We start from the raw sequence: 57,671 nt of genomic DNA on the forward strand, positions 1-57,671 counted from the left end.
GTTGCTTAATCCTAGTTCACCAGCGATTTCAAGTTTCATAGAATCTAATGCAGCTTTAGCTTCTGGAACTACCTTTTGATTTGTGTTTCTTGACATCTCTTTTCACCTCCCATTAAATTCTAATAATAATTTAACCAATTGGAGGGAAATTATTTCTAGTAGATTTTAGCACTTTAGTCATAGCATGGAAATATATTAAAGACTTATTTCTCCTAGTCTATCAATAAATTTTTCAACGAGCTTGTTTTTTAGCACCTTGTTTTTTTCTAAACAAAGGGTTGTATCCTCTTCCAAAAGAATAGCAGCTTCCTTTTGCGCATGTTTCAAGACGTGAACGTGCTTAAACAAATTGGCGATCCTCAATTCTGGGATTCCATGCTGTCTTGTGCCAAAAAAGTCACCAGGTCCCCTAAGCTCTAAGTCTTTTTCAGCAATAACAAACCCATTTTCTGATTGTTCCATCACTTGCATTCTTTCTTTTGTTCGGTTATTTTTACCACTACTGATTAGCAAACAATAGGATTGATGTACGCCTCTGCCCACTCGTCCCCGCAGCTGATGCAGCTGTGCCAAGCCAAATCTCTCACTATTTTCAATGATCATGACCGATGCATTCGGTACATTTACACCTACCTCGATGACCGTTGTAGAAACCAACACATCAAGTTGTCCAGATTTAAATTCTGCCATTACAGATTCCTTTTCTTGCCCTTTCATTTTTCCATGCAGCAAACCAATTCGAAAATCCTTTAAGTAAAGATTGCTTACCTCCTCAAAAATATCTAAGGCAGATTTGGCTTCAATACTTTCTGATTCTTCAATCAGCGGACAAACAATATAGACCTGTCGACCATCCAAAATTTGTCCTTTTGCAAAATCATAAGCTGCTTGGCGTCTTTCTTGTTGCATACATATCGTTTTAATTTTTTTTCTGCCTGGAGGTAATTCGTCAATTGTAGATATATCTAAGTCGCCATATAAAATCAAAGCCAATGTTCTTGGTATAGGCGTTGCTGTCATCACTAGAATATCCGGGTTTAATCCCTTGCTGGAAAGTACCGCCCGTTGCCGCACACCGAATCTATGTTGCTCATCTGTGATCGCAATTCCCAGCTTATGAAAGGTGACGGTTTCTTGAATAATTGCATGGGTACCGATGATCAGATTTATTTCTCCTGATTCAATTTTCCTTAAAATTTCTTTTTTCTTTTTTTTAGGTATGCTCCCTGATAAAAGTGCTGTGTTCACGCCTAAGGGCTCTAGTAATTCCTTAGCCGAATGCAAATGCTGTTCTGCCAGTATTTCAGTAGGCGCCATCAGTGCACCTTGATAACCGTTTAATATTGCTTTATATAGGGCAATCAGAGCGACCACTGTTTTTCCCGAGCCTACGTCGCCCTGTACCAAACGATTCATTGTTTTACTTTGTTCCATATCAATTTCAATTTCTTTTAACACTTTTTTCTGCGCATTTGTCAATCTATACGGCAGTGCCTCAATAAGTCTATATAATTCAGGTTTTCTGTCAAACTTAATTCCCTCTTGTTCTACCATAAGCTTATTCTTAGTTAAAGATAATCCCAACTGCAAGATGAGTAATTCTTCAAAAACAAGCCTGTATTTTGCTACTTTTAAATGCTGAGGCGATTGTGGAAAATGAATATTTCTAATAGCATAATGAATGTCACACAAACGATTTCTTTGAATAGTATCCTGTGGCAGATATTCATCCATGAAATCTACATAGCTATGAAGGACTTGGCTTTGGATCCCTATGAAATCATTTTGGGTTAAACCTTCCGTAAGACTGTAAACGGGAAGAATCCTCTCAAACAGCTTTCTTTCCTTATTGCTGACAAATTCATATTCTGGATGAAGAATCTGTATTTCTCCAAAAGCGATTTTCACCTTACCATTGATGTATATTTGCTGCCCAATAGAGAAAGTATTCTGAACAAATGGTGTATTATAGAAAATTCCGTAGGCAGTACCCGTTGTATCTCGGAAAGGCACTTTATAAATATTAAAGTTTCTTTTTACAGTTACTTTTTCAACGTCTCCACACACAGTGACCTTTAGAGAAACCTTGTCCTCATTTTTCAAGCCCTTAATATTGTCAATATGTCGTCGGTCCTCATATTCTCGAGGAAAAGCGTACAGAATGTCCTCAATAGTATGAATCCTCATTTTTTGAAATCGCTTATACTTGGTAGGCCCTATGCCCTTTAAAAACTGAAGGGTTTTCTTTAGTTCATTCAAAATTAACGCCTCCTAACAAAACAGGAAACGGTATAGACCATTTCCTATTCTATAGAGAAAATATAGTAATATAGCGGTTGACCACCGAAATAAACCTCAATATCAATATCGTTCCTTAGCTCAGCTATTTTGTCTGCCAGTACTTGTGCTTTTTCGATTGATATATCCTCACCATAGAAAATAGTAATCATTTCAGTATCTTCGCTAATCATATTTTTTAGAAGTAAGTAGGACACTTCATCTACATCTACGCCGACTTGTTTGATATCTCCATCTTGCATGCCGAGAATATCATCTTTCTTAATTTCAATGTCGTTAAATTGTGTATCTCTTACAGAATACGTTACTTGCCCAGTTGTTACATTTTTTATGGCTCTCAGCATCAGTTCTGCATTTGATTCACTGCTTTCATCAGCGTTAAAAGCCAAAACTGCTGCAATTCCTTGTGGTACTGTTTTGGTAGGGATCACTATTATATTTTTATCAGATAATTCCTTTGCTTGATTTGCAGCCATGATAATATTGCTGTTATTCGGGAACACAAAAATATTCTTAGCATCGATTCGATCAATGGCATTCTTAATGTCCTCAGTACTTGGATTCATCGTTTGACCGCCGGTTATGATCTCATCAACATTCAAATCTTTAAATATGTCTGTTAGCCCTTTTCCCATAGTTACAGCAATCATTCCATACTCTTTTAAGTCTTTTGGTTCCTGAGACGCTTCTGATTCGAATATTCGATTTTGATGTTGATGTCTCATATTATCTATTTTGATATTGATCAGTTCCCCAAGTTTCAATCCTTTTTCTATAACTACTCCAGGATTATTTGTATGTATATGTACCTTTGCAATGTTTTCATCTCCCACAACCAACATACAGTCGCCATAATCGCCAATAGATGCTTTAAACTGATCAATATGAATATTTTTTCCTTTGATAATAAACTCTGTACAATACCCAAAGGTTATTTCTTCGTTTTCCATGTTTGTATCATGTAAAATAGATTGAACCACTTCTACTGATTCCACTACAGTTTCTCTGTCCGTAAGGGCCTCATAAAAACCCTTTATGATAAATATAAGTCCTTTTCCGCCAGCATCAACTACACCAGCCTGTTTTAACACCTTTAACATATCAGGCGTCTTATCTAAAACCCTTTCAGCATGGACAATAATAGTTTCTAGAAAGCTTTCGATGCTTTCCTCCCGCTTTGAAATTTCAACTGCCTTTTCTCCAATTTCTCGTGCAACGGTAAGAATTGTTCCTTCGATCGGCTTCATTACAGCCTTATACGCCGTATCTGATGCACCTTTAAATGCCATAGCCAAGTCAGTTATACTCAATTTTTCTTTTCCCTTACAACCTTTTGCAAATCCTCTAAACAATTGGGACAAGATTACGCCCGAGTTACCCCTAGCCCCCATTAAAGATCCATTGGCTGCTGCTTCTGCGATATCTTCTACAGACTCTCCCTTAGCGCTCTGTACTTCCCTTGCAGCTGCAGCCATCGTTAAAGACATGTTTGTTCCCGTATCGCCATCAGGGACAGGAAAAACATTTAAAGAGTCTACTGTACTTTTATTAGCCTCAAGTGAGTTTTTTCCCTGTATAATCATTTTTCTTAGTTGTACACCATCAATATATTTAGCTTTCAAAGCAAGTTCCTCCTTAAATTACTTTTCTACTCTAACACCTTGAACATTTACATTCACCTTTTTTACAGTCATACCTGTCATATTTTCTATATTGTACTTTACTTTATCAATGATGTTATTGGCTACAGCAGAAATATTTGTCCCGAACTCAACGATGATAAATAAATCTATCAATATTTCATCATTATCTGTTGATATCTTTACTCCCTTTGTCATATTCTCTCTTTTTAGGAGCTCTACCAAACCGCTGGCTGTAGACTTTGCAGACATTCCCACAAGTCCGTAGCACTCCATGGCAGATGCCCCTGCTATAGATGCAATTACAGCATTATCAATAAAAATGCTTCCGATTTCATTATCTAGCCTCGCCGCCATCTTTTTACCTCCCTAAGTTTTATATCATTAAGCGATGTCCCACACATTATAAAATATATTATATATTTTATATTAATTATTTCACATATTCAACTTAAATCATTCATCATTCACCAATTGGACGCTTTCTTTATGGAATATTTCATCACAACCCTTGCGCATGATACCTTGTATGTGTTAAAATGAATATGTTTTTATAAATGGTATAATCACTCGAAGGAGGTGTAATATATGTCAAGATCATGCGATGTATGTGGAAAAGGAAATATTTCTGGAAACAATGTGAGTCACTCTAATCGTCATACAAGAAGATCATGGAGTGCCAACATAAAGAAAGTAAAAGCAGTTGTAAATGGTTCTCCAAAAAGAATCAGCGTATGTACTAGATGTTTACGTTCAAACAAAGTTGAAAGAGCAATCTAGTTTAGAAAAGCCTACCTTTATGGTAGGCTTTATTTAATATGAAAATACATTACAAATAGTTATTACTTATCATTTATATATTAACAGATAAATAATTTGTACCCAGCGTAAATCAACCCTAAGCCGCATAATACCATCCAAACTGTAAAAGGCAAAAAGGTAACGGCGATGATGGCGAAGCCGATTGTGAGGAGGACGATTCCAGCCATCTTCTTATCAATTCTTCGCCAAAAATATTGGGGGTATCTTCTTCTACCCATAACGTATACCCTCCTTTTAGATTATTTTGAAAAACACAACAATAAAACAAATGATTAAGAGAAGTAAAATTCCGTACCATAGCCAAAGGGGAATCATTTCGACGATAATAATTGAGCCGATGAGTGCTAATGATATTCCAAAAATCTTTCTGAGCAAAAATGGTCTCCTCAAAATATCACCCCTTCTATTATATATTTGATAATCGGTGTTCTTATTTTTAAAGACTTCCCTTTTCGCTTCAATTCTCTTATAACGGTCACCGTTAGAACGTCAAATGTTATTATATTGTATTCCACAGTCTCAAAATTTGACACAAAAAAAGCACACATCGTGTGCTAGTCTTTTGCCAAAATAACCAATAGGTTTCCTCTTTTAATATTTATATGTCCATGTCGACCTTTCAGCTTGTTGCTGATCCCTAACGTAGAGCCCATTTTAATGGTGGCATTGTCCAAAGGGTATTCAAATCCTGACAGGGTTATCCCTTCAACAGCTGCACTTAAAGGTATCAGTGAAACGAATCCTCCGGGCTGCCCCTCCACTTCGCCATAATCATTGATTACAAAGATCTCATTATGCTCATCTATCATTCTAGCCTTAACACCTTGCTCTAACAATGGCAACAATAGGGTGATATTGCCCAGGGTATGGTCCATTCTACTGCCTATGCAGCCTAACAGGTTTATTTCTGTACATCCTCTTTCCAATGCATAACGTATTGCTAAGTCAGAATCTGTAAAATCCTTACGAACTGGAAACTTATAAAATTCAATATCTTTCCCATGAAAATACGCTATGTCATCTTGCCCCATAGAATCTAAATCCCCAATAATTACATTGGGCAGAATTCCCATGGTCCGCAGATGTCGTGCACCGCCATCTACACAAATAACAAATTCACACTGATCAATAACTGGCCTATGGATTTCATAGTTCTTGATATCACCATTGCTAATGATTGCACATTTCATATTCTGCCTCCATTAGAATTCACTCAGTCTATTTCTGAACATTTTCACAGTGTCTTCAATAGAAACAGTATTAAAAATTGCTGAACCTGCAACAAGAACATTGGCTCCTGCTTGCACCACTTCCGCAGCATTGTCCAACTTTATACCGCCATCCACTTGTATATCCATTACTAAGTTTCTTTCTGCCAACATCTTCTTCAATGCTTTAATTTTTTCTAATGCCGAAGGGATAAAATGCTGTCCTCCAAACCCTGGATTCACTGACATAATCAATACCATATCCAGTTCTTCAAGTACATACTCTAATGAATTCAGAGGTGTACCAGGATTTAGCGCCACCGCCGCCTTTGCCCCCTGGGATTTTATATTCTGAATTGTCCTATGGATATGTGTACATGCCTCTGCATGTACAGTAATAATGTCAGCGCCAGCTTTTATAAAACTACCAATATATTGATCCGGATTCTCAATCATAAGATGCACATCAAAAGGCAAGTTTGTTCTTCCTTTGATACTTTCAATAACCAATGGGCCTATAGTAATGTTAGGAACAAAATGTCCATCCATCACATCAATATGAAGTAAATCTACCCCAGCACTTTCTACCTTTTTTATATCCTCTAACAAATGTGCAAAGTTCGCTGATAATATTGAGGGCGCTAATTTAATCATGACTAATACCTCCTGGTCTGTAAAATCTCATCTATCAGCTGCGTGTAACTCTCATATCTGGACTGATCAATTTGTTTTTCTTTTAAAGCAGTTTTGATTGCACAATCTGGCTCACTCAAATGTCTACAGCCATTAAACCTGCACGCACCAATAAATCTATTGAACTCCTTAAAGAAATATTGCAATTCCTCCTCATTGATAAAATCAAGGCTTAAAGAGCTAAAGCCCGGTGTATCTAAAACCCAGCCTCCGAAATCTAGCTGCAACAATTCTACATGCCTTGTTGTGTGTTTACCTCTATCAATTTTACTGCTCACCTCGCCCGTTTGAAGTCTTAAATTGGGTTGAATAGCATTCAATAGAGACGATTTTCCTACACCTGAAGGTCCAGCGAAAACTGTAATTTTATCCATGAGCTTTTCCGATAAATCTTTTAAGCCAATACTTTGCTTCGTACTTGTTCCTATCACTTGATATCCAATATTCTCATAAACATCTACTAACGTTGATAATTCTTGATTCTGAATCAAATCCACCTTATTAAAGCAAATCGTGATATCTATTTCTTGTGTTTCTGCTAGTATCAAGAATCTATTCAGCAAAGAAATATTGGGTTCTGGCTTCTGCGCTGCAAATACTATCACTGCATGGTTTACATTTGCCACAGGAGGACGGATTAATTCCGTCTCCCGCTCTTCAATTTCTTCAATAACGCCTTGCCCTTTTGCCCCTTGGATCGTAATCTTCACACGGTCTCCCACAAGAGGGGTAACTTTCTCCTTACGAAATTTTCCTCTTGCTCTACACTCAAAGATTTTGTCACCTGTATCTACATAATAGAAGCCACCAATACCTTTCACGATGATTCCGCTATTCATACAAAGACCCCGTTTCAAAATCTATGTTCCTTTCTGCGACTTTTTCATCATCAAAGTACACTTCAATCGTAGCTTTCCCTCTACCTTCAATAATAATTTTTTCACCTTCTTTAGACTTATAGTGAGTTGCTCTATATATTTCAGTAGTGATACCGTTTTGCTTTTTCATTATTCTTAATATGAATTCTTCCTGCTTTGCTCGATTATAATTAATCCCTAGGGAAACGGCCTTCATTTGAAGTTCATTTTCTTCTGAAGGCTGTGTGGCTCCTTCAGGCCCTTTACTTACAATCAAATCGACTACTTTGTTCTCTTCGGTCTCTGTGCCAGCCGCTAGACTTTGCTCAATCACCGTATCCTTCTCTATCTTTTCATCGGTTTTGTACTCAATCTTACCAACAATCAGATTTGAAGTCTCAATGATCCTTTTTGCACTTTCAATTTTCTCGCCTACTAGATTGGGCATTAAAATAAGTTTTGTTTCAGGTCCTTGACTTACCAGAATATTTACACCGGAACCTTCTGGTGCATTTTTTCCTGCTTCAGGACTTTGACTAATGATTATTCCAATGGGCAGGCTATTGAACTCGTACTTTACAGTTCCCTCTTTAAGTTTGGCATTTTCTAATATAAAGCCAATCTCATCAATATTTTTATTAATCAGGTTAGGCACCTCTGTTAACTTTGCACCCTTACTAACAATCAGTCGAATAGGATATCCCGACTTCACATTTTCTCCAGCTTTTGGGTCTTGAAACATCACTTGTCCTTCATCATATTCCGAACTATATTGCTCTTGAGGTTCTTCAACCGTTAGCCCTAAGTTCTCAAGGTTTTGCTTTGCTTCCTCGTAGGATTTTCCAATCACAGCAGGAACTTCCTTTTCTTGAGAGATAAATATATCTTTAAAGAAGAAAATACTTCCAATGAAAACTAGTGCTAATACAAAGGCAGTCGCTACTGCTCCCCACACAATCAATCTATTACTTTTTATCTTTTCTGGTCTTGGTTTGGGATTTCCAAGCTTACCCTTTGGCATATCATTATCTTTTATTACAGGTATTACTTGAGTAGGACTATCATCATCCTCCTCAAACCTCACAAAATCTCCTGTAGGCTGCTTTAAAGCTTGGTTAAGATCCTCAAGGATTTCTTTTGTGCTACCATAACGCTTTACCTGATCCTTTTGTATAGATTTCATGATAATATCCTCTAGGGCTTTAGGAATGCCTTCATTTACCTTGGTAGGAGGCATCACATCCTCATGAATATGCTTAAGAGCAATTGATATTGGACTTTCTCCATCAAAAGGAAGCCGTCCTGTAGACATTTCATACATGACAATCCCTAAAGAATATATATCAGATTTTTCATCAGTATATCCCCCTCGTGCTTGCTCAGGAGAAAAATAGTGAACTGACCCTATGACATTTCCTGTATTCGTTACCGTTGAAGAAGTAACAGCTCTAGCTATACCAAAGTCCGTTACCTTTACGCGTCCATCGTCAGTAATCAAAATATTATGAGGTTTTATGTCTCTATGAACAATATGATTGCTATGAGCATGGTGTAGTGCTAAGGAAATTTGCTTCGCTATATTAATCGTCTCCTCGGGATTCAAGGGCCCATGCTCTTTAATAATTTGCTTAAGCGTCTTTCCTTTTACATATTCCATTACGATATAATAAATATCTTGATCATCCATTCCTACATCGTATATATTCACGATGTTAGGATGCGATAAACTTGCAGCCGCCTGAGATTCTCGCTTGAATTTCGTAATAAATTCTTCATCACTGGTAAACTCAGGTCTCAGTATTTTTACTGCTACATATCTATTTAACAGCTGGCATTTCGCTTTATAGACTAATGCCATTCCTCCTCCGCCAATCTTCTCCATGATCTCATATCGATTACCTAATATTCTACCTATCATTTTCTCACCTCCATTCCTATCTATTGATTGTTTTTAATTCCGATTATAGTAATGTTATCATATCCGCCTCTCTCATTCGCCAAATCTACTAGATGTTCACACCCGGACTGCATACTATTAGAATTTGTGAGACATTCCTTGATTTCCATCTGTTCTACTAAGTTTGATAATCCATCGGAACATAGTACTATAATATCTTCGGCCAATAATTCTATTGTATATATATCTATTTGAATATTCTCTTCTGTGCCAAGGGCCCTCGTAATGATATTCTTTTGGGGATGCGTCTTGGCTTCTTTTTCCGTAATGGTTCCATTTCTTAATAACTCAGCCACCAAAGAGTGATCCTGGGTTATTTGTTTGATTTCATTATTTCTTATGAGATAAGCTCGACTATCGCCAATGTGACCAATAAATAATTTTGATTGTATAAACGCCATGGTAAGGGTAGTGCCCATTCCTTGGTATTTCTCTTCTTCCATGGATTTATTAAATATTTTTGTATTGGCATCTACAATTGCCTCTTCTATAATCCTTGAAACAGCTTCATCATATTCCCCATTTTTTTTGGAAATATGCTCCTCAATATATTTTTTAACCGAGTCAATTGCAATGCTGCTAGCTACTTCTCCAGCTTTATGTCCACCCATACCATCTGCTACAATAAACAAATTCATTTTATCTTCTGATACGAAATAAGAATCTTGATTAATATCTCGAATCAAACCTGTATGTGAAATTGCCCCTATATCCATTCAAACACCTCACAAATCTACATGCTTAGTAATATTATTTTTATATCCAACCCATATTATACCATAAGTTCCCCCCTAGGGAATAGTCATGGTCTTATCTGTTTTTGCAGCTTACAAATAAAAAAACCATCAACATCATCTACATGGGGGTACAGCTGTAAATATTTCTCCGTTTGTCTAATTGCTTTTGGAAGCAGTGGATTGATATCCACCATGATAAAGCCCTTATTTTTTGAAAGAAAACGTTGAATCACACCAATGTTTTCTTCACGGGTAATAGTGCATGTGCTGTAAACTAAATAACCATTATCTGTAACATATTTACTAGCATTTTCTAATATTTCTAATTGTAAGTCCACAATTTTCAGCAAATCATCAGGATTTTTATTATATTTTATTTCTGGTTTTCTTCTAATAATTCCTAACCCTGAGCAAGGGGCATCTACCAAGACTCTATTGGCTTTACCTATCATCGTCTGATCGATATCCTTCGCATTATAGCATTGGGTCTTTATGATTGTAATTCCCAATCGCTTTGCCGTTCGATCAATAAGCTTCAACTTATGGTCATGAATATCCCTTGCAATAATCATTCCCTCATTCTTCATAAGCTGTGCCATATGAGTTGTCTTCCCTCCAGGTGCAGCACATACATCAATAACAGTGTCATGGGGCTTCGGGTCTAAAACATGAGCCACCAGCATAGAACTCTCATCTTGTATTTGAAAATATCCTTTTTGAAATGATTCTACCTCTTCCAAGCTGTACATATTTTCAAACCTGATTGCCTCCTCCACATATTTTCCATCAGTTACCTCAATATTATTTTTCTTTAAATGGTCTATCAATTCATTTTTATTAATTTTTAAAGTGTTTACTCTGGCTGTTAAAGCAGGCTTTGCATTATTCCCCTTTAATAGCTTTTCAGTAAAGGCTAGCCCAAATTCATCTAGCCATTTTTCGACTAGCCATTGAGGGTGAGAGTATGTAATAGATAGGAATACAGCAGGATTCTCTTGATGGGTCGGAACTTTTAAATTATCTCTGTTCCTTAAATAGTTTCTTAATAGTCCATTAACAAAACCAGCTGCTCTCATTTGTACTTTTTTTGTGAGATTTACACTCTCGTTTACAGCTGCTGAAGATGGCACTTTGTCAAGATAAATTATTTGGTAAAGTCCCAATCGAAGAATGTTCATTACAGCTGGATGTATTTTATCAATTTTGGTTTTTGAAAGTTGTCCAGTAATATAATCTAGATAAATTTTATTCTCAATGACACCATATACCAGTTCTGTAATAAATCTCTGATCTCGGCCATCAAGCTCCTTCCCTCTAAGATGCTTATTCAATGCAATATTTGAATAGGCATTATTCCTGTCTATATCTATTAAAACATCTAAAGCAATCTTCCTTGCGTTCATTCTGTCACAAGCTCCCTTCCTTACATATAACGAATGCACCCAATAGGGTGCATTTCTAATCTCTTCTACCTCTTAGAAGAACAAGTCGAATCAGTTGTGCTACAGATACAGCCATGGCAGCTACATAGGTTAATGCAGCAGCATTTAATACGCTTCTTGCTGGACTGACCTCATTGGCAGTTATAAATCCATTTATTTCAAGCTGTTCCAAAGCTCTGCTGCTTGCGTTAAATTCTACTGGCAATGTTATAATTTGAAATATTACAGCTGCTGCGTATAAGACGATTCCAACATCAATTAAAGCAAGCATCTGTAATGCAAACCCAGCAAACACGAGGAACCATACTGCCTGTGCGCCAAAACTGGCAATTGGTGCAAGTGTATTTCTCAAATTTAAGGGAACGTAACCTACGCCATGCTGAATAGCATGACCAGCCTCATGGGCTGCTACACTAATGGATGCAATGGAATTCCCATTATATACTTGTGGTGAAAGCCTTAATACATGAGACCTAGGATCATAGTGGTCTGATAAGTAGCCTCCAACAGTTTCAATACGAACATCCCTTAATCCATTACGGTCTAAAATATCTCTTGCAACCTGCGCACCTGTATAACCCCTTGTATTCGGCACCTTTAAATATTTATTAAACGTTCCTTTTACTCGGGTTTGTGCAATCAGTGTAAAAATAATTGCAGGAATTACCAACAAATAACCTATGTTATAATTGAACATATTCTTCATTCCCCCTCGCCTATAAAATATTTTATCGTTTCCTCGATTTTATCGACCTTAACCCTAGTATTAACACACGGCCCTTCCGGTCTATCATTCAATAATCCTATGACTGGAATATTTTTTATGTCTAAGATACCGCTGCTTAAATCTCGTTCACAGGCTACTGCAATAATGGCTTTCGGTTTCTGCTCCACAATAATTTTTCTAGCAAGGGTGCCCCCTGTAGCCACAAAGATATTTACACCATACTTATCCCTGAGTCCAATTAAAAAATCTATATCGCAGGCACCGCATCTTCTACAGTTATATATATCGTTGGTAATCTTATGTTTACAATGAGATTTTTGAAGACAGTGTGGTAAAAGTATCAAAATCTCCTCTGGCTTCACCCGGATTTCTCGTGATAAAATTAGTCGATTATTAATCTCTGAAAAGATCTTCTGTACATTATCTCTATCTAACCCAAATAATTGCGTAATATAGAGCATCCTTGGATACAAAACACCTATAGAATGCTTCACTAGTTCTATTCCGAGTCTGTTTAATTGTCGATCATTTAAAAGCATAAGTACGTATATCCCATTTAACAGAACAAAAAGACTAGCGATGGACGTCCCTATCAATATTATTTTCAATACAAGTTTATAAAATACGATACTGCTGGTACTGGCCAGATAGAAAGACAACAAAGCAATACCTAAAAGCATTACAACGAGTATCGAAATAATCATAATAAATGATGTATTTTTCTGTTTATGATTATTGATTAACATTCTATTCACCTAATACTATATTTTTATTCATTGTATGCCCTCTGAGATATTCGGCTATACCCATGCGTTTACTGTTCGGAAACTGAACCTCCTGAATCTTCAAAAGCTGGTTTCCTGTACATACTAGAATTCCTGATTCATCAATTTCTATAATTTTGCCTGGCTCGCTGTTACATTCTTTATCAACAACCACAGCGCTCCAAATCTTAAAAATTTCACCACTATATGTAGTATGAGCTGTAGGCCAAGGATTTACACCTCGGATCAAGTTATAAATATCATGTGCAGGTTTTGACCAATTAATTCTTCCTAACCCTTTATCCATCAAAGGAGCATAAGAACTTTTTTCATGACATTGTTTTTCCCTAGGTGCTTTTCCTAAATCAATAAGTTCCAATGTCTGTCCTAAAAGCAGAGCACCTTCCTTAGCCATCTCGTCATGAAGTTCTCCAGCATTCATATTATGAATATTAATTTCTTTCTTTATTATCATATCTCCTGTATCTAATCCCTCATCCATATACATGGTTGTAATACCGGTTACAGCCTCACCATTAATGATTGCCCAGTTGATAGGAGCCGCGCCTCTATACTGTGGAAGCAGTGAAGCATGTACATTGATACAGCCAAAAACGGGAATGTCTAAAATCGCTTTAGGCAATATCTGACCAAAAGCTACCACGACAATACAATCAGGGGCATAAGCCTTTATAATATCAACAAAATTTGAATCTTTTATTTTTTCAGGTTGATAAATTGGTAGATCATATTGAAGTGCCTTTTCTTTTACAGGCGGTGGTGTTAGCTTCTTTCCTCTACCCTTTGGTCGATCAGGCTGGGTTATTACAGCCTGTACAATATGCTCGCGTCGTATAATTTCTTCTAGACAGGGAACTGCAAAATCTGGTGTTCCCATAAAGATAATTTTCATACAAACCTCCTATTTTGTCACCTTATCAGTAAAAAGTATTCCATCTAGGTGGTCGATTTCATGACATAAGGCTCTGGCTAGTAATTCTTCACCAATAATTTCTATGGTTTTCCCGCTGCGATTTAAGCCTCTCACAACCACACGAGCAGGTCTCTTTACTTCACCTGTGATGCCGGGAATGCTTAGACAACCCTCTACATCAATTTGTTCTCCAGCGCTTTCAACTATTACCGGGTTAATTAATTCAATAATACCCTCCCCAACGTCAATAACAATTATTCGCTTTAATACACCTACTTGTGGTGCAGCAAGACCAACACCATCGGCTTCATACATTGTATCAATCATATCATCTAACAAGGTGATAACTCTCTGATCTATCTTTTCGATTTCCCTTGATTTTTTCCTTAAGGTAGGATCCTCATCTTTCAAAATATTTCTAATCGCCATTTTCTTCCTCCTCGCTAAAGCATATTGAATGGATTTATATCTATATTGATATTGACATCATTTCCACTGTTTTTCTTCAATACATTTATTCTTACAGTATTTATTATACCCCTTATAACATTTTGGTCAATCATTTTGCTTTTAATAATAATCTGCCATCTATATTTTTGATTTATTCGTGCTAAAGCTGCAGGGCCAGGTCCAAAGATTATTTCCTCCGTTATATCGACATTCTTTAGCGCATATTTCAGCTCCGCTGCATATTCATTAGACAGTCCTATGACATCCGTCTCTTTTTCCCCTGTAATCATTATATTAATCAACTGTGAAAATGGAGGATAGTTAAAGGATTCTCTCACGGCAATTTCTTGATGATAAAATGAAACAAAGTCATGATTTTGCGAAGCCTGAATTGCAAAATGCTCTGGTTCGTAGGTTTGAACGATAACCCGACCTAAACGTTCTCCTCTACCTGCCCTTCCAGCAACCTGGGTAATCAATTGAAATGTCCTTTCAGCGGCACGAAACTCTGGTAGGTTTAAGCTCATGTCTGCAGCAATTACACCAACCAAGGTTACATTCGGAAAATCTAAACCCTTGGCAATCATTTGAGTTCCTATAACGATGTCCACCTTACCTTGTCTTATTTCCCGTATGATTTTCTCCATTGAACCTTTACGCGACGTGGTATCCAGGTCTAGTCTTGAAATTTTAGCAGCGGGAAACAATTCTTGCGTCATTTTTTCAATTTTTTCTGTACCTGTCCCAAAGTACTTTATATACTTGCTATTACATTTAGGACATAATTGGGGTGGGTTTTGTTTATAGCCACAATAATGGCAGGATAAAAAATGACTATTTTTATGATAGGTTAAGGATATTTCACAGTGAGGACATTTCACAACATAGCCGCAGCTTCTACAGGAAATAAACGTAGAATATCCTCTTCTATTTAAAAATAAAATTGTCTGTTCTCCCATTTCTAGGTTTTTATGAATCTCTCTGTATAGACGTTCACTAAATACACTTTTATTCCCATTCTGTAATTCTGCCCTCATGTCGATGATATGAACATCTGGCAGCTTATTTTGATTATACCGATTCTCCATACTTAGCATTCTGTATATTCCCTTTTCAGACTTATGATAGCTCTCGAGGGAAGGCGTAGCTGATCCTAATAGTAGTATGGCATTACGTTGTTTACATCTGAACTCAGCTACTTCTACAGCATGATATTTGGGACTCTGTTCTGATTTATATGTATGTTCGTGTTCCTCGTCAACAATGATAATTCCTAGATTGTCAAATGGTGCAAATACTGCCGATCTGGCACCGATGGCAATTTTTACTTCTCCCCTTTTGATGCGGTTCCATTCGTCATACCGTTCTCCTAATGAAAGCTTACTATGAAGCACTGCAATCTGATTCCCAAATCGGCTCCTAAACCGCTCAATCATCTGGGGGGTTAGAGAAATCTCCGGAACAAGTACAATGGCCTCTCGGGATTGTTCAATCGCCTTTCTGATCAGCTGCATATAAACTTCTGTTTTCCCACTACCGGTTATACCATGTATCAAGAAAGGCTGATATTTGAAATTCATCATAGAAGGTATAACTTGCTGGATTACCTGATTCTGTTCATCCGTTAGCTCAATTTTTTTCTCTGCAACGATCTCTGTTTGTCCAAATGGATCTCTCTTTTTTTCGATAACTTCAATTTTTACTAATCCTTTTTCTCTCAGAGAATCTATTAAGCTCCCATTAACACCTAGGTCTTTTCTTAACGCTGACCATTTGGCAGGGCCATTTTCCATAAGATAATTAAGTATTTGCTTCTGCTTTATAGCATTCTTCTTAAGCTTTCCTAATGCTTCAATAATATTCAATCCTTCTGTAAGTCCAACAATCTTCTCTGTCAGGGTATTCACTTCATTTTTAAAATGATTTTCTAAAACAATCATACCTTTATCTACCAAGCTCTTCACTGTACTAGTCGGTTCAAAAGAAAGAATCTGCTTCAGGGATGATTCAGTAATATTTCTGTGAGTTCGTATCGCTTCAACCACAGCCTTCTGCTTATCTGACAACCTTATATCCACTGTTTGTCCATTATTATAGCTATCATTCAGACGTATTTTTCTATCTAGCTTATAGGATAAGCCTGTAGGGATCATACACTGTACTGCATCAATATATGTACATAAATATTTCTCTCTCATCCACTTGCATAATTCAATAAGATTCTCTGAAATTAACTTTTCCTCATCAACGATGTCTTGTATGTATTTCACTTTAAAGGCAGGTATTTCTATATCTACGTTATCATCTACCACATACCCTTCAATGAGCTTGTTTCCTTTGCCAAAAGGAACCATCACCCTTGTGCCAATAGAAATTCGGTCCATCAAGTCATCAGGTATACCATAGGTATAGGTAGTATTCGTATGACTACTTTTATTATTGATTACAATTTCTACATATCTAGCGTTTTTCATGGATCTTCTCCCCCAACTGCCACTTGCTTAATGCTATTATAACAGAATCATGTCATCCAGCACCATAGAAAATGCATCTAACGATGCCTTCGCTAGGGGAACCTAGTTCCCCTTCGACGGCTGCAAAGCAGCCTGAGCACCCCTCTGACTACGGCAGGGGAATACTTCCCCTGCACCCCTGTTTTTTATTGTAAAATATTTCAACATACTTATACTGCTTGTTCTTACTATGGTTGATACGAATCGAAATCTATACTTTCTTACTCAATAAAAAAGGAGTAGATGTCCCTACTCCTTATGCCATAATTTTTTAACTTTACTAAGAATTGCATCTGCTAGATCTTTTTTGGCCATCAAGTCATAATGCTCCTGATTACCTTCTCGATCAATGATTGTAACAATATTGGTGTCAGATTTAAACCCGGCTCCCTCTCTTGTCAGATCATTGGCAACAATAAAATCCAAATTTTTCTTCTCTACCTTACTTTTAGCATTGGTAATCAGATCTTGGGTTTCTGCGGCAAATCCTACCAGGATTTGTTCAGCTTGTTTTCTTTGGCCTAGCTCTTTTAATATGTCTGGATTTCTTGTGAGCTCAACAACCCAGTCTCCCTCGCCTTTTTTGATCTTATTCTCAGCAACTGCTTTCGGTCTATAGTCAGCCACCGCAGCAGATTTAATAAACACATCCGCCCAGTTTAACTGACCCATTACAGCATCATACATCTCATGGGTCGTGTTGATATCTATTCGCTTTACGCCAGCTGGCGTTAAAAGATTTGTTGGTCCAGATATTAAAATCACCTCAGCACCCCGCTGAGCAGCCCTCTCCGCAATGGCATACCCCATTTTTCCAGAAGAATGATTGGTGATATACCGGACAGGATCTATTGACTCCCTTGTAGGACCAGCAGTTACCACGAGTTTCATACCATTCAAGTCGTTGGGGATATTTAGCATCTTTAGCACTTCTTCCACAATAACCTCAGGATCAGCTAATTTGCCTTTCCCATAATCCCCGCAAGCCAATCGTCCTGCTGCTGGCTCAATAAACGTATATCCCCTTGCTTCCAATTTTCGAATATTGTCCTGAACTATAGGGTTTTCATACATATTCGTGTTCATAGCAGGTGCTACTAACACAGGTGCTTTTGTGGCCATGACAGTTGTTGTTAACATATCATCTGCTATGCCATAGGCAATTTTGCCTATTACATTTGCTGTTGCCGGCGCAATTAGAAACAAATCCGCCTTCTGAGCAAGGGAAATATGTTCTACATCCCAGGTTCTAGGTTCATCGAACATATCTGTTACTACATAGTTTTGTGATAAGGATTGGAAGGTCAATGGCTGAACGAACTCCTGGGCAGATTTTGTCATAATCACATGTACATTTATGCCCAGCTTTCGTAACCGACTAACCACATCTGCTGCCTTGTATACAGCAATGCCCCCTGTTACACCTAATACTACATTTTTATTTGTAAGCATTTGACACCTCTTTATTTTTCTGACTCAAGTCTTCTATACTGAATCTTATCATCAGCAATTTCATGGGTTGCAATGGTAACTGGTTTTGGTGACTGTACCTTTATTAGTTTTTCACTGCCGTCAATAATTTCCCTCGCCCTTTTTGCTGCTGCCACAACTAAGGTATATCGACTATCTACCTTTTCTAATAAATGATTGATTGATGGATATAACATTATATCTCCTCCTTAAATCTTGATATGATTGAATCAATGTCTTCCGTTATTCTACATCGTTCTGCTTTAATGATGGCTTTCACCTTATCAACAGCTGCATCCACATCATCATTAACGACACAATAATCGTATTTCTTTACATAATTTATCTCATCGAATGCACTCTTAAATCTTTGTTCAATGGCAGCTTCTGTTTCTGTGCCCCTGTTTATAATTCTATGTTTTAACTCCTTGGCAGATGGAGGCAAAATGAATATAAAGACACCATGAGGATACTTCTCTTTAATTTGCAGTGCCCCTTGTATATCAATTTCTAATAAAACATTTTTCCCTTCTAGATTTTTCTCTTCCACATATTTTTTAGGCGTTCCATAGTAGTTGCCATAAACATTGGCATACTCTAAAAATTCATCCTTTTCGATTAGGCTTTCGAATTCATTCTTGCTGAGAAAATAATAGTTCTTTCCTTCAATCTCACCTGTTCTAGGCGCCCTAGTAGTAGCAGATACAGAAAGCATTACATCTGGTTCCAGCTTCAATAACTGTTTACATATGGTACCCTTTCCAGCCCCAGATGGACCTGAAACAACAATCAGTAATCCTTTGTTCATTATAAATTCTCCTTTTGCTACTCATTCTTCAAACAGTTTTCTGCAGCTTCTTTTCCAGCCTCATCTTTTGCTGTCAATCGGTGGGCAACGGTTTCTGGCTGTACCGCCGATAGAATAATATGATCACTGTCAGTGATGATTACTGCACGGGTTCTTCTGCCATAGGTTGCATCAATTAGCATGCCTCTATCCCTTGCCTCTTGTATAATTCTTTTTATCGGTGCAGATTCCGGACTGACGATTGCTACCAAACGATTGGCAGACACAATGTTTCCAAATCCTATGTTAATTAGTTTTATACCCATTTTTTACCTCCTATTCGATATTTTGAACCTGTTCCCTTATCTTTTCAAGTTCGCTCTTTACATCAACCACATGGTTAACAATCTCTAAATCGCTCGATTTAGAACCGATGGTATTGATTTCCCTATTCATTTCCTGGATTAGGAAATCTAGTTTACGCCCTATGGGCTGATGCTCTTCAAGGGATTTTTTAAGCTGACCAATATGACTATTGAGGCGAACAACTTCTTCTGTGATACTGCTTTTATCTGCGAATATAGCAACCTCCATACTCAGCCGACTATCATCAATCTGTATAGTATCCTCTAACATTTCAGTAATCCGCTCTCTTAGTTTATTTTTGTAATCCTGAACAATCTCTGGACTTTTCTTTTCTATAGTTTTTATAATGCTTCCTATGTACTCACATCTACCGACGATATCTTCAGCCAGTTTTTCTCCCTCGGCCTGTCTCATCTTCATCAGCATCTCTATCGCTTTGACAACGGCGCCTTTTAAACACTGCCAGATTTCATCCTCATCCTCTTCCCTTGATTCAATGATAAACACATCTGGAAATTTTGACAATGTAGAAACAGATATATCATCTTTCACTTCAAAGCTTGCTTTGATTTCTTGAAGGCACTGATAATACTGACTAACTAGAGAACGATTCAACGATATTTTAGTATCACCCTCCCCAGTATTCTCCAAAGAAATGTAGACCTCAACTCTACCTCTTTTTACTTCATTTTTAATTAAATCCTTAATTTTTTCTTCCAGATAAGTTAATCTTTTTGGCATTCGTACAACAATATCATTATATCGATGATTTACGGATTTAATCTCAACAGTGAATTGCCTTTGGGCATCCTGTGCTTCACCTCTTCCAAATCCGGTCATACTCTTAATCATACCAATTCATCCTTCCGTTATATATTTAAACTTAATCGCCATTTTAAGCATTTTGAAATCTTTTCCTAAAAATAGTATATCATAGCTTATAATTATATCATTTTTATTAACAAAAAATAAGCTATATAAACTATTTTTACAATTAATATTTTTATCAATACATCTCTTGTACAATTTTCACTGAATTTATGCGGCACTTTTAATTATCTATAAATAGTGTTATACTCTACAAATGAAAGTACAATAGTTTGGAGGAATCTTTATGCCATTAGATGGATTGGTTGTTTCAGCAATCGTTGATGAATTACATTCATCAATTTACCATGGAAAAATCGAAAAGGTTTATCAACCCGAGAATGACGAAATAAGCCTACTTATTCGGTGCATGGGAAAGAACTATCGATTGGTTGCTTCTGCAAGCAGTCATAATCCAAGAGTCCACATCACTACCAGTAACAAGCAAAATCCCGTTTCCCCTCCTATGTTTTGCATGCTTATGCGAAAGCATCTGCAAGGTGGTAAAATCACTGCTATCCACCAAAAAGACTTTGAAAGAATTATAATCATTGATATAGAAAACTATGATGAGCTTGGGTCTTTATCCATTAAGCAATTAATCATTGAGATCATGGGGAAACACAGCAACATTATCTTGGTTGATAAAGCACAGAATAAAATTTTAGATAGTATCAAACGTATATCAGGGGATCTTAATCGATATCGAGAAATTCTTCCTGGCAAAACATACATTAACCCCCCTGATCAAGGGAAAGCAAACCCTCTTTTACTTAACAAGGAAAATTTCAGCGATCTCCTTCAAGGACTAACCCAGGGTACGGTTCTATACAAAGCTCTATATACATCGTTACAAGGTATCAGTCCTATAACAGCTATGGAAATCTGCAAAAGGGCAAAACTTGATGATGATATTGCCTTGGTCAATTTAACTTCTAATACTTATAATGACCTGTGGTATGCTTTTCACCATATGATGCAATCCATAAAACACAAAACCTATATACCAAACCTGATCAGGGACAAAGTTGACCATCACGTGATAGATTTTGCTTCAATTTTGCTGGAGCATTATCAAGGAGTTTATGATACCCTAACTTTTGACTCCATCAGTGAAGTTCTTGAAGACTACTACTATCACAGAGACCTACAAGAAAGATTAAAGCAAAAATCTGTGGATTTACGGAAATTTGTACAACAATCCCTCGATAAGCTATATAAGAAATTGCAGAACTTAGGAGAAGATTTACGCGCTGCTGAAAAATCAGAAGATTATAGAGTCTATGGTGAATTGCTCACGGCAAATCTCCATCTCATTAAAAAAGGAAATACTGAGGTAGAGGTCGTTAACTATTATGATGAAACTGGGGGTACAGTCCTTATACCTTTAGATGCCCATCTATCTCCCGCTCAGAATGCCCAACGTTATTTTAAACGATACGGAAAATCCAAAACTGCAGTAAAGGAAATCGATCATCAGTTACAAGAGGCACAACAGGAAATAAAATACTTCGAGAACATATTGGTATTTATAGAGAATGCCACAGAAATTCAGGATCTTGATGATGTGAGAAGTGAACTTATTGATGAAGGCTATTTAAAAAAGCGTCGGGATAAGACAGACAAAAACAAAGGAAGAGCTAAGCCTTTATGCTTTATTTCATCGGATGGTTTTGAAATTCTTGTAGGTAAAAACAACAAACAGAACGACGAACTGACATTAAGAGTAGCTTCGAAAAAAGACTTATGGTTCCATACCAAAGATATACCTGGTTCCCATGTAATCGTATTAAGTAAAAGCCTTGAAGTACCTGAAAAAACGATTCTAGAAGCTGCTGCTTTAGCCGCTTTCCACAGCAAGGGTAAGGTTTCCGAGAATGTACCCGTTGACTATACCGAGGTTAAAAATGTTAGAAAGCCTAACGGCGCCAAGCCTGGGATGGTCATTTATGAAAGTCACCGAACGATCTATGTAACACCTTCAAATGATATCATTAACCAATTAACAAATAAGACCGAGTCCAAATAGACTCGGTCAATTTTTTACCTTATTTAAAAAGCTGTATCCTATTCCAATCGATTAACCGCACAATGGCAACCTTACTTTTGAACTGGCAGTAATTTATTAGATACAATCCCAACAATTGCTGCTAAGCTGAGACCAGTTAGTTTAGCGTTTTCGGTAATCGTAATCCCAACAGGAACATCTGTAACTACCGTAGTACCAATACCTAATACCAAAATCAGTGATGCTATGATTAGGTTTCGATTATCTGTAAAATCAATATTTCCTTCCGCTACAGTTCTCATCCCAATGCTTGCAATCATACCAAATAAAATCAAGCTGATACCGCCCATAACTGCAGTAGGTATTGTTTGAATCATTGCCCCGAACTTTCCGATAAAGCTCAATCCAATCGCTATGCAAGCAGCAATCCTTAGTATGGATGGATCATAAACTTTTGTTACTGCCAATACGCCTGTGTTTTCACCATAAGTCGTGTTAGCAGGTCCGCCGATCATTCCAGCCAACAGTGTGGCTAAACCATCCCCAAGCAATGTTCTGTGTAAGCCTGGATCTTTAAAAAAGTCCTTTCCAACGACTGCACCATTCGTCGTAATATCCCCCACATGCTCCATAAACACTACTGCTACAATAGGAGCGATAAGTGCGATTGCTCCTAAATTAAACTTAGGAAAAGTGAACTGTGGCATTTGAATCACTGAAGCTTGCTGTATCGCACTGACATCTACCAAGCCTAAGAAGCTGGCAGCAATATATCCTACAACTACACCTGAAAGTATTGGCAGAAGCTTAAAGAATCCTTTTGCAAAGATTGACACCGCCATTACTGTTAATACTACAATCACAGCTACTCCCCAATGGCTTGCAGCCATCCTAATAGCTACAGGGCTTAGATTTAAACCGATGACGATAATCATAGGCCCAGTTACTACTGGGGGTAAGAAGCTTTTAATTGTATCAGCACCAAATATTTTTACGATTGCAGAAAGTATAACATAGAGTAAACCTGCAACAACGATACCGCCTTGGGCATATTCGAGACCTCCATAGGCCTTATCAACCATCTGAATAACAGGAATAAATGCAAAGCTTGAACCCAAGAACACAGGCACCTTATTTTTTGTTACAAAGTGGAAAAGCAGCGTACCACACCCTGCAGCAAAGAGCGCTACCGCTGGGTTTAAGCCAGTTAAAAGTGGAACCAGTACTGTGGCGCCAAACATTGCTAACACATGTTGAATACCTAAAACTAATTTCTTTTCAAGACGCACGCCTTCAAATTCATTGCTCTTTGAATTAATTTTTACCGCTGTTTCTGCCATAAAAAATACCTCCTTGAATTTAGATTTAAGGAGGGAGATATACTTCCATTATCTCCCTTATCAGCCTCGCAGGACTGATTTAAAAGGTTAAAGGGTCTTAAAATTCACTTTTTACCTTTCATTTATGGTAACATCGTTGATGTTATCAATTTCTTCAAAATGTACACAAATTACTTCTTCCTTTGATGTAGGGACGTTCTTTCCTACAAAATCAGCTCGAATTGGCAGTTCTCTATGCCCTCTGTCAATCAATACCGCCAGTTGTATTGATCTCGGTCTGCCAATATCCATGATTGCATCCATGGCAGCCCGCACTGTACGTCCAGTAAACAGTACATCGTCAACAAGCACGATCACCTTATTATTTATGTCTACTTGGATATCTGTGCTATTGATCACTGGATTATCGTCTATTTTACTTAAGTCATCTCTATAGAGGGTTATATCTAGACTGCCTGCATTTACCTTTGCTTTTTCAATTGCTTCGATTTTATCACTTAATCTTTTGGCAAAGGGTATTCCCCTTGTCTTGATTCCAACCAAAACGATATCTTCGATACCTTTATTTTTTTCAATAATTTCATGGGCAATTCGTGTTGATGCCCTTTGTATTGCTTGCTCATCCATGATCTGAGCTTTAAATTTCATATAACCACCTCATATAAAAATTTGACAGTATAAAAAAACTTCTTACCCAAGGGCAAGAAGTTATCTACATGAATAAAATGCTAGAAAAATTTCATTGTAGAGTCCTTACTGCCTCACGGGGCAAATTTAAAGGTGTTTGTTTCTATATTAGATTAGCATAATTTCTCACCTTTGTCTATATAGATTTTCAATTGTTTTAATAATTTTGCTAAAATGGTCTGGGATATCTGCATGAAATTCCATATATTCGCCCTTCGTAGGATGAATAAATCCTATAGTCTGAGCATGTAACATTTGTCCATTCGTATGAAACTTTTCCTTCTTTTGACCATAGATAGGATCACCCACAAGGGGATGATGTATATATGTCATATGTACACGAATTTGATGGGTCCTGCCGGTTTCTAGTTTTGCTTCAATCAAAGAATACTCTCCATATCTTTCTAAAACACGAAAGTGGGTAACAGCATTTTTTCCGTTTCTATCTACAACCGCCATCTTCATACGATCTACAGGATGTCTCCCAATAGGCGCATTGATCGTTCCCCGTTCTTCCTTAATATTGCCGTGAACCATGGCAATATATATCCTGTTAATGGAGTGCTCCTTTAGCTGTTCAGCTAGACTTCGATGGGCTTTGTCATTCTTGGCTACCATGAGAAGTCCGCTCGTATCCTTATCAATCCGATGAACAATACCAGGTCGAATGACACCATTAATAGACGATAGATTTTTACAATGATAAAGCAATGCATTTACCAAAGTTCCTTTGTAATTGCCTGGAGCTGGATGTACCACCATTCCTTGGGGTTTGTTAACAACGACTACATCCTCATCCTCATATATAATATCAATCGGAATATTTTCAGCGTCAACCTTAAGCAGTTCAGGATCTGGAATCTCAACTTCGATTTCATCATTTTCAATAACTTTATACTTTTTAACGATGTCCCTATTACCATTAATCTGAATATTTCCTTGCTCAATCAATTTCTGTATAAAACTTCGTGATAGATGATCTAACTGATTGGCAATGTATACATCCAGACGTTGTCCCTCATCCATATCATCAACAATAAATTTTTGTATTTCCAAAAGCTTTCTTCCTTTCTAACTCTTTTGGGGCCTATCAATAATTATCATATAATAACTTAAAAGAATAGCACCACAAACAATGGCCATATCTGCAATATTGAACACAGGCCAGACCCTAAAATCAAAAAAATCTCTTACATATCCAAATTGAATTCTATCAATCAAGTTTCCAATAGCTCCCGCAATTATTAGGGTTAGACTGAACTTCATCGCAGGGTGAACTTTTTCCTGAGTTCTTAAAAAAAAGAACGTCCCTATAACAACCGCCAGCGTCATAATGATAAAAAATAGTTTTTGATTTCTTAAAATCCCAAAAGCTGCGCCATAATTATGTACATAGGTGATATGAAAAATATTGTGAATGATAGGAATTGATTCATTCTCTAATAAATTTCCTTGGACATACTGCTTTGAAATTTGATCTAATGCAATAATTAAAACGATTAATATATAATTCATCCTATACCCCCTTTAATTTATCCATTAGATTATATCATAATTTGCAAGTGATGATATAAGTAAGTTATAACAAAAGTGAAGCAATGCTCCACTTTCTAAAGTTCTCCATCATATAGTTGAATTATTTTTTTACAGGTATCTTCATCCTCACGTTCAGCCGCTACAGAGACAAGAATATTTGCATCAGCGACTTCACTAAAACCGCCCATACCGCTTACGTTTGGATCAGCTGCATATAAGGATCTTAGCTCCATGGATATCTCACTGACGTCATACCATCACCTATTTCTTTTTTCTTTGATCATATGGTATATCTTTTCTTTCTTCATCCTCAAGCTGCCCTACATAATAATCCTCAGAAATCTGCTCTACTTCCTGCACAATTCCTGGTTCTTCCTCTATGTATCCAGGCTCGTCATCATCGAAGTAACCCTGCTGATCTCCTCCATTGAATGAAGGATCTTGTCGTATCTCGTTAAATCGTTCTACAGCCTGCCATGCATCTTCTCCATCGAATCCGTTATAACTATCGTCATGGTCTTTAAAGCTTCTTCCAAATGGCGGGTAAAGTACTTCTTCCTCTACAGGTCGGGTATCTACTTCCGTGTGGATGGATAAACCACCCTTTTCACAATCCATGCATTGAACGGCTGTAGGTAAGATTTCAAGCCTATCTTCATCGATATCTTTACCACAGGTTATACAGTTGCCATAAGAGCCGTCTTCAACTTTACTCAATGCATTATCCACTTCTTGCAGGTGCAATTCTTCATTGTTTTTAAGGTTGAAATTCATTTCCATTTCAAACAGCTCTGTGCCAATATCCGCCGGATGATTATCATATACTGACAGCTCATCAAAATAATCTTTGAAATTTTCATTGGGTTCATTCTCGTTCATCAGCTCAAGGGTACGCTGGACATCTTCTCTCTCTTGCAGCAATAATCCCCTAAAGTATTCCATCCTCTGCTTATTCAAATTTAAACCTCCCTATCTGTAGTTTTCAATAATATCAAGTAAGTCTGCAATATACTGACCGATCAATGGAAGATTTACAGTCTGCTTTAGTATGTAGAATAAAATCGCAGCCAATACAGTCAATCCAATGGCTGTTCCCAATCCTCTGGCTAAACCACTGATAAAATTAGTATACAATAATTTCTTAGGATTATTCATGATCTCTACGTATTCAGCCAATTTTACTTTTTCCAAGTCAAGGGCTATTTTCTCAAGTCGTGCTTCTATCTGTGACATCTTTTTCTCGTCCATAAATACACCCCCATTTTTAAAAACAACATTAAAAATCAGTATCTTAAAATACCTCTATTCATAGTCTTTTCCAATCATCTTGTTAATATAAATATATCCTAGCAAGATTCAAATAAGCACTTAATTTATCACCAAAAGAAAAAGAGCTATAAAAATAGCTCTTTTATTCTACTCTAGTTACGCTTATAGCCCATTTACACAGTTGTGAATTTCTAAAAGCTCCTTGCTCAGTTTTTCGAACATATGGAAGTCTAAGGACTGTATTCCATCGGACAGCGCATCACACGGGCTAGGATGTACTTCCACCATAAGCCCATGGGCACCAATAGCTACCGCTGCCCTGGATGCTGATGCAACCAACTCTACTCTGCCCGTCCCATGACTCGGATCGACGATGATAGGAAAATGACTCAATTCTTTGATAATGGGTACTGCCATAAGGTCAAGAGTATTCCTCGTATAGTTTTCAAAGGTTCTAATGCCTCTTTCGCATAAAATAACATTCTTATTCCCTTCCAAAACAATATACTCAGCAGCAGACAGCCATTCTTTGATACTAGCAGCCATACCTCTTTTTAGCATCACTGGCTTGCTGCCTTTCCCAACTTCCCGGAGCAAACTATAGTTTTGCATATTTCTTGACCCAATTTGAAAAATATCCACATATTTATCTAGCATATCAATATCTCGGGCATCCATAATCTCAGAAATAACTGGCATATTGTTCTCTTGCCCAGCTTGGTAAAGATACTTTAGACCTTCTTCCCCTAACCCCTGAAAGGAATAGGGAGATGTTCGTGGTTTAAAAGCGCCACCACGAAGTACCTGAGCACCTGCTTCTTTGACGAGTCTGGCAGTTTCAAACAATTGATCTTCACTTTCAATGGCACAGGGTCCAGCAATGAGCACAAGCTCATCTCCCCCGATGTGAACGTCCCCTACACTGACAATAGTCTGGTTCTTATGCTCTTTTCCAGCTAACTTTAGTTTCATAGCATCATTCCTTAATTATAAGTGTTTTAACATCCCCGCCACAATCTCACTGGAGTTTTTTGCTGCCTCATGAACAAATTCATTAAAATTATGATGGGCTGTACCGTCAGCTTTATCGGACATTGCCCTTATAATAACAAAAGGAATTTTATTCAGATAGCAGGCATGTCCAATAGCAGCGCCTTCCATCTCTGTACAATATCCTTGAAACTCTCTAAGGAGTAAATCCTTCCGTTCAGGACATGCAACAAATACATCTCCTGAGAGAATACGACCAGTTAAAATTTTGTGTGTTCTTTGTTCATTTTTGCTAATCTTCTCTGCCACTTCTATTAGTTTTGAATCAGACTTAAAAATATATTCGTCCATTCTTGGAATCTGCCCTAGTTTATAGCCGAATCCAGTTACATCAAAATCATGTTCTAGTACATCTGTGGAAATAACTAGATCTCCAACCTCAAGTTCATCCTTTAACGCACCCGCTACACCTGTATTTATAATGCTAGATACATCAAAATTACTAATTAGCACCTGCGTGCAAACCGCTGCATTTACCTTTCCTATACCACATCTTACGATGACAACATCCTTATTTTCCAGGCGCCCGCTATAGAAAGTCATTCCTGCAATATCTATAGTCTCCTCAAGATTCATTTTTTCCTTTAATAAATGTACTTCCTCATCCATCGCACCTATTATACCTATTCTGTTCATATACCCATGCCTCCTAACCTGTTTCTTTATCCATTATACCCTTATCCCAAATTGTGTCAAGGTAATTATAATATTCGCAAATATAAACTTTAAAATCCCCATCCATTGATAGGACGAGGATTATAATTTATCATATGTTTTATGTATACTTTGAACTTTCACTAGGACTTATTCTTCAGCATCCTCAACAATTTCTTTACAACTGGTGTTTACTGCCTCTAGCTGGGATTCAAGCAAAGTTTTGAATCTTGTCTTAAATATATGCATCTGCTTCTTTACTTCTTCATATTCCCGTTTGATCTTGACTACATCTTTGTTCGCTTCTTCAATAATAGACATCCCTTTCCCTTCTGCTTCACGGATGATTAATTCAGCCTTTTTATGGGCATTGGATGAAACCTCCTCTGCTGTAGTCTGTGCCACGATTAATGTATTATTCAGTGTCTTTTCAAGATTGGCGTACTTGTCTATTTGTTCTTGTAGAAGTGTAATCTTGTCCTTTAACTCAATATTATCCTTATACAGCTTCTCATAATCAATCATTATCTTGTCCAAGAACTCGTCTACTTCATTTTCCTTATAACCTCTCATTACCTTCTTGAATTCCTTGTTTTGGATTTCCAATGGTGTAATCATCTAATTCCCTCCCCTAAATCATCCGTTGTATAGTCACTTTAAGTCGATCTTTCTTGGTTTTATTCCCTACTTCTAACAACACAATCCGCCCTTTCCCCTTAAAAGAAATTACATCACCTTTGTGGACGAGATGGGCAGGATTATTGATAGGCTTCCAATTCACCTTGACCTTGTCATTCCCTATCATCTTTGATAGCGAATTCCTTGATTCACCAAAACCTACCCCTACCATCACATCTAATCTTAGTGAGGGGACTGTTGTTTCGATCAATTTATACTTTTCTTGTGGAATCTGAATATCCTCTAAGGTTACAATTTTTGTTTCGACTTTATAGCGGGATATTTTTTCTAGATTGCCATCAATAAAATCACATATATCCTTGAATGAGACAATATAGCAACAATTCTTAGAAATGAAAATATCACCAATTTTCTCTCTCTTGATGCCCAACCCTAGGACAGACCCTAAGACATCTCTATGACTTATACTATCGTGTTCAAAATTGCCATCAATTCGAAGGAATCTTAATGGACTGTCTATTTCGTCTGATTCCATGTAATCTGGAAACATGACAATGATTTGTCTTTCAGCCTGTCCAAATCCACCTGAGACGAAATGTTTCAGCTCTCTAATCTTACTGAGTATCGGTCTACACAATGAAATTTGGTAAGGATCACAAAAATCCGTATTTCGGGGACTATAATTCTTTAATACACCTTCAGCTCGATCCAACACTCTAGAAATAAAAATTTTATCTTCAATATTATTGATATGTCGCGTTAATCCTTCTTTATCAATCAAGCCCTCACCTTTTCTATATCAAACTTAATAGTATACTCTTGATAAACATGAGTCCCCATAAGGCAGCAAGGGGTGAAAAATCAATATGACTTCCACCTAAACCTATTCTAGATAACAAGCTTCTAAAGGGTGCTATAATTGGTTCGGTTAACTGATATAATATTCTCGAAATATTATTGTATGGATTTGTAAAAATCCAGGTCGATATTGCTCTAGCCACAATTAAGTAAGTTAAAACATTAAAAAAATAATCAATTGAAGCCCTTATTGTCCACATTTTCGCACCATCCAAAATTTATTTTTGCCACGGAAAAATCCCTTTATTTTTCAACTCTTCTCGTATATTCCCTGCTATATCTACATTGTTAGGCGCAAGGATAAATATTCCCTTCGATACCTTTTGTATGTTTCCATCTAGTGCATACACAGCACCGTTTAGAAAATCAAAAATTTTCTTTGCGATGTCCTGATCTAAATTTTCCAAATTGATTACTACAGGTTTTCTATTTTTCAGGTTATCAATTATACCTGGCGCCTCTTCAAACTCTGTGGGTTCACATATTATAACCTTCATTTGAGTCGTCGTATGAATGTTTACAACCCTGCTTTTTTTGCTTGTAATAGGGATTACATCCTCATCTTCTTGAGACTGACCTTCATCATGCTCTTCTAAATCTTCCTCATAATCGTCCAAGCCCATAAAATACTTTACTTTATCAATAAACTTTGCTGACATTATATGTCCCCCTTATTTTATTTTTCCGTGTAGTTTCGTTCGCCAAAAATACCAGTTCCAATACGTATCATATTCGCCCCTTCTTCAATGGCAACCTTGAAATCATTCGTCATACCCATAGACAAATAATGCATTTCTACGCCTTTGATATTCTTATTGTTGATCTCATCAAAGAGCTGTTTCATTCTTTTAAAGTGAATTCTTACCCTATCTGGAACATCATCATAGGGCGCAATCGTCATCAATCCTTTCACACGAATATGCTGTAGCCCTTCTAACTGCTCAATAAAATCATATATATCCTTTTCATCTATACCAAATTTTGTTTCCTCTTGTGCAATATTTACTTGAATCAAAATATCTATACATCGATTTATTTGTTTGGCTCTTTTATTAATTTCTTCTGCCAAATGGATACGATCCACTGAATGAATCATTTGCACTTTGTCCACGATGTATTTAACTTTATTGGTTTGTAAATGTCCTATCATATGCCAGTTTACATTATCAACCTGTTCAAATTTATTCATGATTTCTTGAACCTTGTTTTCCCCAATGTTGACAATCCCATTGTCAATGGCTTCATTGATTTTGTCAGCATCTACAGTTTTTGTAACAGCTATAAGCTGAATCTCCCTAGGGTCTTTTCCAATACGTTTACACAACCCCTCAATTTCTTGCTGTATATGTAAAATATTTTCCTTGATATGGGACATTTTATACCTCCTTAAAGGGTTATTCATTATTCATACACCAGCTGTCCTTCTTTTATTCTCGTGCCATGTCGCACAATCTCGTCATACAGTTTTATCGTTTCGACAGTCTTGACATCTTCACCATGTTTTTCATAGAAAACATTACTTTGCACAATGGCAAATTCTTCTTGCTGTCCAACAATCTTTATTGGTTTGAACCGGGCAAACCTACTGACATCGAGCACATAAACTCCCTTTATGCCGTCTTTCTCTACAATACAATCATTATAGATCTTCAACCCCTCATGGTTTACAGCGGTTACTTCAATGTCGATATTGCGAATTTTATGATAGTCTTCCACGTATTCATCTATTTTAAAAATAATCATTCCATTTTCATCATTCTCAATGATTTTATAGATTTGCCCGTTGATGGTTCCCTGGGGAAACTTAAGACCTACGTTCTTACCTGCCTTAAAATCGCTGAGATTTTCTTTGTCAATCCAAGCGATTAAGTACCACTGGCTATTGTCAACGATTTTGTAAATTGGTTGACCTAGAATCGTTTTTTCAGCCCTTAAGTCTGTCGTCTGTGATTTTTGCTTTTTTAATTCTTGATAGTCAACAGCACCCATGTTTAGCGGATTTAGAATCATTTCATACCCATCAATAAAATAACTTATTACACCGGTTTCTGTACTGGTCATCGTAGTGATTGCACTAGTAATCTTCGATTCCAACATCTGCTGTTCCTGCTTCAGTGCATCTAGATTTTTTCCAGCAAAGCTCTTATCTCCGTGGATAATTCTTTTTTTCTCTACCTTACTGTTCAATTCTTTCTTTAACTCTTCAATTTTCAGCAACTCGCCTTTTTCTCTATATGCTTTCATTTCTTCAATAATTATATGAATCTCTTGATCAAGCTTATTTACGTCCCGATCAAATAAGTTTTCTTTGTTTTCATTCAGACTTTCTATTCTCTGGTTGATCACTTCCAGCTTTTTTCTGGTAGCGGAGTCAATGGTATCTCTATATATTTCGGCTACCTTATATCCCTTCTCAACCTTCTCTCCATCTTGAACAAAATATTTAATATTGCCTTCACTCTCTGACTTGATCAATTTTTCGTTCCTTACGATGTATCCATTTATTGGATAATTTACTTGGATGCTTCCATACTTAGCAATCTCTGTTTCAATGGTGGTAGACAATGCAACGGGCGCCAGTTTCACTAGAAAATATAAAATAACAATTCCAAAGAAAAAATAATATAATTTGTTCTGTCTTTTTCTCTTTTTACCCTGCTTCTTTTTCAAATTATTTCACCTACTAGGTTATTTTAATCATAACTTATCCTATTAATAATTCTTCACGAGTACTTTATTTCCTTCCAGAAAATCTGATTAATTTTATTTAGTATGAAAGTCCTACAGCCTTTTTTCCATCTAGGACATAAGTGCTTAACAAGTTCATGATTATAGACAAAAAATAAAAGACTACCGAAGTAGCCCTAAAACCAATTAAACAACTTACCGTATTTATTGATAATTTTAAAAGATCTAATGTTTTTCAGTTCTATCCGCTCTACTGTATCATTTTCTGTGATAATCATCAAACTATTTTCACGAATTTTGGCTCCTAAAATAATTCCTCTGACTATGCTTTTATTATTGAAATAAATTTTGACCTCGTCCCCTGCCATAATCTCATTCTTTCCTACCCTAAAATAATTGGTATCTATTTCATTAATATGCTCCTCAGTAATTCCTTTGCCATCCAATACAATTCTATTGTTTTTCAGATAGTATTTTTCCTTTAAAACACACAGAAAGTATCCTAGCATAGAAACGATAAACAACATTCCTAAAACATGTAGAAGATATTTTATATACATCGTAAATCACTCCTTTTCCCGTAAAACATACTCCATAATTATTAAAAACATTAAAGCTATGACTCGTCATAGCTTTAATGTTTTTAATACTGGTCTGAGTGGGGAGACTTGAACTCCCGGCCTCTAGAACCCCATTCTAGCGCGCTACCAAACTGCGCCACACCCAGATGAATAAGCATAAAAATGTCTTGGCTGCATCCTTATCCAAAGGATTTATTCTTCAGATACATTGTATTATAAATGAATCTATGCAGATTTTCAAGTAGTTTCCTCAAATTTAAATAGGATATTATGTTTTATCAGCTCTTACCTTACTATATTATGTATGGTTTTATATAATTATTCAAATAATCCAATTTTTACATAGTTTTTCTGTTTCTCTGTCTATTACAACTAGAAAAAGCATAGGCTCTTATTGAACCTATGCTTTTTGCTATAGAATGATGCAGATTAGCCCACCGCTGCCCTCATTGACAATTTTTTGCAATGTTCTCTGCATCTTATGCCTTGCATCTTCAGGCATCATAAATAGTTTATTCTGCAATTGCTCTTTCACGAGATCATGCAGAGATTTGCCAAACATATTTGTCTGCCAGATTTTTGTTGGATCTGCCTCAAATTCTGCTAACAGATATTTTAGCATTTCTTCACTTTGTTTCTCAGTACCTACCAATGGTGATACCTCTGTGGCAATATCTGCTCGAATCAAATGCAAAGAAGGAGCATTTGCCTTTAATTTAACACCGAATCTATTTCCATGTCTAAAAATCTCCGGTTCTTCTAGCTCTAGTTCCTGCAAGCTAGGAGGAACGAGACCATATCCAGTTTCTTTTACATCGATAAGCGCTTTTTCCACCTTGTCAAACTCTCGTTTTGCTCTAGAAAATTCTTTAATCAACCCTAATAATTGATGATCTCCCTCAATGTGATGGCCTGTTACTTCTTCTAATATATTGTAAAATAATCCTTCCTTTGTCTTCATCTTAATATGGGCAACACCTTCACCCAGTTCTATATCGCTCAATAGTGCTTCCGTAATGACTTCCTCATCAGTAAATGAACTAAGGGCATCACGGACATCATTTATTTTTTTTACGTCTTTAGACCACTGCTTTACAGAATTTAGTATCTTACTCTTGAGCCAGTGATTTCCTTCTAAGCCATCCACCCAACCAGGTAATGTAATGTTGATTTCTTTGATTGGGAATTCAAAAAGAACATTTTCAAGAATTTCATTTACATTTTCAATACTCATCCTGGCACAATCCGCAGCCACTACGGGAACAGCATACTTCTCTTCCAATTGCCCTCTAAGCATTAATGCCTCTTCAGAGGAAGGATTTGTTGAATTCAAGATCATTATAAAAGGTTTGCTCAGTTCCCTTAATTCCCTTACAACTCTTTCTTCAGCTTCCCGGTAATCTTCCCTGTCGATTTCAGTTATGCTTCCATCGGTTGTAACCACAAGTCCTATGGTTGAGTGATCAGTTATTACCTTTCTTGTTCCGATTTCAGCTGCCTCTTCGAATGGAATTTCCTTTTCAAACCATGGCGTAGTAACCATTCTTGCTTTGCCATTTTCTTGATGGCCAAGGGCTCCGTTCACAAGGTAGCCTACACAATCAACCAGACGAACCTTAAATTTCGCATTATCCTTTAATGCCAGCTCAACGGCTTCATTTGGGATAAATTTTGGTTCTGTTGTCATGATCGTTTTACCGGCTCCACTTTGTGGCAACTCATCTTTCGCCCTTTCTTTTCTATATGAGTTCTCCATGTTTGGTAATACCAATAAATCCATAAATCTCTTAATAAATGTTGATTTCCCAGTTCTTACCGGCCCAACGACCCCTATGTAAATATCACCTTGGGTTCGATCTGCGATATCCTTATATATATCAAATCGCTCCACTACTTTTCCCCTCCCTTAATATTGAAATTATATATTTATTGATAAAATTAACGCATAAAATACTGTCCATCCCTCCTACAATGATCTGCTCAACAACATAGGACTATATTAACAATATATATATATGACTAGCTAAATCATAATATGACATCCTAGATAAAGAAGGAATGGATTTTATACTTTATATAAGCTTACACAATCATGTCAATAAAAATAAAAGAGATACCCCTAAGATATCTCTTTGTCCTATGTTATAATTTATTTGTGACTGTTTACCATTGGATTTGCTGATTTGCTACAATTTCTTCCATTTCGTGGGTACGGCTTCTGATCATTAGGTTTACAACAGCCTCTTTTACATCCTTATCCTCATAAAGAATATTGTAAATTTCAGATGTTATAGGCATTTCAACATCATATTTTCTTGATAATTCATAGGCGACCCTCGTTGTAACAACACCTTCAACAACCATGCCAATTGAAGCAGTGGCTTCACTCAATTTTTTCCCCTGTCCGATTAAGATACCGCATCTTCTATTCCTACTATGCATACTGGTACATGTAACAATGAGATCACCTATACCTGATAAGCCTGCAAAAGTTCCAAGATCAGCACCCATGATTTGACCAAGACGAGCAATTTCTCTAATCCCTCTGGTCATAAGGGCTGCCTTTGCATTGTCTCCAAATCCTAAACCATCAGAAATTCCTGCCCCTAAGGCGATAACATTCTTCAGAGCTCCGCCTAGCTCGACACCTGTTACATCAGGATTCGTGTAAATTCTTAATTTAGGAGAAATGAATATATCTTGCACGTATTCGGCGATACCTCGCTTATTTGCAGCAACCACGAGGGTTGTAGGCATATCCCTGCAAACTTCCTCTGCATGAGATGGCCCAGATAGAACAGCAAAAGAGTTACTAGGCAGTTCTTGGGCGATCACTTCTGATATAGTCATTAAAGAAGATCCTTCAAGGCCCTTCGCTGCATTTACAATTATTTGTTGATCACAGATCGAAGCTTTAAAGCTTTTTACGGTTTCCCGCACAGCTTGAGATGCTACAGTTAATAAAATAACCTCTGCATTCTTAACAGCACCGTGAATATCATGATAAAGTGTAATATTATTAGGCAATAACACGCCAGGAAGATATTTAATATTCTCCTTTGCTTGGTTCATCATATTAAATTGTTCTTTATTCCGCATCCACAAATTCACATTATGACCCTTTTTAGCGAGAGAAATTGCGAGGGCTGTTCCCCAACTTCCTGCTCCAACAACACAAATACTTGACTTCATCAAAAGGCCCCCCCTAGATTACTTAGTTCTAGACTTCTGTCCCAGTTTCGATTCTGTTCCCTTCAAAAGTCTGCTTATATTTTCCTTATGTCTATAGATTGCCATCAATGCCAAGACCAATCCAAATAAAAAGAACTTAAAGCCGGAAAACAATAAAAGGACTGGTAACAAACTAATAGCTACAACGGACCCTAAAGATACATATTTTGTCTTTGCAACAATCAAAACACCTACGATAATACAAATAATTGCAACAATTGGATTGACAAATAGACCCACTCCGATGGAAGAAGCGATTCCTTTGCCACCTTTGAACCCTAAGAATATTGGCCAATTATGACCAATAACTACGGCAATTCCACAAATCAAAGCTGTACCTTCACCCCCAAGTCGACTGCCGATCCAAACAGCCAATATGGCCTTCAAAGCATCCCCTATAAAGGTCACTAGCCCAGCCTTCATGCCCAGTGTTCTTAGTACATTGGTTGCCCCAGCATTGCCACTCCCATACTTCCGAATATCAATGCCTGCCCATAGTTTAGAAACAATGATTGAAGTCGAAAAATTTCCGATGGTGTAGCTTAGTAAAATCGCCAATACCTTTAAAACCATTATTCATCCCCACCCTTTTCTCTATACTGAATCCAAATTGGCGTACCTTCAAATCCAAAAGCTTCCCTAATTTTGTTTTCCAGATATCTCGTATAGGAAAAGTGTGTTAATTCACGGTCATTGATAAAAATAATGAATGTAGGCGGGCGTACAGATACCTGGGTTGCATAATAAATTTTCAATCGTTTTCCCTTATCTGAAGGCGGTTGATTCAACAGCGTTGCCTCTCCAATAATGTCATTTAGCATACCTGTTTGAATCCGCATGGCGTGTTGATTGGAAACGAATTTTATATTTTCAAGGATCTGATGCATCCTTTGTTTGGTTTTAGCAGATACAAATATAATCGGCGCATAGAGCATGAAGGAAAGCTTATCTTTGATATCCTTAATATACTGATTCATGGTATGGGTATCTTTTTCTACAATATCCCATTTATTTACAACAATTACAGTAGCTTTCCCTTGCTCATGGGCGTATCCTGCAATTTTTGTGTCTTGCTCTGTAACACCCTCATTGGCATCAATCACCAATAAACATACATCTGCCCGATCAACGGCAGTAAATGATCTTATAACACTATATTTCTCAATATTTTCATGTATTCTGCTTTTTCTTCGAATTCCAGCCGTATCAATAAAAACATATTTATCCTCTCCATGGGTAAATGGTGTATCAATAGCATCTCTGGTTGTACCAGCAATATCACTGACAATAACCCGTTCTTCTCCTAGAATGGAATTTATAATTGAAGATTTGCCTACATTCGGCTTTCCAATAACAGCTACCTTTATGGTATCATCTTCATAAATTTCATCTCTATCTTCAGGAAACTTCGCTACAACTTCATCTAGCAAGTCTCCCAGTCCTAAGCTATTCACAGAAGAAATGGGAATTGGTTCACCCAGTCCTAATTGATAAAAATCGTAAAATGAGCTTGGTACATCCTTTGTATCCACCTTGTTTACTACTAATAATACAGGTTTCTTCGTTCTCCTAAGCATGTTAGCAACATCTTCATCTGAAGCTGTCAATCCCTCTCGCCCATCTACCATGAAGATGATTACATCTGCAGTTTCAATGGCGATTTCTGCCTGTCTTCTCATTTGTGACAAAATAATGTCTTGGGTATCTGGCTCTATCCCTCCAGTATCAATCATTATAAAGTTCGTATTTAGCCATTCAGCCTCTGTATATATCCTATCTCTCGTTACGCCAGGCTTATCTTCAACAATTGAAATCCTTTTCCCTGCAATACGATTAAAAAAGGTAGATTTCCCCACATTGGGCCTACCCACAATAGCCACTATCGGCTTTGCCATGACAATCCCTCCAATATCTCAATCATTCTAATATTTTCCTTAAAAAATCTTTCCCATTTACAGCCGACACAACGACTCTCACACCCAGTTTTTCTTGCAACTCATCTACCGTCACATCATCAAGAAAAATTTGTTCACCTGTTTTTAACATAGATTCAGGGATGATTAATCGTTCACCTACATTTTTATGCTCTAACTGTTTGAAAATATCTTGGCCTGTAACCAAACCAGCAACAGTAATCGTTCTACCGAAAAATTCATTTTCTATGGTATGAACATCCAGCACAAGCCCTAGATATCTACGCTCTATTTCTCTGCAAAGTTTTGTAAGAAATGCTTCTGCTGATACACCCGTAACAATGCTGATTTTCTTGGGCCCAATCCTTTCAGTTTGAGCTTTTCGTAGTTGATCCATCAGTTCATACTCAAACATGGCCATTAGTCCTACACCATTCTCGATTTGCAAAAATTCCTCATATTCCTCGTAGGATGGAATACTTCGATTTGCGAGAACATAAAACTCATCCGATAAAAATACAAATCTTGTTCCCAACTTCTTATACAACTGTATCTGCCAATTATTAATCTGTTCAATAACCTCATTTGCCCTATCTTTATCATAAATACTCAATGGAAATAGGCTTTCTCTAAAGTTCGTTACGCCTACCGGAACGATAGCAACGCTCTCTAACGCAGGATATAACAGGGATAAATCCAAAATGGTCTTATCAAGGTTTTCACCATCATTTATTTGTGGGCAGAGTACAATCTGACCATTTATTCTTATACCCACATCAGTAAGTCTCTTTAATCGCTCATAGATATTACCAGCTGATTTATTGTTTAGCATTTTTATCCTAAGGACCGGATCTGTGGTATGTATAGATACATTGATAGGACTGATTCGGTATCGAATAATTTTATCAATGTCTTGGTCAGACATATTGGTCAAGGTAACAAAGTTGCCTTGTAAAAAAGATAATCTAGAATCGTCGTCCTTAAAATACAATGTTTCTCTCATTTTAGATGGCAATTGATCTATAAAACAAAAGATACATTTGTTTCTACAACTTTTTGCTTTATCGATGATAGGATTTTCAAACACGATACCCAAATCCTCATCGTACTCTTTTGTTATATGATAGTGTCTAATTTCTTCATTTTGTTTTTTAATCAGTACATCCAATCGTTCATCAGCAATAAAAAACATGTATTCTATAATATCTTCAATTTTCTGTCCATTAATCGAAAGGAGAATATCCCCTTTCTCAAGGCCTATTCTCTCTCCAATGCTGTCTGGAACAACTTCAGAAATAACATTTTCGTATGATTTTTCTAGCATTAACACACCTACTTAAAATCTAGTTTTAGTACCTGCTACTAATATTATTATATCATAAATATTTACGTTATGTACTACGTTTAGTAATATTATCACGTTATTTAATTTTAAGTCAAGGAGTATATTTCCTCCTAGTGGCGGACAACCACGTATGTCCCGTTTTCTAAGTCGTGGACCATCCCCATGGTAACTTTGGCAATCAAAAGAGCCAATCGCTCTTGATGCTCTTCTGAACTGGCATAAAACACGGGGGTTGAATTCGAAGAGACAACGTTTTTATCAGCAGTTATTATGGCAACGATACTATCTTTAATTCCGAAATCCATATTCCCTCTCCTCTCAATTAGCTTCTGTTCATCTGGGTTCCTTTTGCTTTAAAAGGCTTTCGTTTCGCGGTCTCTAACACTGGCGTTCCTTCCACAGCTGCAACCAATAATTCACGATCCACCTCGGTAGGGACAATTACCATGATGATCGTACCATCTTGTGCATTTCTCCTTGCTATAGGTGTAAATTCAGGCTCATCTACATCCTTTTGTATACCAAGATGAACTGCTACATTATGCTGAATTGCCTGCCTTTGTCCGGTATTGGCTAAAGTTGCTTTTGCATCTACATTCTTTGGTACGATTTCTACAGCAACACCCTTTTCTTCATAAATCTTTTTCGTGCTTTTTAAACCGATATTCATAATGACAATGCCATTTACCATTAATAAAGGTCCCTCAAAATATATTTTTCCTATTCTCACCTCTGCGATTTCGGCAACGCTTTGCCTTTTGAGCATACCTTTTAGAAAGACTATTACAAGCAGACCGACCACTATACCTACCATGATCTGTACAAACCTGGGCTGTTTCATCCAATGAGCAAAATAAATAGCAATGCTGGTCATTAAAGCTGTGATGATTACCATATAATTACGGGCTTCAAAGGCCTTCGCAATATCTTCTATGTAAGCCGTACCTCTCGGAACCAGTTCAGTGGGCTCAATATTATCCAAGCTTTGTCTTTCCATGCTTCTCACATCTCTAAACTGTTGCGCTGCCAAAGCCAAGAATGTAACAGCACTATACTCTTTGCTCAGCAAGGCTGGCAATGCTACAGAACCTAAACCGGCAGCAATAACCCCTAATGTCAGATGAGATAGCAAACCTTGTGGATAGCTTGGATACTGCCTATGATCTATTCGTATCATGTATAACCTAGCAAGCAGGCCCATCAACAAGGATGGCAGAATAACCACACCATAGTTTTCCATAATTCTCCTCCTCGTATTTTTTATCTGAACCATTCGATTTTCCTATCTTTATTATGTGTGATAAAAAAGAATTTATAGGCTCCCCATCATAAAAGTAAGTATTTCCCTTCCTCATTTTTTTATTTCAGCTGTACTATCCATAGATTATTTCTGTTTTGCCTTTAAAAAAGTAAAAACAACCTCGTATTCACCAAGGTTGTTTCTATATGCATTAAAATCCTATGCCATCCAATAGTCTCCAGTTTGAATATATACCACCTTTTCGCAAACATTTTTTGCATAATCAGCAATTCTTTCAATATGCTTACAAATGAAAAGAAAGTATGTGGACTGAGTAATTTTGTCTTGGTCCTCAATCATAATAACAATTAATTCGCTGTATACATCTTTATACAGAGCATCAATTTCGTCATCCAAATGCCATGTTTTTTTCGCTAAATCCACATCTTTTTTCACAAATGCATCCAATGAGTGTTTTACCATTTCCGCTGCTAGATCCGCCATTCTAGGAATACGTACCAGGGGTTTCACATACTTTTCATTTGCCAATCGTATAGTGGTCTTTGCAATATCCGATGCATGGTCTGCCATTCTTTCTAGGTCCACTATTAATCTTAAAATAGAACATATTTCTCGTAGATCAATAGCCATGGGTTGTTGTGTTGCAATAAGTTTTATACATTTATCTTCGATATCCTCTTCTAACCCGTTGATTACCTTATCTCCATCTATAACTTTCTGAGCCAGTGCAATATCTTGATTTTTTAATGATTTGATTGCATCTAAAATAGCTTCCTCTACCATGCTTCCCATTTTTAACAAATCATTATGAAGTTTCTCCAATTCACTTATTAGATGTATTCTCGCCATGTTTTCCCCTCCTTATTTTTTAACCAAATCTCCCTGTAATATAGTCTTCTGTTCTTTTATCCCTTGGCTTTGAAAAGATATTATCCGTTAAATCAGTTTCTATGATCTCACCATTCAAAAAGAAGGATGTAAAGTCAGAGACCCTTCCCGCCTGCTGCATATTATGGGTTACAATGACAATGGTATATTTCTTTTTTAATTCCTCCAGTAAATCTTCAATTTTTAATGTGGAGATTGGGTCAAGAGCAGATGTTGGCTCATCCATTAACAATACATCTGGTTCAACAGCCAAGCATCTTGCAATACATAGTCTTTGCTGCTGACCACCAGAGAGGCCAAGGGCTGGCTTATCCAATCGATCCTTTACCTCGTCCCATAATGCAGCGCCTCTCAAACTTTTTTCCACAATCTCATCAAGTGCTGTCTTACTCTTTACCCCATGAATTTTGGGGCCATAGGCTACATTTTCATATACCGTCTTAGGAAAAGGATTTGGTTTTTGAAAAACCATTCCAACACTCTTTCTAAGCTGAATTAAATCACATTTGTCATCGTAAATATCTGCACCATCCAGAAGAATTTCGCCTTTAATTTTCACATTATCTATCAAATCATTCATTCGATTCAGTGTTCTGATAAAGGTAGACTTACCGCAGCCGGAAGGCCCTATCAAAGCAGTTACTTTATTTTCCATAATATCTAGATTAATGTCTATTAAAGCTTGAAAATCACCATAAAAAAGATTCAAGTCATTCACTTTAATCTTCGTTCGATTCATCATCTTACTTTCCCCCTTCTATGCTTCAATCTTTGTTCTTTTCATGTACTTATTGGCTAGGATATTGGCACTGAAATTTATCAGAACAACAAAAATGATTAAGACCGTTGCCGTTGCAAATGTCTTTTCTTTTGACAACCCTTCCGATGCCAATATATATAAATGTACAGACATGGTTCTCGTTGGGTCCATGATAGACATCGGCAGTCCTAAAGAACTTCCTGCTGTTAACATAACCGCCGCAGTTTCTCCTACTGCACGACCAATTCCTAGGATTAATCCTGTTAATATGCCCGATATACTACTAGGTAAAACAACCTTTATGATTGTCTGCCACTTTGTAGCACCAAGGGCTAAGCTGCCTTCACGGAATGACTGAGGTACAGTCTTTAATGACTCTTCGGTGGTACGAATGAGTGTCGGTAGGATCATGATCGCTAAGGTTAAACCGCCCGATAGAATAGACCATCGAAATCCCAATAATATAACAAAGAATACAAACCCAAATAGACCAAATATGATGGATGGAATGCCTGCCAATGTTTCCGTCCCGAACCGAATGATCTTTACTAATTTCGTTTCTTTGGCATACTCTGTCAGATAAATTGCAGCTGCAACTCCTATTGGCGTTGCAATGGCAATTGATACCAAAGTTAAATAAATTGTTCCTACAATGATTGAAAAAATACCGCCTTTTCTACCCATGCTGCTAGGCTCCTGAATAAAAAAATTGAAATCAATATGCTTTACACCATTCATTAAAACGTAGCCTATAATCGATATCAAAGCTACAAGCGTCAATATAGCCGCAAGGTAGATAGCAAAATAAGATACTTTTTCCTTTATATTAAGATTTATCTTCTTATTTGATATCATGATTTTACTAGCCTGCATCTCCATCATTCTATCCCCTCCCTAGCTTTCTCGTTGTAAAGGTAGCTGTTACGTTCAACAGCATGATAAACACGAACAATATGATTCCAGTAGCAAAAAGTGCTCTTTGATGCATCGGTGATGCATAGCCCATTTCCATGGCAATGGTTCCCGTCATGGTTGCAACCGAATCCAAAGGACTTCCTGGTATCTTTGGCATATTTCCTGTAATGAGAATTACTGCCATGGTTTCCCCCACTGCTCTACCCATACCAAGAACAACGGAAGTAATGATACCGGATTTTGCAGCAGGCACAATAACCTTTGAAATTGTATCGAACTGGGAAGCTCCTAAAGCCAAAGAACCTTGCTTATATTCATTCGGTACAGCTCTGATAGAGTTTTCAGAGATATTAATAATCGTAGGTAAAATCATGACTGCAAGAATAATTGCTCCACCAAGTATACTATATCCCGTTGTAAATGCATCTGAATTAAACTTCTGTGCAATTGGTAGGATGTATGTTCGAATCATTGGTACAATCACAGATAACCCAAAGAATCCATATACAACAGAAGGTATCCCTGCCAACAATTCTACAGCTGGTTTAAACAATTTTACCAAGGGCGTTGGTGCGATCTCTGCTAAAAAGATGGCACATGCAATTCCCATTGGCACCCCTATAATAAGTGCTCCCACTGTAACAGACACTGAACCGATGATCATCGGTAAAGCGCCATAGCTACCGTTAGTCGGAGCCCAATTCGCTCCAAATACAAAGTTGAGAATACCATATTCAAGTAATATAGGTAACCCTTCCTTAAAAATGAAGAATGTAATTAGAAAAACGGATAAAGTTGCTATTGTGGCACTAATAAAGAGTATCATTTCTATTGCTTTTTCATACTTCTTCATGGTTCGTCTCCTTCCAAATATCGTTCATTCCCATTATTCATTTTATAAGCATTTCGTTAGTGAAAGATTAAGGCCACGTTAAATCCATGTTAAATATCTCATAATATCTATCCCTGTAATAAAAATAAAAAGATAAAGACGGTTAAACCATCTTTATCTTTTTATGAGAAACTGGGAGGATTCTCTCAATCTTTGAATGACTCGGGTTTATTTTACTGAAATAAATTCTTGAGCAACAATTTCTTGTCCTTCTGCACTCATGATGAATTCAATGAACGCTTTTACTGTTTCACTCTCTTCACCATTTGTTAGGAATAAGAACGGTCTTGAAATTTTGAATGAACCATCCTTTGCATTTTCTTCTGTAGCTTCTACGCCTTCAACTTTTACAGTCTTCACAGCATCATCCAACGCGCCCATTGAAACGTACCCAATAGAATCTGGTGTATTGGCTACCGTCTGCTTAACAGCGCCAGTAGATGGCTGAACCAAGGCATTTTTAGTTGTTAAATCCGCTTTGTTTCCAGAAGCATCTTTGCCTTCTACTCCCGTGATTTCAATAAATGCACCTCTTGTACCAGAACCTTCTTCTCTTGAAACGACTGTGATTGCTTTATCTTCTCCACCGACTTCTTTCCAGTTTGTGATTTCACCAGTAAATATTTTTTTGATTTGTTCTATTGTTAAATCTTCAACTTTACTTGTTGGATTAACAACCACTGCAATACCATCTTTCGCGATGACATATTCCGTTAATCCTGAAGATTTTTCTTCTTCTTTAAGATCTCTTGAAGACATACCAATATCAACAATTTTGTCGATAGCCGATTTAACACCTACGCTGGAACCTCCGCCTTGAACCTCTATTTGAACATCTGGATTCTTTTCTGTAAACGCTGCAGCCAATTCATCTGATAATGGTTGTACTGATGTAGAACCTGCAATAACGACCTTACCAGTTAAAGCTGCATCACCTTGTGTTTCTTCCTGCTGTGGCTGTTCAGTTGTCTTTTGACCGCATCCTGCCAGTAATCCTACAGCTAACATAACTATTAGTGCTAATGATAAAATCTTTTTCATTTTTTATTTCCCCCATTCATTTTAGTTAATTTTAACTTCCAAAGGTTCCTTCCTCCCTGTCCTTGAGAACCTTTTATCATCTTGACTACAAATACATTATAATAGGGCTATGTTAAGACAGCATAAAAGAAATGTTAAATCCCCGTAAATTTGTAGGGAAAAATCGAATATTCATTCCATACAAAAAAAGCTAGGATATCCTAGCCTTTTTGCTCAATAATAGGTATTCGAACGGTGAATTCGGTTCCTTTTTCAACTTCACTTTGTACCTTTATATCTCCATTGAACGACATCACGATATGTTTTACAATGGCTAAGCCTAGGCCTGTTCCGCCTACCTTTCTTGATCTTGCCTTATCTACTCTATAAAATCTCTCAAACAATCTTGGTATATCCTGCTTAGGAATACCCATACCCGTATCTTTTATAACCAAGAAAATATTATCATATTTTTTATAAGCCAAAACTTTTACAACACCATGATCTGGTGTATACTTCATGGCATTCTCAATGAGATTCAGCATCATTTGTTTGAACCAATCTCTATTGCCAATAATAGAAGGTAAACTAGCATCAATCTCTGTGGTATAGTGGATACTCTTTTGTAAGACAAGTCCTTCCACCATATCATTGATTTCTGCAAGTACTACATGAACACTGATTTCCTCTCTGATAGGAGGAAATCTATTATTCTCGATGGCTGACAAGCTGAGCAAGTCATCAATTAATCTTCTCAGTCTCTCCGTTTCTATTTCAATAATATCTAGAAATCTATTCCTAACCTTTTCATTATCTATAGCTCCCCCTTTTAACGTCTCAATAAATCCAGTTATAGAGGTTAAGGGGGTCTTCAATTCATGGGATACATTCGCAACAAATTCAGATCGCATGTTTTCTAGCTTTCTCATTTCTGTCACATCTTGTATCAAAGCCATGATGCCAATAATTCGGTTTGGATCAACATCAAGTCGAATAAAGTTTGTGTATACCTTTAAGATTTTCATTTCCGGGTAGTCAATGGTTATTTCTTTTTGTCCAATACTCTGGGTATCAAGCATATTCTTTAGGACATCGTGGAGCTTATTACTCCGAATGACTTCAAGAATATGTTTTCCAATCACATCTTCTTCATCAATTTTAAAGAGGGATTTAGCTACAGCATTCATAAGTATTATTTTATAACTATTATCCACTGCAAATAGCGCTTCGTTCATGCTGCTCAAAGTAGACTGCAGCTTCGTATTTTTATCCCAGAGTTCTGAAATTGTTTCATTTAGCTTTACGGCCATGATATTAAATGTATCTGCCAAAATTCCTATTTCATCACTGCTATTTACGTATACCCTGTTTTTAAAATCTCCATTTGCAATTTTTTGAGCAGTCTGGGTAATCTCTTTAATCGGCTTGGTTACGCTATTCACATAACGATACCCTAAAATTGTTGCCACGATTGCACCACAAAATGCCGCTATCAAAGTGTTTTGTAGCAACCTTGTATTTAATCTGTCAATTTCGACTAAAGGAAACGCCAGCCTAGTCACGCCATAGATTCGATCTTCAATGACGATGGGTATAGCCACATACAAATAATTGTTTTCTGTGGTTGTACTGTAGCGATTGCTCTTACCAACTCCCCCTCTTAAGGCATCTTGGACTTCGGGTCGATATAAATGACTCTCAATATTGGGAAGTTGTTCAGGTCGAATCTCAGAATCTCCAATCACAAAACCATTGTTATTGATAAAGGTTACCCTTGCGTTTATTTGCTTTGCATAACGGTGAGCTAATTCAGAAAACTCAAGATCATAGAAAGAACCCTCTTTGACCCTATCTTCTACAAACTGATTCACCAAATTTCCATTGCTCATCAAGGTACGTTCTATCGTATCTATATAACTGCCTTTCATAAAGCCTAAAGTAAGGACCCCGGATATAATGATACCCACCAATAAAAGTATTGTATATGTTATAAATATCTTCCGCTGCATCTATTTCACCTGTTTCATCTTATAACCTATGCCTCTTATTGTTTCAATATATACAGGGTGTCGATCATTATCCTCAATTTTCTTTCTCAGGTGTCTTATATGAACATCTACAGTTCTTGTTTCTCCAAAGTAATCATATCCCCATACTTCATCAAGCAGCAAATTCCTTGATAATACCTTGCCCCGATTTTCAGCAAGTATCTTTAGCAGTTCAAATTCCTTTAAAGTGAGTTCTAGAACTTTCGAACCTTTCAGTACTTCGTGTTTTTCCGTATCAATAACAATATCATGCACCTTGATGATTTTCCCAGCTTCTTTAGGTATTTCTTCAAATCTCCTTAAAACTGCTTTTATTCTTGCTGTCAACTCCCGCACGCTAAAAGGTTTTGTTAGATAATCATCCGCTCCTAGCTCTAGACCTAAAACCTTATCTGTTTCTTCACTTTTCGCTGTAAGCATGATAATAGGAACTTTGCTAGTCTTCTCATAGTTTCTGATTTTTTTACAAGCTTCGAACCCATCTATTCCAGGCAGCATCAAATCCAAAATGATAACATCAGGCACTTCGTCTATCGCCAGCCTGATGGCATCCTCTCCATTATCACTGGTAATAACATCAAACCCATTGCTTTCTAAATTAAACTGAATCAATTCTACAATATGCTGCTCATCATCCACTACGAGGATCTTTCTTCTACTCATACACACTCTCCTTTCAGCTTCGTCATCTAAGCTGTAAAATTCCTGCCATTCTACCAGTCTTGCCTTTATCAGCACGATGAGAAAATAATATATCATGATTGCATTGTGTACAGATATTGCTTACTGTTATATTTCTTGCTAAAACACCTATTTCCTCCAAGGCCAATTTGTTAGCCTTCCATAAATCAAGCATATACTTATTATCTCCCTTGGAAATTACAAATTTGCTGAGGTTTGTAAAATATTTGTTAAATTCGTCAATAACGATTTGATCAACCTCATAGCAACAATTCCCTATGGAAGGTCCAATGGCAACAATACAGTCTTTCGGGTCAGTAGAAAATTCTTCCTTCATCCTATTGATTACCTTTGCACCTATTTTAAGCACTGTTCCTTTCCATCCCGCATGGGCCAGCGCAATAACATTCCGTTTTGGATCTAAAATAAATATAGGTACACAATCAGCATATAAGGTTACCAATGCAACATTTTTTTCATTTGTAATCAGGGCATCTATTTCATATATATCACTATTCATCAGAATACCTTTTCCACGGTCTTCACTGCTTACAATTTTAATTCGGTCACCATGAACTTGATCTGACAAGACCAAGTTTTCCATAGGAATATTTAAAGCATTACAGACTCTTTCATAATTTTCTCTGACTTTTTCTGCCGTATCGCCCGTCTTAAAACTAAGATTCAGTGAAGTATTATCTCCATCACTTACGCCACCTATTCTACTGGTAAAGCAGTGGGTAACGGATATATATTCTTCAAAAGATGGTATTGTAAAATAGCACAAATGATTATAATCATTCATTTTTAAATTTTTAAGCATTTAATCATCCCCTCTAAATAATATTATTATCGTTTATGAAATAAAGAATAGCAAGTTGTATCACAACTTGCTCCCTCTTTATCAACTATTTACTTTATTTTTCGTTCAGCAGTTTTTTTACTTCTTCCATAAATGTATTAATATCTTTAAACTGTCTATAGACTGAAGCAAATCGTACATAGGCTACTTCATCCAAATCCTTCAAGCAATTCATGACTAGCTCACCAATATATGTACTGGTAATCTCCTTTTCCATGGTATTGTGCATTTCTCTTTCAACATCGTCAATGATAGCTTCAATATGCTTCATGGAAACAGGTCGTTTCTCACAGGCTCTGATAATACCGTTCAGAACTTTATTTCGATTATAGGCCTCTCTCGTTCCATCCTTCTTCACAACCATTAGTGGTATTTCCTCCACTTTTTCGTAGGTTGTAAACCGCTTTCTACATTTCCCGCATTCTCTTCTACGCCGAATCGCATGTCCTTCTTCTGTTGGTCTCGAATCTACAACCTTCGTTTCAAAAAATTCACAAAATGGACAATTCATCACCTAATCCTCCCGCAACTTGATGTATTGGTCAATCTCACCAACATCTGGTGCTAATTAGATTATATTATACGAAATATGGTATGTCCACTTTGATTTTGGAATTCATCAATTCTTTGTTAAATCTCATCCTGAAAAGCATCTTGCTCTTCTTTCGTTACAATGACATCGTTGATTTCAACCAATATGACATCCATTCCTATTTTGCGAATTTCATTCCAAGTAATATAGTAATCATGGTCTTTTCCAAAGAAGCCAAGAAATTTTCCCGGCCCTGGCACAATCAAAGCATCTATACGACCTTTTTCTAAGTTTACTTCAATGTCAGATATAAAGCCTAATCTTCGTCCATCCACCATATTAATGATTTCCTTTTGACGCAAATCCGTTGTACTAACCATAAGCTCACCTACTTTCGTTTACTCATATACTTATATATATAGGCTTGGCTTATGTTATATGAATAAATCTCAAAAAACAAAAGCAACTTTTCGTTGCTTTTGCTCTATATGTATTTTCTCATATGTTTTAAAGCTGTTTTTTCTAACCTTGATACTTGCGCTTGTGATATGCCTATTTCATCAGCCACTTCCATTTGGGTACGACCTTCAAAAAAACGTAATGTTAGTATCAATTTTTCACGATCACTCAGTTTTCTTAAAGCCTCTCGCAGCGCAATGCCCTCCAGCCATACTTCATCTTCGCTTTTTTCATCACTTACTTGATCCATCACAAAAATGGCATCTCCGCTGTCATGGTAAATAGGCTCAAACAACGATATGGGATCTTGAATGGCGTCTAGCGCAAATACCACTTCTTCTCGGGGAATATTTAACTCTTTTGCAATCTCTGACACTGTGGGTTCTTTAGAATTCTTATTGATTAACTGATCCCTTATCTGGAGCGCTTTATAGGCTGTATCCCGCAGGGATCTACTTACGCGTATGGCATTGTTATCTCTTAGGTATCTCCTAATTTCTCCAATAATCATAGGCACAGCATAGGTTGAGAACTTTACATTTTGTGTTAGGTCAAAATTGTCTATGGCTTTTATTAACCCGATACATCCTACTTGAAATAAGTCATCTACATGTTCCCCACGGTTGTTAAATCTTTGAATAACACTCAGAACGAGTCTAAGGTTGCCCTGAATGAACTTTTCCCTAGCAGACATATCTCCTTCATGGATTTTTTTAAACAGCTGTCGCATTTCTACATTGGTCAGTACAGGGAGTTTTGACGTATTCACACCGCAAATTTCAACTTTATTTATATGCATGACAATTCCTCCATCTCTATGGATTATTGCCCCCCTACATTTTAAAATTATTGCCTCCAACCTTTTTGTTTATACCTATATCTTCATCCAAAAACTTTAAAAGCAGCCCTTAAGCTGCTATGTCATCCGATTGATTTCTTTTTTTAATCTATAAATAATCCTTTTCTCTAATCGTGAAATATAAGATTGCGATATGCCCAGCATATCAGCCACTTCCTTTTGAGTTTTTTCTTCTCCATTGTTCAACCCGAATCGAAGTTCCATAATTTTTTTTTCTCTTTTAGATAACTTTTTCAAAGCGATTTCCAGCAATTCTTTGTCTACCTCTTCTTCTAGAAATTTATAAATCAGATCATTATCTGTTCCCAATATATCCGATAGCAGCAGCTCATTTCCATCCCAATCAATATTTAATGGTTCGTCAAAAGAGATTTCTGCTTTGGCCTTACTATTCCTCCTCAAATACATGAGAATTTCATTTTCAATACATCTTGACGCATAGGTGGCTAGCTTAATTTTTTTTTCTGGATCAAAGGTATTTACTGCCTTTATGAGTCCGATTGTTCCAATGGATATTAAGTCTTCAACACCTACGCCTGTATTCTCAAACTTCCTCGCAATATAAACAACCAACCTTAGATTTCTTTCAATAAGTACAGTTCTTACAGCACCATCGTCATGACTTAATCGATCCACCAAAAACAATTCTTCATCAGGACTCAGGGGTGGTGGCAATGCTTCACTTCCACCTATATAGAAAATCGTTTCTGGTTCTGAGATGCCTATAGCCTTCATAATTTTTAGGAAATATATTCTAAAACATAGTTTGACTCGGTTTAGCATGTTCATCATGATAACGCCTCCATTCGAGAAATATTTTATGCTAGTAAATCAGGATGTAATAGTGCATGATAGTCTCCATCGACTGATAGCTTTTTTGTATAAACCCCAATAACAATTTCCCTTATGTATTTCGAATGGTTATTGTCCTGCAGTTTAACGCAATCTGGTTTAAATCCAATCAGCATACCATTGTCTATACCTAGGGATTTAAATGGGATCATCCTGAATCGGTTCATCCACTGTGAGGATTGAATGATTGCTGAGACTAGATCTAAATTAATATCTTGTGGGCAATCATTAAACATACCTTGAATATCTAAGGGCAGTAAGTCTTTAATTGCTTCGTATTCTACAATAATCACTGGATATTTTGATAAGGGATCATGAAGTGAATTGCCTGTATCAATCAATGCGTTCACTTCACTACTATGATTTTCTATTTCAATAGAAATTGGTATATATACTTTATCCCTAGATATTTTCACTTGAATATATTCCCAACAATATTTAATTAAAATATAAGCAATGATTCCTGCATAAATGAGGAGTTTAGGACTAAATTTATCAAAAACATTGCCTATATAAAAGACCCCATTGCTTAATAAACCCTGAAAAACAGTAAGATAAAACAAGGCAAAAGCTGCTCCCCCAAACATGAAAGATATAAGATAAAAGATACCTACCAATTTAAAAAAGTGTTTGAATTGGTAAGGCATAAATGTGATAACAATAATTAACATGGATGCTACAATTTTCATAATCATGGAATACAAAAAAGTAAGAGAAGGAAAAAAAACAACAAAGGCATAAATAGCACCTACCGTTGCCCCAACCCATACTTTATATTTAGGCACCTTCGTTTTACTGAAATACGCAGTGAGATAGAGTATCAACCAGTTCATCAAAAGATTTTCAATAAACAGATACTCTCCATATACCTCTATCATATCCATTCCCCCGATTATGGAGATTCTTCTACTCGCTATACTTCTATTCAATTGTCCTATACTTTATGTCTATTATATAGTACGATTCTCTATTTTTTTGTCAATGTTTGAAGTCGAATGTACAAAAATCATTTCTATAAACTATCATAATACGACAAAAGGTCGTTTAGTGAACTAAACGACCTTTAAGTTTCTCTATTTATCTCTTTTTTCTCAAAAACGTTGGAATATCAAGATCATCGTTTGGTTGGACAATCTCTTCTTCTTTCATATGACCTTGACGAATTTCTCTCGCAGTCATAACATTTTTTGAAGATGCCACTCTATGTTCGAAACCCGTAGCAATCACAGTGATTCTGATCTCATCTTTTAAGTCCTCATCAATCACTGCACCAAAAATGATATTTGCATCTGGATCCGCTGCTTGAGCAACCAACTCAGCTGCTTCATTCACTTCAAATAACCCCAAGTTGGAGCCACCTGTAATATTCAAGAGGACACCCTTTGCCCCTTCTATAGAAGTTTCTAACAATGGACTATGTATTGCTTGTTTTGCAGCTTCAGTGGCTCTATGTTCACCACTAGCCCTTCCAATACCCATATGGGCTAACCCTTGTTCAAACATAATTGTCTTCACATCAGCAAAGTCAAGGTTTACTAACCCTGGCACAGCAATTAAATCAGATATCCCTTGTACACCTTGTCTTAAAATATCATCAGCCATTCTAAATGCATCTACAATAGATGTTTTCTTTTCTACTACTTGAAGAAGTCTATCATTTGGAATTGTAACCAAAGTATCTACCCTTGATTTTAACTCCTCGATTCCTTGTTCAGCATGCTGCATTCTTCTTTTTCCTTCAAATGTAAAAGGTTTTGTCACAACACCTACGGTCAAAATTCCCATTTCTTTTGCAATCTCAGCTACGATTGGTGCTGCACCCGTTCCTGTGCCGCCACCCATACCAGCAGTTACAAATACCATATCTGCACCTTGTAAGGCTTGGTAGATATCATCTCTACTTTCTTCTGCTGCTTTTTTTCCAATCTCAGGGTTAGCGCCAGCGCCTAATCCTTTTGATAGTTTCTCTCCAATTTGAATTCTATATTCTGCTTTTGAAGTGAAAAGTGCCTGCTTGTCTGTATTTACAGCTATAAATTGAACACCTTTTAATTGTGATTCAATCATTCTATTGACAGCGTTATTTCCACCGCCACCTACACCAATAACTTTAATCTGGGCGAATTGCTCCATATCAACATCAAATTCTAACACAAAATTACCCCCTTCATCCGGCTATGAAAATATTTAATATTTTTACTTAGTTATTGTAGTTATATCATTTAAATTTAAACACCCTTATGATGTTACTACAGAAATCTTTAGGTTGATACATAAACACAAATATTTATGTTAAATTTATACAAATATAATACAAGTTATTTAACACTATTACTAATTTCAACATACTATGCAAATATCCTTTTTTCAGAATAAAAAAATTATTTTTTACCAATTCTCTCAATCGAGTATCTTCTTATGATTGCGAAGTTTTGGAACAATCTTCCTCCAAATGCAAATATTGCAGCATAGTAAAGAGGCACACCCAATCGATCACCAATATAAGCTAGAATACCTGCTAATATGGCATTTCCAAAAAATCCTGTAACAAAAATAGTTGAGTTGAATTTATTCTCCATGTGGGAACGAATGGCTCCGAAGACAGAGTCTAGGGCCGCCAAAATGGCCACAGACATATAAAGAGAATATGATGTGGGATAAGTAATAGGTAGATACAAACCTAAAATAACACCAATAATAAGACCAATAATTGCAATAGTCAATCTGCTCACCTTCTTCATAAAAAATAAATAGCCTTATAATAGAATAATATTGCCCTTATCCCATTATTGTGGTTTTTGCTCCTCTAAAGTTGTTGCATATACGAATTTTGTTATCTTATCGTACCGAGGAATAACAACTTCATCCTGCTGTTTAATTGATACTTGAAGATTATAGTTATCTTTCATCTGCCAAATGATACCAAACCGAATATTCAATGCTGATTCAAGGGTATTTGGATTTCCAATAGCCTTGACGATGAATGGCGGTGCTGTAGGGACAGAATTTATATTCACATTATTCCCTGCCAAATGAATCTCAGTATTTGATACAATCCGCTGATCATTAATAGAAATTGCCTCAGCGCCTGCATCATTCAACTTATTGATTAAACTTAGCAGCAAATCATAGTTTATCATAATAATACTAAGATCAGAAGGATAATCAGGCCCCATAGGCGGGTCATCTACTACGACAATAACCCCTTTTCCCTTTACCGCTTTCACCCCAGAAATCATTTTATACTTTTCCAGTTCAGCACTCAGGTTCTTTAACAAACCGTCTTCCTTGGATTCTACATCTTCGATCTCTTTCATTCTTCTCTGAAGTAAATCTACGCTACCTAGTAATTGCTGTTTCTCTTCCTTTTCGATCTTTAAGTCCCTGGATATCCGTTGTGACTTCTGTGTTGATCCACCCCAGTCTATATCACTTTCTTGTACACTTTTAAACTGTATAGACAATACTAATCCAAGAACCAAACAGACAATTGCTACAGCCACCTGTCCTTTTATTCCTTTCATACGGTTTCCTCCTATTCTATAGGACTATAACTTGGATTCCCATCATGACTAATGTCAATTACACCCCTTGTAATTCCTTTCGAAGCTAAATCAGCTAAAATCCCCCTCAGAAGCTGCAGTTTATAGTCTATATTATTCGCTTCTCCAATTCTGCAAGACAATCCGTTTGAGAACCGTATGATCATATTCATTTTATTTGTTACATCAATCTCTCGAATATCCTCATTTATATTCTTCATAGATTTTGCAAGAAGGAGAGCTTTTGTCAATTGCTCTTGATCAGAAACATGAAGTGCTTCACCCTCCATGAAGTTGCTAAATTCTAAGCCGTTGATCGTTTGTAAGCCTGGTGCCTGAATATCCGACTTCAAGACTACTCCTTCTTCGTCTATAATCAAGAAAGTTCCCATAAAAGGCACGACTGCAGCTTCTTTTCTCTCGCTGATTCGAATCATCAGCTTATTGGGCAGTTTTCTCTTTACCGATGCAGTCTTAATATAGGGATTTGCTAATAGATTTGCTGATATACTATCCATTTTTACCTTGAATATATTAAAACCTATTGTACTTTCGACGCTAGGCATAATGTCCTCTTTTGTAAGATGTTCATTTCCGTAGATTTCTACTCCGCGAATCATTAGAATATCCGTCTTGAAGATAATAATAAACGTTACCACACAAAGTAGTATCATAATCAGTAAAATGATTTTCGACTTATTCTTTTTAATACGGATGTCAGTTTTCTGCCTTTCGATATACATATATACCACCCTAATAGTTTGTCCATTCATTTTATTAAAGTAAGAGCAGCTTATGCTGCCTCTTATTTTATCTTATATATATTTGCTCCTAGTTGCTCCAGCATCTTATCAAATTGTTCATACCCTCTCTCAATATGAACAATATCCTCAACAGTTGTTATTCCTTCGGCTACAAGTCCAGCAATTACTAGCGCAGCACCGCCCCTTAGATCTTTCGCAAAAACTCTAGCACCCGTTAGCTTTTTCACACCTTTAATGACAGCCACCCTACCATCAATTTTAATCTTTGCACCCATCCTTGTTAATTCGTCCACATGTTTATAGCGATTTTCGAATATGGTTTCAGTAAAAAAACTTGTTCCCCTTGCGATAGTCATCAAAGCCATAAACTGGGCCTGCATATCTGTTGGGAAACCAGGATAAGGTAGAGTCTTCACCATATCCACTGCTCTTACCCTTTCTGGGGCTTTTAATTTTAGGGTATCACCCTTTTCTAAAATAAGGCACCCGCACTCTTTCAACTTGGAGATTATAGGCTGAACATGATTGGCAATAGCATTTGTGACGAAAATGTCCCCTCCTGTAGCTGCACCTGCTGCTAAAATTGTACCTGTAACAATGCGATCAGGCATAATCTTATGCTCTACATCATGTAATTCTTTTACCCCTTCTATAATGATTTCACTCGTTCCTGCACCACAAATTTTCGCGCCCATCTTTTGAAGAAAATCTTGTAAATCAACGATTTCTGGCTCTTTTGCCGCATTAATAATCCGAGTGATTCCTTCAGCAAAAATAGCGGCAAGCATTGCATTTTCTGTTGCTCCAACGCTTGGATAATCTAAATGAATTTCACAACCTCTTAACTTTAGAACCTCACATTCTAAAAATCCATGGGCTTCTGTGATTTTAACACCTAATGCTTCCAACGCTTTAATATGAAGATCAATGGGTCTTGGACCGATTTCACATCCACCAGGGTAACTTATCTTAATTTTACCACATCTCCCCAATATTGGTCCCATT

At 36.8% G+C, this 57,671-nt stretch carries 64 protein-coding genes and 1 tRNA gene (1 of these 65 running past the window's edge); 2 read left to right on the top strand and 63 right to left on the bottom strand.

Annotated features, from left to right (window positions below):
* The 4 genes from K0R93_RS19200 to K0R93_RS08540 all read right to left on the bottom strand — a co-directional run.
* The coding region (locus K0R93_RS19200; protein ID WP_300300205.1) for a small, acid-soluble spore protein, alpha/beta type at window positions 1–96 on the bottom strand (96 nt) is incomplete at its 3' end.
* Window positions 97–195: 99 nt separating this feature from the next.
* Window positions 196–2,259, bottom strand: coding sequence for an ATP-dependent DNA helicase RecG (gene recG, locus K0R93_RS08530; RefSeq protein WP_300299996.1), 2,064 nt, complete (start codon window positions 2,257–2,259; stop codon window positions 196–198).
* Window positions 2,260–2,303: 44 nt separating this feature from the next.
* A complete protein-coding gene (locus K0R93_RS08535; RefSeq protein WP_330685103.1) occupies window positions 2,304–3,920 on the bottom strand; it encodes a DAK2 domain-containing protein in 1,617 nt (538 codons plus the stop codon).
* 18 nt (window positions 3,921–3,938) lie between these two features.
* Entirely contained in the window at window positions 3,939–4,295 is a 357-nt protein-coding gene (locus K0R93_RS08540; protein ID WP_300299998.1) for an Asp23/Gls24 family envelope stress response protein, read from the bottom strand.
* Window positions 4,296–4,526: 231 nt separating this feature from the next.
* Between K0R93_RS08540 and rpmB the strand changes: the two genes are divergently transcribed.
* Window positions 4,527–4,718 (top strand): 50S ribosomal protein L28, encoded by a 192-nt coding sequence (gene rpmB / locus K0R93_RS08545; RefSeq protein WP_300300000.1) that lies wholly within the window; start codon window positions 4,527–4,529, stop codon window positions 4,716–4,718.
* 80 nt (window positions 4,719–4,798) lie between these two features.
* On the opposite strand, the gene K0R93_RS08550 is transcribed toward rpmB, so the two are convergent.
* The 17 genes from K0R93_RS08550 to K0R93_RS08630 all read right to left on the bottom strand — a co-directional run bounded on the left by K0R93_RS08550 (window position 4,799) and on the right by K0R93_RS08630 (window position 20,517).
* A complete protein-coding gene (locus K0R93_RS08550) occupies window positions 4,799–4,978 on the bottom strand; it encodes a hypothetical protein (protein ID WP_300300002.1) in 180 nt (59 codons plus the stop codon).
* 336 nt (window positions 4,979–5,314) lie between these two features.
* Window positions 5,315–5,950, bottom strand: coding sequence for a thiamine diphosphokinase (locus K0R93_RS08555; protein WP_300300005.1), 636 nt, complete (start codon window positions 5,948–5,950; stop codon window positions 5,315–5,317).
* A 12-nt stretch (window positions 5,951–5,962) separates the two neighbouring features.
* On the bottom strand, window positions 5,963–6,622 hold the full coding sequence (gene rpe, locus K0R93_RS08560; protein WP_300300007.1) for a ribulose-phosphate 3-epimerase: 660 nt from the start codon (window positions 6,620–6,622) through the stop codon (window positions 5,963–5,965).
* Window positions 6,623–6,624: 2 nt separating this feature from the next.
* Window positions 6,625–7,500, bottom strand: coding sequence for a ribosome small subunit-dependent GTPase A (gene rsgA / locus K0R93_RS08565; protein ID WP_300300009.1), 876 nt, complete (start codon window positions 7,498–7,500; stop codon window positions 6,625–6,627).
* Window positions 7,493–9,436: a Stk1 family PASTA domain-containing Ser/Thr kinase gene (pknB, locus tag K0R93_RS08570; RefSeq protein ID WP_300300010.1), complete on the bottom strand. Its 1,944-nt coding sequence runs from the start codon at window positions 9,434–9,436 to the stop codon at window positions 7,493–7,495. The genes rsgA and pknB overlap by 8 nt, the downstream gene beginning before the upstream one ends.
* A gap of 20 nt (window positions 9,437–9,456) precedes the next feature.
* Window positions 9,457–10,191, bottom strand: coding sequence for a Stp1/IreP family PP2C-type Ser/Thr phosphatase (locus K0R93_RS08575; RefSeq protein ID WP_300300012.1), 735 nt, complete (start codon window positions 10,189–10,191; stop codon window positions 9,457–9,459).
* An 86-nt stretch (window positions 10,192–10,277) separates the two neighbouring features.
* Complete coding sequence (gene rsmB / locus K0R93_RS08580) at window positions 10,278–11,615, bottom strand: 16S rRNA (cytosine(967)-C(5))-methyltransferase RsmB (protein ID WP_300300014.1); 1,338 nt, start codon at window positions 11,613–11,615, stop codon at window positions 10,278–10,280.
* Between the two features lie 55 nt (window positions 11,616–11,670).
* Window positions 11,671–12,351 carry a zinc metallopeptidase gene (locus K0R93_RS08585; protein WP_300300016.1) on the bottom strand — a complete coding sequence of 227 codons (681 nt, stop codon included), beginning with the start codon at window positions 12,349–12,351 and terminating at the stop codon, window positions 11,671–11,673.
* A 5-nt stretch (window positions 12,352–12,356) separates the two neighbouring features.
* On the bottom strand, window positions 12,357–13,127 hold the full coding sequence (locus K0R93_RS08590) for a DUF116 domain-containing protein (protein WP_300300018.1): 771 nt from the start codon (window positions 13,125–13,127) through the stop codon (window positions 12,357–12,359).
* A 1-nt stretch (window position 13,128) separates the two neighbouring features.
* The gene (gene fmt, locus K0R93_RS08595; RefSeq protein ID WP_300300020.1) at window positions 13,129–14,058 is read right to left on the bottom strand and encodes a methionyl-tRNA formyltransferase; all 930 of its coding nucleotides are present in this window, start codon (window positions 14,056–14,058) and stop codon (window positions 13,129–13,131) included.
* Window positions 14,059–14,067: 9 nt separating this feature from the next.
* The gene (gene def / locus K0R93_RS08600) at window positions 14,068–14,508 is read right to left on the bottom strand and encodes a peptide deformylase (protein ID WP_300300022.1); all 441 of its coding nucleotides are present in this window, start codon (window positions 14,506–14,508) and stop codon (window positions 14,068–14,070) included.
* A gap of 14 nt (window positions 14,509–14,522) precedes the next feature.
* Window positions 14,523–17,003, bottom strand: a complete 2,481-nt coding sequence (gene priA / locus K0R93_RS08605) for a primosomal protein N' (protein WP_300300024.1) — start codon at window positions 17,001–17,003, stop codon at window positions 14,523–14,525.
* A gap of 288 nt (window positions 17,004–17,291) precedes the next feature.
* The gene (gene coaBC, locus K0R93_RS08610; protein ID WP_300300026.1) at window positions 17,292–18,494 is read right to left on the bottom strand and encodes a bifunctional phosphopantothenoylcysteine decarboxylase/phosphopantothenate--cysteine ligase CoaBC; all 1,203 of its coding nucleotides are present in this window, start codon (window positions 18,492–18,494) and stop codon (window positions 17,292–17,294) included.
* Between the two features lie 11 nt (window positions 18,495–18,505).
* Window positions 18,506–18,709 carry a DNA-directed RNA polymerase subunit omega gene (rpoZ, locus tag K0R93_RS08615; RefSeq protein ID WP_300300028.1) on the bottom strand — a complete coding sequence of 68 codons (204 nt, stop codon included), beginning with the start codon at window positions 18,707–18,709 and terminating at the stop codon, window positions 18,506–18,508.
* Window positions 18,709–19,320, bottom strand: a complete 612-nt coding sequence (gene gmk / locus K0R93_RS08620; protein ID WP_330685105.1) for a guanylate kinase — start codon at window positions 19,318–19,320, stop codon at window positions 18,709–18,711. The genes rpoZ and gmk overlap by 1 nt, the downstream gene beginning before the upstream one ends.
* Window positions 19,321–19,337: 17 nt before the next feature.
* Window positions 19,338–19,625 carry an extracellular matrix/biofilm regulator RemA gene (gene remA / locus K0R93_RS08625; protein ID WP_300300030.1) on the bottom strand — a complete coding sequence of 96 codons (288 nt, stop codon included), beginning with the start codon at window positions 19,623–19,625 and terminating at the stop codon, window positions 19,338–19,340.
* 10 nt (window positions 19,626–19,635) lie between these two features.
* Complete coding sequence (locus K0R93_RS08630) at window positions 19,636–20,517, bottom strand: YicC/YloC family endoribonuclease (protein ID WP_300300032.1); 882 nt, start codon at window positions 20,515–20,517, stop codon at window positions 19,636–19,638.
* Window positions 20,518–20,779: 262 nt separating this feature from the next.
* Here K0R93_RS08630 and K0R93_RS08635 point away from each other — a divergent pair, with 262 nt between their 5' ends.
* A complete protein-coding gene (locus K0R93_RS08635; RefSeq protein WP_300300034.1) occupies window positions 20,780–22,561 on the top strand; it encodes an Rqc2 family fibronectin-binding protein in 1,782 nt (593 codons plus the stop codon).
* A gap of 71 nt (window positions 22,562–22,632) precedes the next feature.
* Here the strand turns inward: K0R93_RS08635 and K0R93_RS08640 are convergent, their stop codons facing one another.
* The 42 genes from K0R93_RS08640 to murA all read right to left on the bottom strand — a co-directional run.
* Complete coding sequence (locus tag K0R93_RS08640; protein WP_300300036.1) at window positions 22,633–23,880, bottom strand: uracil-xanthine permease family protein; 1,248 nt, start codon at window positions 23,878–23,880, stop codon at window positions 22,633–22,635.
* Window positions 23,881–23,991: 111 nt separating this feature from the next.
* Window positions 23,992–24,528, bottom strand: a complete 537-nt coding sequence (gene pyrR / locus K0R93_RS08645) for a bifunctional pyr operon transcriptional regulator/uracil phosphoribosyltransferase PyrR (RefSeq protein WP_300300038.1) — start codon at window positions 24,526–24,528, stop codon at window positions 23,992–23,994.
* 165 nt (window positions 24,529–24,693) lie between these two features.
* Entirely contained in the window at window positions 24,694–25,593 is a 900-nt protein-coding gene (locus K0R93_RS08650) for an RluA family pseudouridine synthase (protein ID WP_300300210.1), read from the bottom strand.
* A gap of 45 nt (window positions 25,594–25,638) precedes the next feature.
* Window positions 25,639–26,082 carry a signal peptidase II gene (gene lspA, locus K0R93_RS08655; RefSeq protein WP_300300040.1) on the bottom strand — a complete coding sequence of 148 codons (444 nt, stop codon included), beginning with the start codon at window positions 26,080–26,082 and terminating at the stop codon, window positions 25,639–25,641.
* A gap of 95 nt (window positions 26,083–26,177) precedes the next feature.
* A complete protein-coding gene (locus K0R93_RS08660; protein ID WP_300300042.1) occupies window positions 26,178–26,336 on the bottom strand; it encodes a hypothetical protein in 159 nt (52 codons plus the stop codon).
* A 28-nt stretch (window positions 26,337–26,364) separates the two neighbouring features.
* Entirely contained in the window at window positions 26,365–27,060 is a 696-nt protein-coding gene (locus tag K0R93_RS08665) for a TraR/DksA C4-type zinc finger protein (RefSeq protein ID WP_300300044.1), read from the bottom strand.
* A 12-nt stretch (window positions 27,061–27,072) separates the two neighbouring features.
* Window positions 27,073–27,351, bottom strand: a complete 279-nt coding sequence (locus K0R93_RS08670; RefSeq protein WP_300300046.1) for a DUF5665 domain-containing protein — start codon at window positions 27,349–27,351, stop codon at window positions 27,073–27,075.
* 183 nt (window positions 27,352–27,534) lie between these two features.
* A complete protein-coding gene (gene aroF, locus K0R93_RS08675) occupies window positions 27,535–28,344 on the bottom strand; it encodes a 3-deoxy-7-phosphoheptulonate synthase (RefSeq protein WP_300300048.1) in 810 nt (269 codons plus the stop codon).
* A gap of 15 nt (window positions 28,345–28,359) precedes the next feature.
* Window positions 28,360–29,058, bottom strand: coding sequence for a 5'-methylthioadenosine/adenosylhomocysteine nucleosidase (locus tag K0R93_RS08680; protein ID WP_300300050.1), 699 nt, complete (start codon window positions 29,056–29,058; stop codon window positions 28,360–28,362).
* Window positions 29,059–29,226: 168 nt separating this feature from the next.
* Window positions 29,227–29,694, bottom strand: a complete 468-nt coding sequence (locus K0R93_RS08685; protein ID WP_300300052.1) for a DivIVA domain-containing protein — start codon at window positions 29,692–29,694, stop codon at window positions 29,227–29,229.
* A 13-nt stretch (window positions 29,695–29,707) separates the two neighbouring features.
* A complete protein-coding gene (locus K0R93_RS08690) occupies window positions 29,708–30,496 on the bottom strand; it encodes a YlmH family RNA-binding protein (RefSeq protein ID WP_300300054.1) in 789 nt (262 codons plus the stop codon).
* A 13-nt stretch (window positions 30,497–30,509) separates the two neighbouring features.
* Window positions 30,510–30,773, bottom strand: a complete 264-nt coding sequence (locus K0R93_RS19300) for a YggT family protein (protein WP_415781202.1) — start codon at window positions 30,771–30,773, stop codon at window positions 30,510–30,512.
* A gap of 18 nt (window positions 30,774–30,791) precedes the next feature.
* Window positions 30,792–31,232, bottom strand: a complete 441-nt coding sequence (locus K0R93_RS08695) for a cell division protein SepF (protein WP_300300056.1) — start codon at window positions 31,230–31,232, stop codon at window positions 30,792–30,794.
* Window positions 31,233–31,249: 17 nt separating this feature from the next.
* Window positions 31,250–31,948, bottom strand: coding sequence for a YggS family pyridoxal phosphate-dependent enzyme (locus K0R93_RS08700; protein ID WP_300300058.1), 699 nt, complete (start codon window positions 31,946–31,948; stop codon window positions 31,250–31,252).
* 26 nt (window positions 31,949–31,974) lie between these two features.
* Window positions 31,975–33,243, bottom strand: a complete 1,269-nt coding sequence (locus K0R93_RS08705; RefSeq protein ID WP_300300060.1) for an HlyD family efflux transporter periplasmic adaptor subunit — start codon at window positions 33,241–33,243, stop codon at window positions 31,975–31,977.
* Between the two features lie 194 nt (window positions 33,244–33,437).
* Window positions 33,438–33,821, bottom strand: coding sequence for a hypothetical protein (locus tag K0R93_RS08710; protein ID WP_300300062.1), 384 nt, complete (start codon window positions 33,819–33,821; stop codon window positions 33,438–33,440).
* 90 nt (window positions 33,822–33,911) lie between these two features.
* Window positions 33,912–33,988 (bottom strand) — tRNA-Pro (locus tag K0R93_RS08715).
* A gap of 266 nt (window positions 33,989–34,254) precedes the next feature.
* A complete protein-coding gene (gene spoIVA / locus K0R93_RS08720) occupies window positions 34,255–35,733 on the bottom strand; it encodes a stage IV sporulation protein A (protein WP_300300064.1) in 1,479 nt (492 codons plus the stop codon).
* 272 nt (window positions 35,734–36,005) lie between these two features.
* Complete coding sequence (locus K0R93_RS08725; RefSeq protein WP_300300066.1) at window positions 36,006–37,034, bottom strand: NAD(P)H-dependent glycerol-3-phosphate dehydrogenase; 1,029 nt, start codon at window positions 37,032–37,034, stop codon at window positions 36,006–36,008.
* Window positions 37,035–37,052: 18 nt separating this feature from the next.
* Window positions 37,053–37,646: a glycerol-3-phosphate 1-O-acyltransferase PlsY gene (gene plsY / locus K0R93_RS08730; protein ID WP_300300068.1), complete on the bottom strand. Its 594-nt coding sequence runs from the start codon at window positions 37,644–37,646 to the stop codon at window positions 37,053–37,055.
* On the bottom strand, window positions 37,646–38,968 hold the full coding sequence (gene der / locus K0R93_RS08735) for a ribosome biogenesis GTPase Der (RefSeq protein WP_300300071.1): 1,323 nt from the start codon (window positions 38,966–38,968) through the stop codon (window positions 37,646–37,648). The genes plsY and der overlap by 1 nt, the downstream gene beginning before the upstream one ends.
* A 22-nt stretch (window positions 38,969–38,990) precedes the next feature.
* A complete protein-coding gene (locus tag K0R93_RS08740; RefSeq protein ID WP_300300073.1) occupies window positions 38,991–40,310 on the bottom strand; it encodes a DUF512 domain-containing protein in 1,320 nt (439 codons plus the stop codon).
* Window positions 40,311–40,441: 131 nt separating this feature from the next.
* Complete coding sequence (locus tag K0R93_RS08745) at window positions 40,442–40,636, bottom strand: capping complex subunit for YIEGIA (protein ID WP_300300076.1); 195 nt, start codon at window positions 40,634–40,636, stop codon at window positions 40,442–40,444.
* A 17-nt stretch (window positions 40,637–40,653) separates the two neighbouring features.
* Window positions 40,654–41,571: a YIEGIA family protein gene (locus tag K0R93_RS08750; RefSeq protein WP_300300078.1), complete on the bottom strand. Its 918-nt coding sequence runs from the start codon at window positions 41,569–41,571 to the stop codon at window positions 40,654–40,656.
* 219 nt (window positions 41,572–41,790) lie between these two features.
* On the bottom strand, window positions 41,791–42,441 hold the full coding sequence (phoU, locus tag K0R93_RS08755; protein ID WP_300300080.1) for a phosphate signaling complex protein PhoU: 651 nt from the start codon (window positions 42,439–42,441) through the stop codon (window positions 41,791–41,793).
* A 19-nt stretch (window positions 42,442–42,460) separates the two neighbouring features.
* The gene (gene pstB, locus K0R93_RS08760; protein ID WP_330685110.1) at window positions 42,461–43,222 is read right to left on the bottom strand and encodes a phosphate ABC transporter ATP-binding protein PstB; all 762 of its coding nucleotides are present in this window, start codon (window positions 43,220–43,222) and stop codon (window positions 42,461–42,463) included.
* 15 nt (window positions 43,223–43,237) lie between these two features.
* Window positions 43,238–44,122 (bottom strand): phosphate ABC transporter permease PstA, encoded by an 885-nt coding sequence (pstA, locus tag K0R93_RS08765; RefSeq protein WP_330685112.1) that lies wholly within the window; start codon window positions 44,120–44,122, stop codon window positions 43,238–43,240.
* A gap of 1 nt (window position 44,123) precedes the next feature.
* On the bottom strand, window positions 44,124–45,008 hold the full coding sequence (gene pstC / locus K0R93_RS08770; protein WP_300300082.1) for a phosphate ABC transporter permease subunit PstC: 885 nt from the start codon (window positions 45,006–45,008) through the stop codon (window positions 44,124–44,126).
* A 207-nt stretch (window positions 45,009–45,215) separates the two neighbouring features.
* A complete protein-coding gene (locus K0R93_RS08775) occupies window positions 45,216–46,088 on the bottom strand; it encodes a phosphate ABC transporter substrate-binding protein (protein WP_300300084.1) in 873 nt (290 codons plus the stop codon).
* A 200-nt stretch (window positions 46,089–46,288) separates the two neighbouring features.
* Window positions 46,289–48,076 (bottom strand): two-component system histidine kinase PnpS, encoded by a 1,788-nt coding sequence (pnpS, locus tag K0R93_RS08780; RefSeq protein ID WP_300300086.1) that lies wholly within the window; start codon window positions 48,074–48,076, stop codon window positions 46,289–46,291.
* Entirely contained in the window at window positions 48,077–48,778 is a 702-nt protein-coding gene (locus tag K0R93_RS08785) for a response regulator (RefSeq protein ID WP_300300088.1), read from the bottom strand.
* A gap of 22 nt (window positions 48,779–48,800) precedes the next feature.
* The gene (gene pgeF, locus K0R93_RS08790; protein WP_300300090.1) at window positions 48,801–49,619 is read right to left on the bottom strand and encodes a peptidoglycan editing factor PgeF; all 819 of its coding nucleotides are present in this window, start codon (window positions 49,617–49,619) and stop codon (window positions 48,801–48,803) included.
* Between the two features lie 94 nt (window positions 49,620–49,713).
* Window positions 49,714–50,169, bottom strand: coding sequence for a transcriptional regulator NrdR (gene nrdR / locus K0R93_RS08795; protein WP_300300093.1), 456 nt, complete (start codon window positions 50,167–50,169; stop codon window positions 49,714–49,716).
* A gap of 119 nt (window positions 50,170–50,288) precedes the next feature.
* Window positions 50,289–50,570, bottom strand: coding sequence for a YlmC/YmxH family sporulation protein (locus K0R93_RS08800; protein ID WP_300300095.1), 282 nt, complete (start codon window positions 50,568–50,570; stop codon window positions 50,289–50,291).
* A 104-nt stretch (window positions 50,571–50,674) separates the two neighbouring features.
* Window positions 50,675–51,448 (bottom strand): RNA polymerase sporulation sigma factor SigG, encoded by a 774-nt coding sequence (gene sigG / locus K0R93_RS08805; RefSeq protein ID WP_300300097.1) that lies wholly within the window; start codon window positions 51,446–51,448, stop codon window positions 50,675–50,677.
* Window positions 51,449–51,565: 117 nt separating this feature from the next.
* Complete coding sequence (gene sigE / locus K0R93_RS08810) at window positions 51,566–52,300, bottom strand: RNA polymerase sporulation sigma factor SigE (protein ID WP_334305780.1); 735 nt, start codon at window positions 52,298–52,300, stop codon at window positions 51,566–51,568.
* A 26-nt stretch (window positions 52,301–52,326) separates the two neighbouring features.
* Window positions 52,327–53,238: a sigma-E processing peptidase SpoIIGA gene (gene spoIIGA / locus K0R93_RS08815; RefSeq protein ID WP_300300099.1), complete on the bottom strand. Its 912-nt coding sequence runs from the start codon at window positions 53,236–53,238 to the stop codon at window positions 52,327–52,329.
* 199 nt (window positions 53,239–53,437) lie between these two features.
* Window positions 53,438–54,514: a cell division protein FtsZ gene (gene ftsZ / locus K0R93_RS08820; protein WP_300300101.1), complete on the bottom strand. Its 1,077-nt coding sequence runs from the start codon at window positions 54,512–54,514 to the stop codon at window positions 53,438–53,440.
* Window positions 54,515–54,741: 227 nt separating this feature from the next.
* Entirely contained in the window at window positions 54,742–55,083 is a 342-nt protein-coding gene (locus tag K0R93_RS08825; RefSeq protein ID WP_300300103.1) for a small basic family protein, read from the bottom strand.
* A 63-nt stretch (window positions 55,084–55,146) separates the two neighbouring features.
* Window positions 55,147–55,884, bottom strand: coding sequence for a DUF881 domain-containing protein (locus K0R93_RS08830; RefSeq protein ID WP_300300105.1), 738 nt, complete (start codon window positions 55,882–55,884; stop codon window positions 55,147–55,149).
* A gap of 11 nt (window positions 55,885–55,895) precedes the next feature.
* Complete coding sequence (locus tag K0R93_RS08835; protein WP_300300107.1) at window positions 55,896–56,645, bottom strand: cell division protein FtsQ/DivIB; 750 nt, start codon at window positions 56,643–56,645, stop codon at window positions 55,896–55,898.
* 62 nt (window positions 56,646–56,707) lie between these two features.
* Window positions 56,708–57,671: the 3' portion of a UDP-N-acetylglucosamine 1-carboxyvinyltransferase gene (murA, locus tag K0R93_RS08840; protein ID WP_300300109.1), read on the bottom strand. It continues 290 nt past the right edge of the window; only the last 964 of its 1,254 coding nucleotides appear in the window; the start codon falls outside the window, past its right edge — the gene reads right to left on this strand; the stop codon is at window positions 56,708–56,710.

The sequence above is a fragment of the Anaerosolibacter sp. genome, from assembly GCF_029240175.1.
GTDB lineage: Bacteria > Bacillota > Clostridia > Peptostreptococcales > Thermotaleaceae > Anaerosolibacter.

Coding starts and splice junctions, on each gene's coding strand:
- K0R93_RS08660 (WP_300300042.1), bottom strand. CDS start 26,336: ATGGAGCTAAGATCCTTATATGCAGCTGATCCAAACGTAAGCGGTATG.
- K0R93_RS08635 (WP_300300034.1), top strand. CDS start 20,780: ATGCCATTAGATGGATTGGTTGTTTCAGCAATCGTTGATGAATTACAT.
- K0R93_RS08590 (WP_300300018.1), bottom strand. CDS start 13,127: ATGTTAATCAATAATCATAAACAGAAAAATACATCATTTATTATGATT.
- phoU (WP_300300080.1), bottom strand. CDS start 42,441: ATGGCGAGAATACATCTAATAAGTGAATTGGAGAAACTTCATAATGAT.
- K0R93_RS08710 (WP_300300062.1), bottom strand. CDS start 33,821: ATGTATATAAAATATCTTCTACATGTTTTAGGAATGTTGTTTATCGTT.
- K0R93_RS08800 (WP_300300095.1), bottom strand. CDS start 50,570: ATGGTTAGTACAACGGATTTGCGTCAAAAGGAAATCATTAATATGGTG.
- priA (WP_300300024.1), bottom strand. CDS start 17,003: ATGAAAAACGCTAGATATGTAGAAATTGTAATCAATAATAAAAGTAGT.
- K0R93_RS08700 (WP_300300058.1), bottom strand. CDS start 31,948: ATGTCCCATATCAAGGAAAATATTTTACATATACAGCAAGAAATTGAG.
- plsY (WP_300300068.1), bottom strand. CDS start 37,646: ATGGTTTTAAAGGTATTGGCGATTTTACTAAGCTACACCATCGGAAAT.
- rsmB (WP_300300014.1), bottom strand. CDS start 11,615: ATGAACGCAAGGAAGATTGCTTTAGATGTTTTAATAGATATAGACAGG.
- K0R93_RS08550 (WP_300300002.1), bottom strand. CDS start 4,978: ATGGGTAGAAGAAGATACCCCCAATATTTTTGGCGAAGAATTGATAAG.
- spoIIGA (WP_300300099.1), bottom strand. CDS start 53,238: ATGATAGAGGTATATGGAGAGTATCTGTTTATTGAAAATCTTTTGATG.
- pgeF (WP_300300090.1), bottom strand. CDS start 49,619: ATGCTTAAAAATTTAAAAATGAATGATTATAATCATTTGTGCTATTTT.
- pnpS (WP_300300086.1), bottom strand. CDS start 48,076: ATGCAGCGGAAGATATTTATAACATATACAATACTTTTATTGGTGGGT.
- K0R93_RS08775 (WP_300300084.1), bottom strand. CDS start 46,088: ATGAAAAAGATTTTATCATTAGCACTAATAGTTATGTTAGCTGTAGGA.
- sigE (WP_334305780.1), bottom strand. CDS start 52,300: ATGATGAACATGCTAAACCGAGTCAAACTATGTTTTAGAATATATTTC.
- K0R93_RS08650 (WP_300300210.1), bottom strand. CDS start 25,593: ATGGATGAGGGACAACGTCTGGATGTATACATTGCCAATCAGTTAGAT.
- pstA (WP_330685112.1), bottom strand. CDS start 44,122: ATGATGGAGATGCAGGCTAGTAAAATCATGATATCAAATAAGAAGATA.
- K0R93_RS08585 (WP_300300016.1), bottom strand. CDS start 12,351: ATGTTCAATTATAACATAGGTTATTTGTTGGTAATTCCTGCAATTATT.
- remA (WP_300300030.1), bottom strand. CDS start 19,625: ATGGGTATAAAACTAATTAACATAGGATTTGGAAACATTGTGTCTGCC.
- aroF (WP_300300048.1), bottom strand. CDS start 28,344: ATGAAACTAAAGTTAGCTGGAAAAGAGCATAAGAACCAGACTATTGTC.
- K0R93_RS08680 (WP_300300050.1), bottom strand. CDS start 29,058: ATGAACAGAATAGGTATAATAGGTGCGATGGATGAGGAAGTACATTTA.
- K0R93_RS08740 (WP_300300073.1), bottom strand. CDS start 40,310: ATGCTAGAAAAATCATACGAAAATGTTATTTCTGAAGTTGTTCCAGAC.
- K0R93_RS08785 (WP_300300088.1), bottom strand. CDS start 48,778: ATGAGTAGAAGAAAGATCCTCGTAGTGGATGATGAGCAGCATATTGTA.
- der (WP_300300071.1), bottom strand. CDS start 38,968: ATGGCAAAGCCGATAGTGGCTATTGTGGGTAGGCCCAATGTGGGGAAA.
- K0R93_RS08835 (WP_300300107.1), bottom strand. CDS start 56,645: ATGTATATCGAAAGGCAGAAAACTGACATCCGTATTAAAAAGAATAAG.
- rpoZ (WP_300300028.1), bottom strand. CDS start 18,709: ATGTTATATCCATCAATCAATCATTTATTAGAAAAGGTAGATAGTCGA.
- K0R93_RS08630 (WP_300300032.1), bottom strand. CDS start 20,517: ATGATTAAGAGTATGACCGGATTTGGAAGAGGTGAAGCACAGGATGCC.
- lspA (WP_300300040.1), bottom strand. CDS start 26,082: ATGAATTATATATTAATCGTTTTAATTATTGCATTAGATCAAATTTCA.
- pknB (WP_300300010.1), bottom strand. CDS start 9,436: ATGATAGGTAGAATATTAGGTAATCGATATGAGATCATGGAGAAGATT.
- K0R93_RS08640 (WP_300300036.1), bottom strand. CDS start 23,880: ATGGCAGAAACAGCGGTAAAAATTAATTCAAAGAGCAATGAATTTGAA.
- K0R93_RS08695 (WP_300300056.1), bottom strand. CDS start 31,232: ATGTCAGCAAAGTTTATTGATAAAGTAAAGTATTTTATGGGCTTGGAC.
- rpe (WP_300300007.1), bottom strand. CDS start 6,622: ATGATTAAATTAGCGCCCTCAATATTATCAGCGAACTTTGCACATTTG.
- K0R93_RS19300 (WP_415781202.1), bottom strand. CDS start 30,773: ATGTGGACAATAAGGGCTTCAATTGATTATTTTTTTAATGTTTTAACT.
- pstB (WP_330685110.1), bottom strand. CDS start 43,222: ATGATGAATCGAACGAAGATTAAAGTGAATGACTTGAATCTTTTTTAT.
- K0R93_RS08670 (WP_300300046.1), bottom strand. CDS start 27,351: ATGGACGAGAAAAAGATGTCACAGATAGAAGCACGACTTGAGAAAATA.
- gmk (WP_330685105.1), bottom strand. CDS start 19,320: ATGAACAAAGGATTACTGATTGTTGTTTCAGGTCCATCTGGGGCTGGA.
- fmt (WP_300300020.1), bottom strand. CDS start 14,058: ATGAAAATTATCTTTATGGGAACACCAGATTTTGCAGTTCCCTGTCTA.
- pyrR (WP_300300038.1), bottom strand. CDS start 24,528: ATGAAATTTAAAGCTCAGATCATGGATGAGCAAGCAATACAAAGGGCA.
- pstC (WP_300300082.1), bottom strand. CDS start 45,008: ATGAAGAAGTATGAAAAAGCAATAGAAATGATACTCTTTATTAGTGCC.
- sigG (WP_300300097.1), bottom strand. CDS start 51,448: ATGCATATAAATAAAGTTGAAATTTGCGGTGTGAATACGTCAAAACTC.
- K0R93_RS08830 (WP_300300105.1), bottom strand. CDS start 55,884: ATGAAAGGAATAAAAGGACAGGTGGCTGTAGCAATTGTCTGTTTGGTT.
- K0R93_RS08555 (WP_300300005.1), bottom strand. CDS start 5,950: ATGAAATGTGCAATCATTAGCAATGGTGATATCAAGAACTATGAAATC.
- K0R93_RS08685 (WP_300300052.1), bottom strand. CDS start 29,694: ATGATTACACCATTGGAAATCCAAAACAAGGAATTCAAGAAGGTAATG.
- coaBC (WP_300300026.1), bottom strand. CDS start 18,494: ATGCTTACAAATAAAAATGTAGTATTAGGTGTAACAGGGGGCATTGCT.
- K0R93_RS08745 (WP_300300076.1), bottom strand. CDS start 40,636: ATGGATTTCGGAATTAAAGATAGTATCGTTGCCATAATAACTGCTGAT.
- K0R93_RS08725 (WP_300300066.1), bottom strand. CDS start 37,034: ATGAAGTCAAGTATTTGTGTTGTTGGAGCAGGAAGTTGGGGAACAGCC.
- rpmB (WP_300300000.1), top strand. CDS start 4,527: ATGTCAAGATCATGCGATGTATGTGGAAAAGGAAATATTTCTGGAAAC.
- K0R93_RS08750 (WP_300300078.1), bottom strand. CDS start 41,571: ATGGAAAACTATGGTGTGGTTATTCTGCCATCCTTGTTGATGGGCCTG.
- K0R93_RS08540 (WP_300299998.1), bottom strand. CDS start 4,295: ATGGCGGCGAGGCTAGATAATGAAATCGGAAGCATTTTTATTGATAAT.
- nrdR (WP_300300093.1), bottom strand. CDS start 50,169: ATGAATTGTCCATTTTGTGAATTTTTTGAAACGAAGGTTGTAGATTCG.
- def (WP_300300022.1), bottom strand. CDS start 14,508: ATGGCGATTAGAAATATTTTGAAAGATGAGGATCCTACCTTAAGGAAA.
- K0R93_RS08575 (WP_300300012.1), bottom strand. CDS start 10,191: ATGGATATAGGGGCAATTTCACATACAGGTTTGATTCGAGATATTAAT.
- rsgA (WP_300300009.1), bottom strand. CDS start 7,500: ATGAATAGCGGAATCATCGTGAAAGGTATTGGTGGCTTCTATTATGTA.